The organism is Salinibacter ruber DSM 13855 (genome assembly GCF_000013045.1).
GTDB lineage: Bacteria > Bacteroidota > Rhodothermia > Rhodothermales > Salinibacteraceae > Salinibacter > Salinibacter ruber.
In genome coordinates this window covers 1,953,145-2,009,427 of record NC_007677.1, presented here as the reverse complement: position 1 = coordinate 2,009,427, position 56,283 = coordinate 1,953,145, and the positions used below count along the sequence as shown (strand labels likewise).

Sequence of the window (56,283 nt, the reverse complement as noted above, 5' to 3'; positions counted from 1 at the left end):
CTGCCGGAGGCGGGACATATCGCTACCGAGGAATGAGAAAGGGAGGGGGCCAGTCCGTGCGGGGGAAATCACGGAGGCAAGGCACGGCCCGCCCGGTAGCGCCGCCGCTGGGCGCGTCCGAAGCCGGTCCGTACACCGCGGCCGTCCCTCCTGTCGACCGCGTGCCCGGCCCCTTCTCGTTCGTCGGTGCTTTCGGGCATCGGCCGTTCCGGAGCGGCAGTCCACCGGGACGCCCGTGGCCGGGGGGCGGCGGCCTACCGGACCCGATCGGCAATCCCGTCGACCGTCTTCAGGGCGTCCCGCACCATGGGGACGGTAACCCGGAACGGCTGGTTGTGGATCGTCTCTGCATCGTCGCAGGCTGCTTCGGCGACGGTGTCGAGGGGACGACCCGTTGGATCTTCGATCCCGATGTCGGCAAGCGTGACCGGCAGGCCAAGCCTCCGGGAAAACGCGATATAGTCCTCGACGACGCTGCTCTCACGGCCCTCTAGAAGGAGTTGGGTGATGATCCCAATGTTGACCTTCTCTCCGTGCGTGGCCTCGTGCGTGGCGTCGAGCTGAGTGAGCCCGTTGTGGATGGAGTGTGCGGCGGCGAGCCCTCCGCTCTCGAACCCGAGGCCGCTGAGGAGCGTGTTGGCCTCGGTGACGGCCTCCACCGCTTCCGTAACGGCATCGCGCTCTACTGCGTCTATGGCCGACAGCCCGTGGTCCCGCAGCGTCTCGTAACAGAGCCGGGCGAGTTGATGGCCCGCCCGAGTGGGGGTGCCCCCGACGATGGTTTCTCCCTCCGAGCGGAAGGTGGCGTCGGCCTCGAACCACGTCGCGAGGCCGTCGGCAATCCCCGATCGGAAGAAGCGCGTCGGAGCGGCCGCAATGATTTCGGTATCGACCAGCACGAGGTCAGGGTGCGCGTCGTAAAACCAGTATTCCTCAAACTCGCCGCGGTCCGAGTAGATGACCGACAGCGCACTCGTCGGGGCATCCGTCGAGGCAACGGTGGGCATCGAGACCATGGCGCCGCCGTCCAGGCCTTCGCGAACGGCCTTGGCCGTATCCAACGCCTTGCCGCCCCCCGCGCCGACGACAACGTCGGTGTCGTGGGTGCAGGCGATTCGCGTCAGTCGCTCGGTCTCTGCTTCGGAGGCTTCCCCTTCAAATTTAGCGGCCGTTGCGTCCAGTCCTGCCTCCGCCAGACTGGTCCGCACGCGATCCTCGACGATTTCGAGAACGGTATCGTCGGCCAGAAGCAGTGCCTGTTCGCCCAGGGACGCCGCGTGGGTCCCAATCGCGTCGACAACGCCCCGTCCTTGCACGTATGCTGCGGGGGACTGAAAAACGTCTGCCATAGCTCATCTGTGACTGTTCATTGAAGTGACGATGCGTCTTGCCCTTCCGGAGGACGTTTGCCTCCTCCGGGCCGGACGGCCCGAGGTATGACCGCACATCCTCCGGCGGGACGGCCGGTCGGCGGCCCTCCGGAGGCCATTGTGTTTTTCCGGCCACGGCCCGGATAGGTTCTATAATTTAAGATAAGAAAATATTCTTTTATCGTCAGAGTCGGGGCCTTCCAGCCCCGCTCGTCGTGGGGTTAGTTCCGAAGGGCAGAGGCGATGTCTTCCGCCGTCTCCGACGGGTTGAACGAGTCCTCACGCAGGTTCGTCAGCACGACACACGTGCCGCGGGGGGAGACGACGAACCGTTTGGGGTCGCCGTCGGCGTCCGGAAAGGTGACCTCAATTGAGCGGTCCTCCTCGGCGGCCTGCTCGCGCAGGTCCGCAATGCGGGCGGCGTCGGGGGGCGCATCGAGGGCGGGGGCAGAGTCGGGCATCGCAGGGACAGTCGAGTGGTGAACAGAGCGAAATGAGAAGAAAACAAGCACTCCACGTGAACGCCCCACCCTCGGGGGAGGATGGGGCGCCTGTGGGGCAGGATCGGCCCTGGGTTATTCGGTATCGGCCGGGCGACGGAGGCTCGTGACGAAGACGAACCCGTCGGGATTCCGGACCGCCATCCGGAACGCATCGCCGGGCTCGACGCTCCGGTAGACCTCCATGAAGGTGTCCATGTCCGAGATCTGCTCCCCGGCCATCTTGAAGATAATCTGTCGGGGCTGGAGGCCCGATTCGCGGATCATCCGGTTGGACTGGTCCACGCCCGTGATGACGACGCCCTGGGCCTCATCGAGCCCGAGGCGTCGTGCCATTTCGGGCGTGACGCCTTGCAGCTGAAGGCCCAATTCCTCCTGAAGCGCCTCGGCGGTCGACGGGCCGTTGCTCTCACTGCGGTCCTCGGACGACGCCGTCATGCTCTCGCCGCGGGCGCCGAGCGTGACCGTAAGGGTGCGGGCCTCCCCGTCACGATTGATCTGGAGTTCCGCCTCCTCCCCGGGGCGCATGCTGGCGATCTGGTTGCCGAGCTGGAGGTAGTCTTCCAGCGGCGTCCCGTTGATGCCCGTGATGATGTCGCCGGCCTCAAGGCCCGCCTCGTCCGCGGGGGCGCCCTCTTCCACCTGCGAAACGACCGCCGACCCCTTCGGAAGATTCTCGTTGTCGACGAGGGTCTCGGGGGCCCCGCCGTAGCGGATGCCGAGGTAGGCCCGTCGCACGTCGCCTTCCTCAATGATCTGGGTGGCGATGCGCTCGACGGTGCTGGACGGAATGGCGAACCCGATGCCCTGGTTGCCGCCGGACCGGGACACGATGGCCGTGTTAATGCCTACGAGCTCCCCCTGTAAGTTTACGAGAGGCCCACCGGAGTTGCCGGGGTTGATGGCCGCGTCGGTCTGGATAAAGTTCTGCACCCCACCGCCCTGACTGGAGCTCCGGCCCCGCTGTGGGCTGGCCTGAAGGCGGCCAAGGGCGCTGATGATGCCGGCCGTGACGCTGTTGTTGAGTTGGGGGTCGAGGGGGGAGCCAAACGCCATGACCCACTGCCCAACGCTGACCTGCTCCGAGTTGCCGAAACTGATGGCCGTCATGTCGGACGCATCCACCTTGAGCACGGCCAGGTCCTTGTACGGGTCGGTCCCCACGACCTCGGCCTCGTATTGCTCGCCGTCCAGGGTCTGGACGCTCAACCGCTCAGCGTCCTGAATCACGTGGTTGTTGGTGACGATGTGTCCGTCGGAGCGCACGACGACCCCGGAGCCGAGCCCCTGCCGGACCTCGGGCTCCGACGGCCCGCGCTGCCCAAAGAACCGCTCGAATGGGGTACCCTCGAACGGGTTGCGCATCCGGCGGTCGACCACCTTGGCGGCGCGGATCTGGACGACGGCCGGGTTGACGGACTGGGCGACTTCCGAAAATGCCGTCTCGAACCCGTTGGGCGTGTTGGGGGGAGGCTGCTCAATTTGCGTAGACCCATCGAGGTTTGCGGCCTGACTGGAGGTGCCCACGGCGTCGCCCACCCCAAACAGGTTGGCCCCCGCGGTGGCAAACAGGATGCCGGCCAAGAAGGCGCCACCAACAACGACGGCGAGAGAGACTTTGCCTTGCGTGCTCATTAAACGTGCGGAAAGTCGTAGGGAAAGAACGCGATGAAGGGGCGAGGCCTCGGCGTCGAGCCTCTCAGATCGTCGCGACCCGGCCTTCTACCTCTCCTAAACGGACGGCTGCCGGAATTTCGTACCGCCCCCTGTGTGGGAATTGTAACAACGCGGGGCTGCCGGGGGAAGTGCCCCGGCCGGCCGCGGCACCCACGCTACAGCGGCACCCACGCTACAGGAGGGGAGCTACTACGCATCCCCGGGCACGCCCGGCTGCGTCATGCGCCGGATGTCCAGGTACTCGTCGAGCTCGTCCTCGTCGAGCAGCCCCATCCGCTTCACGACCGTCCGGACGCTCTCGCGGTTCTTCGCGGCCGTCTTCGCGACCTCGCTGGCCTTGTCGTAGCCGATGGCCGTGTTGAGGGCCGTCGCGACGGAGGGGTTCAATTCCAGAAGCTCCCGGCAGCGCTCCCGGTCTGCCTCGATGCCCTCCACGCACTTGCCGCGAAAGGCGTCCACGCTGTTTGCGAGCAGGTCGATGCTTTGCAGCATGGCGTGGGCCATCACCGGCATCATCACGTTCAGCTCAAAGTTGCCGTGCGTGTTGGCGACGGTGAGGGTCTGGTGGTTGCCTGTGACCTGCGTGGCGACCATCATCACCTGCTCGCTCTGTACCGGGTTCACCTTCCCGGGCATGATGGAGGAGCCGGGCTGGATGACCGGAAGGGTGATCTCGCCGATGCCGCTCGTGGGGCCGCTGGAGAGGAGGCGCAGGTCGTTTGCGATTTTGAGCAGGGCCGTGGCGAGGGTGTTCAGGGCGCCGTGGGCGTCCACGTAGAGCTCCTTGCCGGCCTGCTGGGCAAAGTGGTTTCCCGTCTTGTAGAACGAGAGCCCGGTGGCGTCGGTGAGATGCTGGAGGGCCGTTTCGGGGAAGTCCTCCGGACAATTGAGGCCCGTGCCCGTGGCGGTGCCGCCGAGGGTGACCTCCGAGAGGCGGTTTGACGCCAGCTCAATCCGCTGGATGGCGTGCTCGATCTGGGCCGCGTACCCGCCGAATTCCTGGCCCAGCCGCACCGGGGTGGCGTCCATCAGGTGCGTCCGGCCGCTCTTGAGCACGTCGTCGAAGGCTTCGGCCTTCTCCTCGAGCGCGCCCTGCAGGGCCTCCAGGGCCGGCAGCAGGTCGTGCTCAATGCCCACCCGGGCGGCGACGTGGAGGGTGGTCGGGATGGTGTCGTTCGACGACTGCGACATGTTGACGTCGTCGTTGGGGTGAACCGCCTTGCTGCCGCGGTCGGCCCCCAAGAGCACCGACGCCCGGTTGGCGATCACCTCGTTGGCGTTCATGTTCGTGGAGGTGCCGCTGCCGGTCTGAAAAATGTCGAGCACGAAGTCCTCGTCGTGCCGGCCTTCGATCACCTCCTCGGCGGCGTCGACGATCGCCTCGGCGGTCTCGTCCCCCAGGCGGTCGAGGTCCTGATTGGCCCGGGCGGCGGCGCGTTTGACGTGGCCGAGCGCCTCGATGAAGCGGCGGGAGAACCGAAGGTCGCTGACCGGAAAGTTTTCTTTGGCCCGCTGGGTCTGGGCGCCGTAGAGGGCCTCGGCGGGGACGCGCACGTCCCCGAGGGAGTCGCTTTCGGTTCGGTAGTCGGAGCTCATTGCGGAGTAGGAAGCGGGTGAGGTGGGAAGCGAAAGGGCACTGCTCAACCTCGGCGTCGAGCGGGGGAGGATCAACAGACCGGGCGTCTTCCAGGACAAGCGGGTTCCAGGACAAGCGGGCGCTCTGGGGACGGCACGCTGTTCGCGATGTGGGCCCGGGCCGGCCCGGGACCGTCCGTCAGGGGCCGGCGGCGGCCTGCGGTCGGGCAACCCGGAATCGGAAGCGCGCCGCTCTCGGCCTGCCGAATGCGATCGACGGCGGCCGCGTTTTCGTGTTGAAGCGCCCGTCCCAAATAAAATCCCCGCTCTGCGCCGCTGGGCGGCGAAAAGCGGGGGCGGGGTGGTCAGGGGCGGATTCGAACCGCCGACACACGGCTTTTCAGGCCGTTGCTCTACCACCTGAGCTACCTGACCTCAAAACACACACGAATGTACCGGTTCCGGCTGCGCTTGTCAACGACCGTTCCGGTTGTTTCACTCCCCCTTCAACGGGGATTGGTCGCGTGGGGCAGAGATGGACTGCCCGCGATCAGTCGGCCCCTCCGAACGGCGCGCGCCCCACATCAGTTTCGAGCGCAGGGTGTGGAAAAAGTGTTGGCCGGGGAGTTTGACGAGGTTGACCGCGTGGTTGGCCCGCTCCACACTGAATTCCAGGTTGTGCTCGTCGAACATCGTGCTCTGCCCGTCCGCGGCAAAGACGTACGGCTGATCGTTCTCACGGACCTGGCAGGTGATCGTCGCGTCGGCCGGGAGGACAATTGGGCGGACCGTGAGGGTGTGGGGGGCAATGGGGGTCAGGATGATGGCGTCCACCCCGGGGGTGATGATGGGGCCGCCGGTGGAGAGCGAGTACGCCGTGGAGCCGGTCGGGGTGCTGATGATGAGGCCGTCGGCCCAGTAGGTGTTTAGCGGAGTGCCGTCCACGGCCACCTCAATTTCGATGAGGCCGGCGGCCCCACTGCGGTCCAGCACGAATTCGTTGAGGGCCCACTCCGTGTCGAGCCCCGAGTCGGATTCCAGGTCGGCCTGGAGGGCGAGCCGCTCCTCGGTCCGGTAGTTCCCGGCCTCTAAGGCATCGATCGCGTCGTGGATTTGGCCGATCTCAATGTCGGCGAGAAAGCCGAGGCGGCCGATGTTGACGCCCAGGAGCGGCGTGCCGTTCGGCCCCGTGCGGTGGGCGGTGCGCAGAAGGGTCCCGTCCCCCCCAAACGACAGCACGATATCGCCGGCCGCCGCCACGTCGTCCACGGCGTGAGCGCGGCACATCTCCTCGTCGACGAGGCCCTGCTCCACGAGGCCGGTGGCGATGGGCTCGTGGATCCGAAACGGAAGGTCGTCGTCCGTCAACCGGTCGATGAGTTTTGCCAACGGGGCCCAGAGCGCGTCCTTGGTCGGGTTGCCAGTGATGCCGTAGACCATGTAGCCCGAGGTGGTTCGGAGAGGCGACGAACAACGCGGTTTGCCCCAGCGCCAACACCCGTCTCAAAGCTTCCGGTCAGTAGAACGTTCCGACTGGGGAGCGACGCCGTGTGGAACAAATTTTTTTGTTCTCAAATAATTGACTTGTCTCGGCACTTCCGTCTTCCGCACGAGGCGAGGCCGATTCTGGACGCCTCCATCTGCAATATCGTTTTCTCTCGAAGATGAGTCCCGCCATGCGATGTCTCGGGGGAATTATCGCCGTCCTATGTGGTCTCTTGGCCGTTGGTCCGACGCGGGCCCAGGTCGACTCGTCGCCGCTTCGTTTCTCGAACGCAGGCCTGTCGGTCCAGGCGATGTTCATGGAGCGGGCGCCGGTCGCCACGGGCATCGCGGCGCATGCCGGCTGGGCGTTGACGCCGGCGTGGGACCTGCGGGTCGGGATCCGCCGGGACGCCGTGGTGCAGCGGGACATTCGACGGGCGTACGGCAGTCGCGCGGAGTGGGCGGACCAGCGCCGATTTAGCGTTACTCCAGCACTGGCATGGCGGCCGTTCCGGTCGGACGGCCCCCTGCATCAGTCGTTCCGGGTGTCGGTGGGGCCGACGCTTCAGATACAACGCGGAGAGCAGGTGCGGCGCCTCGGGGCCATTGAGGGGAGCATGTCCCTCGACCGATTGACTGCGGACTCGGGGCGGAGGGGCGACAACACGTACCTCGATCGGTCCGGAGCAACCCCGCTGCTCCTGCGAACCGACAATACAAACCGGACGAATGTAGGGGTCACCGCGGAGCTTCAGTACGGACTGACGTACGAGGCGGTGACCGTGGAGGCGCTCCTCACCGGGCGACGCATGACGGGCGTCGATGGGGCAACCGTCGGGCTCGGGGGGCGCGTGAGTGTGGCGCTCTGAGCGTCCGCGTCAGAGAGGGGCATCACGCACGTACCAGGTGGACGGAGCACGGAGCGAAGACGGCCACCTGGTGGCTCACCGTTCCGACCGGGCTGTCCGGGTCGTCCCGGTCCACCCGGTGGGAGCGCATCACGAGAAGATCCGCGTCCTGCTCCTCGGCGACCCGTGTGATTTCGGGGCCGCGCTCCCCGTACGTGATCATGAAGTCGACGTCAAACCCGTCCTCGGCCAGGTCGCTCGTCCACGCCCCCAGCTTTTTCTCGGCCTCCTGCTGGAGGTCCGCGTAGAAGTCGTCCATTTCGCCGGGCGCCTCGTCCTGAAGCGTTTCGATGGCGTGGTGGAGCAGCACGCGGGTGTGGTCCGGGGCGGCAAGGTCTCGGGCCGCATCGAGTACGGATTCGTTGGTGCTGGAGAGGTCAACCGGAATGAGGAGGACGTCGTACATGAAGCAGAGGGGGGAAGCGAAAAAGGCAGGTCGAGTTGGCGGGATCGGAATTCCGGAGCGTCTGTCGTCGACGCGCGCGGCGGATCTCCCACTCGTAGTGTATCATTAAATTACCGAAGAGAAAAGTCGTGGCACAACCCTTCACCGGTGGACATGGCACGTTCTGATTTCCACTCCTTGCGACGGTCCCTGGCGCGCCGACTGCAGGAGAAGGCGGAGCTGGAACAGACGGTCCGTGCGGCGCAGTCGCAGTTCGAAGAAGAAGTGGCGCCGCTTCAGGAGGAGGTCCTGCGCCTGCAGATGGAACGCCTGAAAGAGGCAGCACAGGCCCGCAGGCGGAGTGCCCGCCTCCGCAATGCCTACCACGACGCCCAGGAGGCCTACGATGCCTTTCGGGCGCGACGGAGGCAGGCGCCGACGGAGACGGCCCGTTCGGCCCCGGACCTGAAAGCGGCCTACCGCCGGGCCACGAAGCTGTGCCACCCGGACGCGGTCGCCGACGCCTACCGCGACGAGGCGGCCGCCACGTTCCGGGCGCTCGAGTCGGCGTTCGACGCCGAGCATTCGGCGGCGGTGCGCGCCATCGCTGACTCTTTGGAGACCTGGGGCTTCCCCCGGGCGCCCACCGCCTCTCCCGAGTCGTCCCTGCCCGACGCGGAGGCGTCCCTGCAACAGGCGGTGTCGGCGCTTGAGGCCTCGATTGAGCGCCTCCGCGCGTCGGAGACGTACGATGCCGTGACGGAGACCGGCGACGTCGATCCGGAGTCGGCCCTCGGGGCCCGCAAGCGCAGGCTGCGCGAGCGCCTGCGGCAGCTCAAGCGCCGGCGCACGGCCCGCCTCTAAAGACCGGCGAAGGATCGGCGAGCCCCGGGCCGGCCCGTTGTGATTTGGGACGTGGACGGCTACGTTGTGTCGATGCAGATCATCGAGGCGTGACGAGTGGGGAGGCGACCGGCGTCCTTTCTGTCAGACTTTCCCTGTCGTTCTGCAGGCCCCGCCCCTCGTCGCGTGACCGAGGGCGCCCTCTCGAATCAGTTTTTGTTGATCCCGGACCTTCATGGCTCAGTCCAGCACCCAGCAGCGCGGGCGCACGCCCCTCATGCGGCAGTACTATAAGATCAAGGAGCGCCACCCGAAGGCGATCCTCCTGTTCCGCATGGGCGACTTCTACGAGTCGTTCGACGACGACGCGAAGACGGTCAGCCGGCTCCTCGGGATTACGCTCACCGAGCGCAACAACGGCGACGCCGACGACGTCCCGATGGCAGGCTTTCCGCACCACGCCCTCGATAGCCATCTGCCCAAGCTCATCCGGTCCGGCCTTCGCGTGGCCATCTGCGAGCAGGTGGAGGACGCCGACGACTCGAGCGGAAAGGTCGTGGACCGCGATGTGGTGGAGGTGGTGACGCCGGGCGTCTCGTTCCACGACCAGCTGCTCAATCCGAAGCAGTCCAACTTTCTGGCGGCCCTCCACTTCGGCACCGGCCGGGACAAGGACCGCATCGGCTTTTCCTTCATCGACGCCACCACGGGCGAGTTCAGCGTCACCGAGGCCGGCCTCGACCAGCTGCAGGACCTCATCCAGACGGTGGCTCCTTCTGAGGTGATCGTGGACAAGCGCAAGACAGAGCGCCTCCAGCAGCACCTCCGGGAGGTGCCGTTTACCGTGACCGAGCAGGAGGACTGGGTCTTCAAGTACGACTTCGCGTACCAGACGCTCCTGGAGCACTTCGAGACCCACTCGCTGAAGGGGTTTGGGGTGGACGACATGGACCTGGGCGTGGTGGCGTCGGGCGCGGCGCTCCACTACCTAGGCGAGACGCAAAAGGGGGCGCTGCCCCACGTCCGCAAGATCAAGCGCTACTCGAAGGACGAGCACATCGCGCTCGACCCGGAGACGAAGCGCAACCTCGAGCTCGTGCAGTCCATCCAGGACGACGGGCACGAGGGGACGCTCGTGAGCATCCTCGACGAGACGGAAACCCCGATGGGCGGGCGCCGCCTCCGGGCCTGGTTGGTGCGCCCCCTCCGCGACGTGGGCCGTATCCGGCACCGCCTGGACGCCGTGGAGGCCTGCGTCGACGACCGCACCCTGCGCGACGACCTCCGCGAGGAGCTGAACCAGATGGGCGACCTGGAGCGGCTGGCCGGCAAGGTGGCCACGGGCCGCGCCGCCCCCGGCGACCTGATTGCGATCAAGCATACGCTCCGCCGCCTACCGAATGTCCTTGGCCTCCTGACGGACGCCGACTCGGACGCCCTCGGCGCCATCGAGGACGACCTGCGTTCGTGTCCCGAGATGGTCGATCGGATCCAGAGCGCCCTCGTGGACGACCCGCCGGCAAAGATCAGCGAAGGCGGCCTCATCCGCGACGGCTACTCCGAGGAGCTCGACGAACTGCGCACCATCGCGCAGGAGGGCAAGGACTGGGTGGCCAACCTGGAGACGGAAGAGAGCGAGCGCACCGACATTCCGTCCCTCAAGGTCGGCTTCAACAAGGTCTTCGGGTACTACATCGAGGTGACGAACACCCACGCCGACAAGGTGCCCGAGGACTACATCCGCAAGCAGACGCTCGTGGACTCCGAGCGCTACGTGACGCCGGAGCTGAAGGAGATGGAGGAGAAGATCCTGACGGCGGAGGAGAAAATCGAGACGCTGGAGCAGGAGCTCTTCAACGAGCTCCGATCCCAAATCGCCCAGCAGACGGGCATCCTGCAGGAGAACGCCGAGCTCCTGGCGCACCTCGACTGCTTCGCGGGCCTGGCCGAGGTGGCCGAGCAGCACGACTACACGCGGCCGTCGGTGGACGACGGGCTCACGATCGACATCGAGGAGGGGCGGCACCCGGTGGTGGAACAGACGCTTCCCCCGGGCGACCCGTTCATTCCGAACGACATGGCCCTCGACCCGGACGACGAGCAGGTCCTCATCATCACGGGGCCCAACATGGCCGGGAAAAGCGTCGCCCTGCGGCAGGTTGGGCTCATCGTGTTGCTCGCGCAGGTGGGATCGTTCGTGCCCGCCGAGGCGGCCCAGATTGGGGTGGTGGACCGCATCTTCACCCGCGTCGGGGCGTCGGACAACCTCGCGGCGGGGGAGAGCACGTTCCTCGTCGAGATGAACGAGGCGGCCAACATTCTCAACAACGCCACGGCCCGGTCGCTCATCCTGTTCGACGAGGTGGGGCGCGGCACGTCCACGTTCGACGGCCTCTCGATCGCCTGGGCCATCGTGGAGTACCTGCACGAGCGGCCCGAGGTGGCGGCGCGGACCCTCTTCGCTACGCACTACCACGAGCTCAACGCGATGGCCGACCGCCTGGAGCGGGTGCACAACTACCGCATCCAGGTGAGCGAGCACGAGGGCGAGATCGTCTTCCTCCGCAAGCTCATTCCGGGGGGCGCGGATCACTCCTACGGCATCGAGGTGGCGAAGATGGCGGGCCTGCCGGACGCGGTGATCGCCCGGGCTCGGGAGGTCCTCCAGAACCTGGAGAGCCAGCACCTGGAGGTGGGGGCCGACGAGGCGGACGGGGCCCCCTCGGAGGACCCGCCCTCGGAGGACCCGCCCTCGGGGGACGGGGTGCGTGCCAAGAAGGGCGAGGCCGACGCGGTGCCGGACCTGGAGGACAGTCAGGCCAATCAGATGCACCTCTTCGGGCAGCCGGACCCGGCGGCGGAAGAGATCAAGGAGATGCTCGGCGAGATCGATCCGAACCGAATCACGCCGGTCGAGGCGCTCATGAAGCTGGCGGAGATGAAGGAGACGCTGGCGGACTGACCGCGCCGCAACAGACGGTCCGCGGACGGGTTCAACGAACCACGAAGGGGCACGAGTCCTGTCCGTTGCAGCCGGTTGCGTGGCGCCATGAGCACGTACCACGACATTTTGGGGATCAACCCGGGGGCGTCCCAGGAGGAAATCAAGCACGCGTTCCGCCGACGCGCGCTGGAGTGCCACCCCGACCAGGCCGACGAGGGGGAAAAAGAAGAGGCCCAGCGCGAGTTTTTGCGGGTCCGAGAGGCCTTCGAGACCCTGAGCGATTCGGAGGACGAGCGTTGGTCGCGGGGCGCCCGCAACGGAGACTCCTCGGACGACGAGGGGGCGAGCGGGCGCGGCCGACGGCGGTCGTTCGCGGAGCGGTGGCGCAGTGCGGAGAAGGTGCGAGTGCGCAAAGAGGTCGTCGATCGCGTGTCGGGGCTGTCCGGCGAATATCGGCTCATCCGCGAAAAAAATAAAATTACGATCCCGGCCTGCGCGGTGCTCACTGTGTCCGTGTTTCTGTACGATCCGCTCACGATGCACGGAACCGGCCTCTTTCTATTCGATGTTCTCCTCGTCGGGCTCGTGGGGAGCGCCTGCGGGTTCGCCCTGGGCAGCGTCTGGGCGTACGCGGAAATCTTCTTGACCGGTCGATGAGCGGCGGCCTGAGAGCCGGCGGCGGGGGAGCTCTGTCATTTCGATCCACTGCCTCAATGGTCTGTCGCCGTTCCGTCCGGATCCTCGTGCTGCTCCTGCTCTTCTCGGGGCTTGGGGGGTGCTCTTCCACCTCGGCGCAGGATTCGGGCGGGTCGCTCCCGCCCGAGCAGGCGGCCTACGATGTATTTCACTACGACCTGGACGTCGCGGTGGACCCGGCCCGCGAGCGAATTGAAGGGACGGTCGAGGTGCGGGCGGTCGTCGAGGAGCCGCTGGAGGTCCTGGTCCTCAATCTCGACCGCCGTCTGTCCGTGCGGCGGGCCTGGGAGATCGGAGAGCGGGGCACACGTCGTTCTGTGGAGCGGAAGGAGGGCCGGAACGAGCTCTGGATCGACCTGGGCCGGTCGTATGCCGCCGGCGACACCCTCCACGCGCGGGTGGCGTACGAGGGACGTCCCCGTGTCGCCCCGAATCCGCCCTGGGACGGCGGCCTGACGTGGGAGGAGACCCCGGCGGGCGCGCCCTGGATCGCGACGTCGTGCCAAACGGAAGGGGCCGACCTGTGGTGGCCGGTGAAGGACCATCCCTCCGACGAGCCGGACTCGATGGACCTCGCGTTCACGGTGCCCGACTCGCTCGTTGCCGCCTCCAACGGGCGCCTCCGATCGGTCGAGCGGGCGTCGGACTCGACGGAGACCTACCGGTGGCACGTGTCTACGCCGATCAACACGTACAACGTGACCCTCAACGCGGCGCCGTACGTTCACCTCGACACCGCCTACGCCAGCACCAGCGGCCAGGACGTGCCGGTGTCGGCCTACGTGCTCCCGTCGGACTCGGCCCGGGCCGCCCGCGCCCTGCCGGGCTTTCTGGACCAGGTGCGCTTCCTGGAGGAGACGCTCGGGCCCTACCCCCCGCGGGCGGACAAGTACGGGCTTGCCCAGTCGCCCTTTCTGGGCATGGAGCATCAGTCGCTGATTGCGTACGGGCATGACTTTACGCCCGGCGGGCTCGGCTATGGCGCCTCCTTCGACGCCCTTCACTTTCACGAACTGGCCCACGAGTGGTACGGCAACCTCGTGACGGTGGCCGACTGGAAGGACTTCTGGCTCCACGAAGGCACGGCCACGTACCTGGAGGCCCTGTACGCGGAGGCCCGTCGGGGGCACGGCGCCTATCGTGCGCGCATCGACGACTTTCGACAGGCGATGACCGGCGGCACGCCGATTGCCCGCCGCGATCCGACGTCGGCCGAGGAGATCTATCACGGCGACGTGTACAACCGCGGGGCCCTCACCCTCCACACGCTGCGGTACGTCGTCGGGGAGAAGGCCCTGCGCACCCTCCTGCGCCGGTTTGCCGATGCGGGGGGGCGCACGCGTGACGAGAGGCCGTCCTTTCGCCACGTCACGACAGCGGACTTCGTCCGGCTCGCGGAGTCGGTCTCGGGCCGGTCGCTCGACGCGTTCTTTGACGTCTACCTCTATCAGTCCGGCCTTCCCGTACTGGAGACGCGTCGGGCGGACGGAACGCTCCGATTGCAGTGGGCGAACACGGGCGACGCCGCGTTTGAGGTGCCGGTGCCGGTCCGCGTCCGGGATTCGACCCGGCGGGTGGCGATGACTGGGGGGGAGGGGCAGGTTCAGGTTCCGGCGGGCGCGGACGTGCAGGTGGATCCCAAGGGGTGGGTGCTCCGACAAGAGTAGCGCCGGGCTATCGAAGAGAGAGCCACTCCTGCAGGGTGGTCCACCGCCACCGCACCCAGGCGGGGGCAATTACAAAGACAACGCCCGCCGAGAGCACTCCGATGAGAAGGACCCTGACCGCATCGGGAAGGGCCGCTCGGAAGAGCACGGCCAGTCCCCCGAAGAGAAGGAGGGCACCAATAAGACGCTCTTGAGCGTTCATCATGGGTGAGGGATGGGGCCAACGAACGAGGAAATGCGACGGGCGCATCAGTTGGGAGGACGCAGTGGATGCCAGGAGGCCCGCCACCGGGCCGAGTGCCAGGGCGGCGTGCCGGTAAGCAGCAAGACGGCCCCCAGGCCCTGACAACAACCGGCAAGAAACCACGGCAGCTTGCCGCCCCCCGGAGAGACGCCGGACATGAGCAGTATTCCCACGGCTCCCACTAGAAGAAGGAGCAATCCGAGAAGGCGATTCCGAGTCGTTTCGGTCATGGCGTGGAAACGTGTAGCAACCGGGATATGTGGGAATCGGACAATCGACTACATCGGAGCAGGTGTGGAAGGTTTCACAGAAGGCGCAACAAAAAAAGCCCCGCTCTCCGAAGAGAACGGGGCTTTGAGTGCTGAAATATCCTACGGAGTTAGATGTTGATCGGCTGGCCGTAGGCTTCGCGGGTCGCCTCCATCACCGTCTCCGAGAGGGTCGGGTGCGGGTGCATCGACTCCATGATCTCCAGGCCCGTCGTCTCCAGCGTTCGCGCCGCGACGACCTCCGAGATCAGCTCCGTGGCGTCCTCCCCGATGATGTGGCAGCCCAGCAGCTCGCCGTACTTCTCGTCGTAGATGGTCTTGACGAAGCCCTCCTGGTGGCCCAGCGCGGCGGCCTTCCCGTTGGCCTTGAACGGGAAGGTGCCAACCTTCACGTCGTAGCCGGCCTCCCTGGCCTCCTCTTCGGTGTGGCCCACCGAGGCGATCTGCGGCTGGCAGTAGGTGCAGGCCGGAATGTCGTTCGGGTCCATCGGCCGCACGTCGTGGCCCGCGATCTTCTCGATGCAGAGAATGCCCTCGTGGCTGGCCTTGTGGGCAAGCCAGGGGGCGCCGGTGACGTCGCCGATGGCGTACACCCCGTCGACGTTGGTCCGGTAGTAGTCGTCGACCACGATGTCGCCGCCCTCCGTCTCGACGCCGACTGTCTCCAGGCCGATGTCCTCCACGTTGCCCACGACGCCGACGGCGGAGAGGACCTGGTCGCACTCGATGTGTTCGGTGCTGCCGCCGGTCTCGACCTCCACGCGGAGGGGCTCGGCGTCCTTGTCCACGCCCTTGACGTTGGCCCCGGTCATGACCTCGATGCCCATTTTCGTGTAGGCCTTCTCCAGCTCCTTGGACACGTCCTTGTCCTCGGCGGGCACCATGCGGTCCTGCACCTCGATGATGGTGACGTCCGTGCCCATGTGGTGGTAGAAGTACCCAAACTCGACCCCGATGGCCCCGGCGCCGACGATCACAAGGGAGTCGGGCTGCTCGGTCTGGAGCATCGCCTCTTTGGAGCTCATTACCTTCTCCCCGTCGATCGGGAGGAAGGGGAGCTCGTTCGGCCGGGCGCCAGTGGCCAGGATGATGTGCTCGCCCGTGACGGTGCGGGCCTCCCCGACCTCCTCCCCGTCCATGTTGACCGACGGCTCGATCTCGACGGTGTCCGGCGCGGTCAGGCGGCCGTGGCCGCGCAGCACGTCGATGTCGTTTTTCTGCATCAGGAACCGGACGCCCTGGTTCATCTGATTGGCCGCCCCGCGGCTGCGCTCGATGACGCTCGGGAAGTCGGGGGAGACCGACCCGTCCAGCTCCAGCCCGAAGTCGTCGAGGTGGCTGGTCTCGGCCATCACCTCGGCGCTTTTGAGGAGGGCCTTCGTCGGAATGCAGCCGACGTTCAGGCAGACGCCGCCGAGCTTGTCCTTCTCAACGATGGCCGTCTCCATGCCGAGCTGGGTGGCCCGGATGGCCGTTTCGTAGCCGCCGGGGCCGCTGCCGACAATCACGCAATCGTAGTCCGTAGCCATAGGGGCGAGAAAAAGTTGGTCGCATGTGTAGGCGAATAAGGTGCTTGGCAAGATACGCCCCGCCCTTCAGCAATCCCAAATGGCCGCTTCCTGTGGGGGAAAAGGTTTTCGTGAATCCGATGGGACGGCATTCGCGGAATTAACGGACCGAGAGCCATCCGGACGGATCCACAAACTCGCTCGATGATCGGTTTACGAGGCCGAAGAAGAGGCTGGCGCCCCGCGGCTCGCTTTCGGTGCCGGACTGGCCGATGACCTGCCCCGCCTCGATCTGGTTGCCCTCGGCGATCGACAGGGTGGAGAAGTTGCTGTAGACCGAGAGGTACTCGCCGTGCTGGATGACGACGTACGTGCCGTACCCGGGCACGAAGTCGATTCCGGTCACCGTGCCGTCGAAGATGGCCCGGACCGGACTGCGGGGAGAAGTCGCGATGAGGATGCCGGGGTGGTACGTCGTCGTTTCATGGACGGGGTCCACCTGATTGCCAAAGTCGGTCGTGACGGCCCCCTCTACGGGCCAGGGCAGGGCCCCGCGGTTTGCCTGAAACGAGGCGGAGAGGTTGGCGGCAACCTCGGCCTCCATGCCCGAGTCGGCCTGCTCGCGCTTGGCCCGGGCCACGAGCTTCTGGATGCGCTGTTCGAGTTGCTGGGCCTGCCGCTGCTTCTGCTCGATTTGCTGTTCGAGCTCGGAGCGCCGGGCCCGCAGCTCGTCAATGACCTGTCGCCGCTCCCGTTCGAGGGCCCGCAGGTTTGTGCGCTCGGTGCGCGCCTCGGCGAGGAGGTCCCGGGTCTCGGCCCGCTTTTCGGCCAGCTGTTCGCGCGAGGAGCGGACCTCGCCCGCGGCCGTCTGGATGGCACTCCGCTGCCGGCGACGGTCGGTGGCGAACCGCCGCAGGTACCGCGCACGGATGAGCATCTGGTTGATGGACCGGGAGGCGAGCAGCAGGGCCAGGTCGTGCAGGCGCCCGTATTTGTAGGCGTGGACGAGCTGGTCCCGGTAGTCCTTCCGAAGCGTTTCGAGGCGCGTCTGCAGGGTCGACAGCGTGTCGCGGAGGCGCGAGCGCTCCCGGCCCAGCTCGTCGAGACGGGCCTGGTAGGTCGACACCAGCTTTTCGCGGAGGGCAATCTCGCGTTGCAGCGATTCGAGCTGCTCCTGGGTCGACTCCGCCTCCTTTTCTGTTTTCTGGAGGCGCTGCTGCTCCTGCTGGATCTGCTGCTGGAGTTGGTCGAGGCGTTGCTCCGTGGTCTCGCGTCGGGATGAAGCGTCCTGTCCGTGCGCGGCCGGAGGCGCGACGGGCCCCGCGAGGGCGAGAAGCACGACGAGGCCGGCCCGCACTGCCCACTGGGCGATTTGTCGTGGCGGCCAGGGAGAACGCATCCGTGGATGAGCGATCGGTCGGCGGTTGATGGCGGGAGCGAACCCGGGGCGTTATCCCGCTACTGAAATCTCCGACGGGGCACCTGCTCGGGCACGTCGAGGGAGAAGGAAAGCCCCGACGGGTTGAGGGTCATCTCCTCGTAGTTCACCACGGCCCGGAGGTCGTCGGACGGCTGTTGAAAGATCAGGCGGGCGGGCAACAACACGTCCTCCACCCGTCGGAATTGCGAAAACAGCCGTTTCTGACGGACGGTTCCGGTGGCCGAGCGCTCTTCGTACCGGACGACGCGCCAGTGGGCCGGGTCGACCGTGTAGCGCTCCCGGTCCGTGGCGTCCGACAGGTAGTACAGGGTGCTGTCGGACTGTAGCGACCATGCGGGGCGGGCGGCCGGGGCGAGCACCCCGAGCATGTTGTCGAAGAACTGGTCCGACGACACCGGGGCGGGGAAGAGCTTCTGGACGGCCTCCACCGGCCCCACGCGCAATACGGTGTTGCGCGTGTCGTAGAAAAATACGCTGTCGGGCGTCAGGAGGAGGCGTCCCCCTTCGATCCCGAACAGGCTGAGGCGCATGAACAGGGAGTCGGCCCGCCGGTGATGAATGACGGCGTTGAACGATTGGGTCTGGTTGGGGGTCTGGACGCGGACCCGCGCTTTCGCGGTGTAGCCCCGAATCGTGTCGGTCCCCCTCGTAATCTGGGTCCGGATCTGATCGACCGAGTGGTCGGGAAAGGCGTCGGGGAGGCGCGGGGCGGTGTTCGGCGACGAACTGCCGCATCCGATGAGAAAAAGAGCACACGTCAGTGTGAGCAGGAGCGCACGGGAGGCGGAAGGGACCGGGGAGGACGTCAAGATCGAGATGGAACCTTGAGATCAAGAGACTACGAGTGCCGCTCAGGAGAGAACAGGAAGACGGCTACGAGTTCGCAGGCACGGCAAGCTTCTCGCGCAGGGACGAGCGATCGGGATTGCGGTCCAGCGCGCGTTGCCAATACGTTTGGGCTGCCGTGTCGTTGCCCAGCGCCGCCTCCACGTCGCCCAGCCGCTCCAAGAGCGTGGCAGAGGGGCCGCCGGCGTCCAGGGCGATGCGCAGGTGACGCCGCGCGGCCTCCAGCTCGTCGCGCCGAAACTGCACCTGTCCCAGCGCGCGGTGGGCCGACGGCGAATCCGGGGCATTCTCCACTGCCTGCTCTGCGAGGTCGAGGGCCTGGTCCAGCCGGTCGTCCTGCCGGGCGAGGCTTCGGGCATACAGGCGAACCACCTGTGGATGCTGGGGGGCGAGGGCGCGAGCGTTCTTCAGGGCGTCGTCGGCCTCCCGGGGCCGCCCGAGCCGGCTCTTGGCGAGCCCGAGGCCGGCGTGCAAGACGGCTTCTGCCGCGGCGCCGGTGGAGTCGCCGAGGAGAGACAGGGCATCCTGAAAGTGGCGTCGGGCCTTGGCGGGGTCGCCTGTGCGAAGACGTGCGAACGCGGCGGTGCGGGCCAGGGGCATGTGTCCGGGGAAGAGCAGGAATCCTTCTTCGGCCACCCCGGCGGCACGAGCGTACAGGTGCGCCCGCTGGTACGTCTGTGCGGTCCGCACCCATCGGCCTGGGGCCCGGGGGGTGAGATCCAAAAGCCGCTCCATCGCCCGCCCTGCCTCCTCGGGGCGGCCCCATGCCTGGTAGAGCTCGGCCTGGAGGGAAAGGGCCGCTTCAGTGTCGGGGGATTGATGCAAGACATCCCGCAACACCCCCGCCGCGGCCCGCAGCTGTGCGGTGTCGGGCGGGGACGAGGCTGTCGCTGCGTCGTACATCGACCGGGCACGGCGCAGGGGCGCATCCGGGGATGCGCTCTGAGAGCGGGTCGAGTCCGACTGCGCCCGCTGAGTGGGGGAGGCAATTGATTGCCCGGTCTGGCGGGCGAGCCGTTGGACCTGCCGCCGAAGGGCTTCGTCGTTGGGGAACTGCCGCCCCAACGGAGCCAGCAGGGCAAGCGCCTTCCGGGGCCGCCCCTCGTCTGCGTAGTATTCCCCGAGGCGACGCTGGTACGAACGAACAGTGGGCCGCCGCTCTACCAGGGTTCGAAGGGTGGTCTCAACCCCGTCTTTGTCGCCCGTTTTGCGGTAGAGGGAAAGCAGCCGACGATACACGTCGATCGGTGGCGAATCGGCGCGCTGGAGGTATATTTCGTAGGACTGAATGGCGCCCTTCGTCCGCCCTAGGTCCGCCTGAATTGCCGCCCGGGCCCGGTGCGCGTCGTTGGCGTTGGGGACGTGGTCGAGAAGCTGCTGGTAGGTGCGGAGGGCTGCGGCCGGGTCCCCAGCAGCCCGCTGCATTTCGGCGAGGCGCCGGTAGGGCGACGGACGAGGCGATCCTTGCGTCTGGGCCCGCCGCGCATAGAAGAGGGCGGTGGAGAGGGCGCCCTGGGCCTCATGCGCGTCGGCGAGGGCTAGGAGCAGGACCGGAGCTTCTGGCACCTGCTCCAGCGCCGCCTCAAAGTGGGAAATGGCCTCCTCGTAGTCCCCCAACTGCGCCTCGGTGGTGCCCTGAATGAGCAGCCGCCGAGCCCGGGGGGACGTGGTGTCGGCGGACGGGAAGAGCACAGCCGGAGACGCAACGGTGGGCGGCGGCCCGCCCATCAGGAGTGTACACAGGAGCACTGCGCCCAGGGGCGGGGCCAACCGGGAGGGCAAGCGAACGTCCATGCGTGGAGGGAGGGCCAATGCGAACGGGATACAGACCGGGGGGCCATGGGACCCTGCATTTCGACGGACGCGGCACGGACGTGGTTCATTTTGATTTGATAATGACGAGGAACCGTTTCTACCTTGCAGCCAGTGTCCGAACGCCCTGCGCCAAATTTGGGAACTCCTTCCGGCCGACGAGTCCGGTGGGGTGCGTCGTTTTGTAGCCAACAAGACCTCATACTCACTCATGGGTGAACACAACGTACGCCGGGACGCGGAGCCCTCCAAGCTCCGCAAGTTTACAAATCACCTGATGCGGGATGTCCGGGCGCTGGAGCTCATGCTCCACGAGGACATGTTTGAGAGCGGAACGCGCCGCATTGGGGCCGAGCAGGAGCTCTTCATGGTAGACGAGCGGGGCGACCCGGCGCCCGTCATCGAAGAGGTCCTCGAGCGAAACAGCGACGAGCGCATCGTCACGGAGCTGACGCGGTACAACGTGGAGTTCAACATGGACCCGCTTCGGTTTGGGGGGGACTGCTTCCAGCAGATGGAGGCGTCGACGTCCGAGCTGGTCGAGACAGTGCGGGGCCTTACGCAACAGGTGGACAGCGAGATTGCCCTTACGGGCATCCTGCCCACGGCCCACCTGTCGGACTTCGCAATGGACTACATGACCCCTCGGCCGCGCTACTACGCCCTCAACGACGCCATCTCCCGGTTGCGGGGCGGGGCGGGGCAGTATCAGATCCGCGGCATCGACGAGCTGTTCGTGAAGCACGACTCCATCATGCTGGAGGGGTGCAACACGAGCTTTCAGACGCACTTCCAGGTGTCGCCGGAGGAGTTTCCGCGCTACTACAACATTGCCCAGGTGGTGGCGGCCCCATGCCTCGCCGCGGCCACCAACTCGCCGCTTCTCTTCGGCAAGCGGCTCTGGCGCGAGACCCGGATTGCCCTCTTCCAGCAGGCCGTCGATACGCGGTCGACCAACTTGTACCTGCGAGAGATGAGCCCTCGCGTGCACTTCGGCACGGACTGGGTGGACGAGTCGGTGATGGAGATCTTCAAGGAGGACATCTCCCGCTTCCGGGTGCTCCTGACGACGGAGCTGGGCGAGGACTCGCTGGAGACGCTGGAGGCAGGGGGGGTGCCTAATCTCAAGGCCCTGCAGCTCCACAACGGCACCGTGTATCGCTGGAACCGCGCCTGCTACGGCATCACCGACGGGAAGCCCCACCTACGGATCGAGAATCGGGTGTTGCCGTCCGGGCCCACCGTCATCGACGAGATCGCAAACGCGGTCTTCTGGTACGGGCTCGTGGCGGGGCTGGCCCACGAGTACCGCGACGTGTCCGAGCACATCGACTTCTACGAGGCCCGATACAACTTCAACGCGGCCGCCCGGAGCGGCCTGGCCTCCCAGTTTACGTGGCTGGACGGCAGCAACCGCCCGGCCCACGAGCTGATTCTCGACACCCTCATCCCGCTGGCGGAGGAGGGCCTCCGAACCTCCGATATTGCATCGTCGGACATTGATCGGTACCTCGGGGTCATCCAGAAACGCGTAGAAACCCAGCAGACCGGAGCGCAGTGGCAACTCGACTCCCTGGCCCGCATGGAGGAGGTCGGGTCGCGGGCCGAGCGCCTCGGGGCGCTCACGCGAGGGATGGTGGAGCGTCAGAAGGAGGGGCACCCGGTCCACGAGTGGTCCCTGGCGACCCTGGAGGAGGGGTATACCCCGACCGGCATGCAGGAAACGAACGTGGAGGCCTACATGACCACCGATCCCTTCACCGTCCACGAGAAGGAATCGATCGAGTTTGTGGCACGGCTGATGGACTGGCAAAAGATCCGCCACGTCCTCGTGGAGGACGAAGAGCACCGGCTGGTGGGACTCGTAAGCCACCGCACCCTTCTCCGCCACATGGCCGAACGGACCGAGCAGCCGGAGGGCGGCGTGCCGGTGGGAGAGATTATGGTCGAGGATCCCATCTCGGTGTCCCCGGACCGCCCGACCCTGGAGGCCGTGGAGCTCATGCGCGAGCACGAAATCGGGGCCCTGCCCGTGGTGCGCGAGAACCGACTGGTCGGCATCATTACCGAGCAGGACTTCATTCAGATTGCGGGCAACATCCTCGACGAGACGCTCGGCCTGGACGGGGACGCAGAGGCCAGTGCCGCCTCGTCGGACTCGGAGGGCGTGGACGTGAGCTCCTGACCCGTGAGGGGCGGACGGATTCCTCCGCAAAGCCCCCTAGCCCCTCGTGAGACGCGCGACGAAACGCGGCAAAAGGGGAACGTGCGGGGGCGCCGCCCGTGGCACTGAGACAGGAAACCCACTCTGTTCTAGCATCTTGATACCCACCCCTAGAAGCATGGCTGACACCCGCGAACGAGAAATCAGCGGCCAGACGGTTCGCATCGATCGGACCCTCTGCATTGGATCGGGCAACTGCACGAACATCGCGCCCGAGATTTACGTGATTCGGGAAGACAACATCGTCGACTTTCAGGACGAAACGCCCGACATTGAACAGGGACGCTTGGAGGAAGCAGCGGCCCTGTGTCCGGTGGATGCACTAATCGTAGAGGACGAGGAGGGGGAGCGGATCGTCCCCTAGCGCGGGGAGGCTAGTTGTTGCGACGGTACCAGGCGATCAACATGCCGGTGAGAAGCCCGGCGATCAGGGCGAGGAGGATGTAGGTAAACATAAACGGCCGTGGGCTCGGATGGAGAAGGGCGCGGGGGCTACGATGATGCCGGAAGGCGCTGTCTCTCCTCCCAGCTGCGGAACTGATCCAGCTCGTCGCGCACCGTCTCCACGGCCGTCTGAACGACGGCAAGGTCGTCGACGAACCCGAGGGCCCCGAGGGGGTCGGGAATGGCATCGATTGGGGTGACGAAGTACAAGAGGGCGGCCACCAGAAGCACCAGGGACGTCGTGGAAACCTTTCGGTACGACCGGCGCGTCCAGGCCACCAGAAGGCGGAGGGCGGCCCGCAGGTCCGTCCACACGGCCGTGAGGGCGTCGGTGTTGGCCTCTAGGTGGGCATAGGCATCCCGGATGAGCAGCACTACCCGAAACCGGCGCCGCAAAACCCGACGGGCGGCCTCGATGAGGGTGCTCGTCACCTCCGAACGGCTCGGCGCTGGGCCCAAGGCAAGCTCTGGCGTAGACGTTTGCTCACCACGAGGGGTCGTGTCGGAAGGCATGGGAACGAGGGCCGGGTCGGAAAGACGCGTCCCTTCGATGCTAAGAGAAGATGGGGAGGAAAGTCAACCGCATCGGTAGTGCCCGCCCGGGCAGTCGTCTCGAACTCGCTGTTGGTTTTTCCTGTGGCAACCACACGCACGACTTCTCCCACGGAGGCGGCCGATCGCCTTCGCCGCGGCGAGCTGGTCGCCTTTCCCACCGAAACGGTCTACGGGCTCGGGGCGGACGCCTTCCAGCCGGACGCCGTGCGGCGCATCTTTGAGGCCAAGGGCCGTCCGGCCGACAATCCGCTGATCGTCCACCTCCGACGCCGGGACCAGATTGGGCAGGTGGCGGCCCGCGTCCCCTCTGTCGCGCAGCATCTCCTGGATGCCTTCGCCCCGGGCCCCCTGACCCTCATTCTGCCCAAGCACGAAGACCTCCCCTCGGTCGTCACGGCGGGGCTGGAGACGGTGGGCGTTCGCGTCCCGCGTCTGCCGCTGACGCAGTCTTTTCTGGAGGCGTGCGACACGCCGGTGCCGGCGCCGTCGGCCAACCGGTCGGGCCGGCCGAGCCCGACGAGCTGGGAGGCCGTAGAGCACGACCTGGCGGGGCGCATCGACTGCATCCTACAGGGCGGGCGCACGGACGCCGGGGTTGAGTCGACGGTCGTGGACTGCACCACAGACCCCGCCACGGTGCTTCGTCCCGGGGCCGTGTCGGTCGAGTCCCTTCGTCGCGCCCTGGGTGCAGTGCAGGTGCCCTCCTCGGACGCGGATGAGGCCCCGCGGAGCCCGGGCACGCGTCACCGGCACTACGCGCCGTCCGCTCAGGTGCGGCTCGTCGAAGATCCCTCGGAGGCCGTCTCCGGGGACCGCCACGCGTACGTTGGGCTCGATGTGCCCCCCCATCCGGACGCCCTCGGGGCCGTGTATGTCGAGGAGAGCGTGAAAGCCTACGCCCACGACCTCTTCCATATCTTTCGGACCTGCGACGAGAACGAGGTTGAGGTCATCTATGCCCAGACCGTACCGCCCAACGGACTGGGGCGGGCGCTCAACGACCGCCTTCGTCGTGCGGCGGCCCGGTAGAACGTTCGGGCCTGTGCGCGACATTCATTTCACTCGGAGCAACGGGTTCATCACGGAGCCCCTGCACCGGCGAGGGCCCCCTGCCGCCCCCGGGTGCTACGGATGATCCACTGCGCGAGCGGCGGAAGCAGCCGACAGCTCTGGACCAGGGTCCAGGCGGCCCCCGGACGAAACGCCGCCGCGTGGATCCACCGCCCCAACCGCATGCGTTGGCCGAACGTGTCGGTCCAGGCGGTTTCGTAGCTCGTCCGGAACGCGTGGGCCGGATGCCGTCCGTTGAGAAAGTCGGACGCCAGCGGACTCACCAGATCCGCGGTCCGGAGCGCCATCGCCATCCCGTCGCCGCAGAGCGGGGCAATCATGCCCGCGGCGTCCCCGATCATGCACACGTCATCCGCGAACCGGGATTTCGGCATGAGGGGGACCTGGCTCACCGCCTCGAAGCGGTCGCTGACACGCGTGAGTCCGCTGAGCCGCTCGTCGAAGGCCGGGTTCTGGCGGAGGGTGGTGTTGAGCATGCCCTCGGGCGACCCGCCGGCGTCCTTGAGGGCGTCGGTGCGTCCGATCCAACAGACGTTGATGCGGTTCCCCTCGACCGGAGACAGCCCGCAGTACGCGCCCGGGGCGCTGTGGAGTTCAATCGTGTTCTCCAGGGCCGCCGCGGTGGGGCCGGCGTAGTGGGCCTTGAAGGCCACGTACGGCGTGTTTTCCGACAAAAAGGGCCGTTCCAACGACCGGTCCAGTCGACTCCTGCGGCCGTGCGCCCCGAGGACGAGACGGGCCTCCACAGAATCGCCACCGACGCTTGCTACGAACCCGTCCCGGAGACCACCACGGATGTTTGTAACCCGGGTCCCGGAGCGGCCTTCGACCCCCATCGTGCAGGCCTTTTGGAAGAGCAGTTGATCGAGCCGGTAGCGGCTAAAGCCAAGGGCCGCATCGGGAAGAGAGTGGGACGTTGTGGCGCCGCTGGAGGTGGTCAGGCATGTCCGGCCGATGGGTTCTGCCCCCGCGGCGCGAACGTCGTCGAGCACGCCGAGGCGTCGAAACGAGGACTGCGCCTCCGGCGACAAGAACTCCCCACACAGCTTCTGGCGCGGATAGGTTGACTGCTCGGCCAGGAGCACGTCGTGGCCCTCGCGGGCCAGTTGGAGTGCGGTGCTACACCCCGACAGGCCACCGCCAATTACGAGTGCATCGTAGGGCATGAAGGGACGTTGGTTGCGAATGGCAATGGGCTCAAGCAACTGGCAACCGGCCGGTTGGCTCCCGACGGTCGCGGACCCGTCCGTCACAGAATGGAAACGTCTTTCGGCGCGGGTCCGTCACGCATCGAGGTCGAGCGTCGACAGGGTCCACCGGAAGGCCCAATGCCACCGGACGGTTGGGACGGGCAGCCGGGCGCCCCGGGCGAGGGTGTGGAGGTCCGCCCGACGAAACCCGCGCCGGACGGACACGGGCCCGTCGTGCTGCACCATCGGGGCGAGCCCGAGGGCGCGGCTGAGGCCCCAGATCCCCACATAGGCGAGGAGGTGCCGGTGGAGGTCGTTCACGAGAAGGCCGTGCCGGGCCACCCGCTGCATCTCCGAAAGCACCCGGACCGCCGAGGGGCCGTGAAAGTGATGCAGAAACAGGGCCGCGTGGGCGATGTCGACGGCCCCGGCATCGTGGGAAAGGGCTTGGGCGTCCCCGATCTCGACACGGACCCGGTTCCGAAGACGGGGGGGCAGGTGTTGGTCGAGATGGGCCCGGGCATGGCCCACCGTGACGGGGTTGGCGTCAACGCCGATGAGGTCCAGGGTGCACCCGAAGCGCTCGCCTCGCCGGGCCAGGTGGACCAAGTGGTCTCCGCTCCCGCACCCCACGTCCAGCAGACGGAGGCGATCGTGGTGCCTGAGCGCCGGGTCGAGGGCGCGATCCGTGGCCCGGTACCCTCCGAGCAACCGGTTGATGCGTCGGAGGTCGCGGAGGGCCCGCGTGAGACGAGCGTCCGCGATCGAAAAATCATCCATCCACTCCTCGGTTTCCAGGCGAGATGAGAGGTCCGGAAGGAGCGGAACGGCCACCGAGAGGGGATCGCGTGGTCTGTCGACGGGATTTCGCGGCACAGTGGGGAACCGGCGGCCTATTCCACCTCGACCTCCGCCTCGATGCCCTGGTCGTTGAGGCGGTCGCGGACCTCCGGGGCAAGGTTCTGCTCGACGGTGCTCGGGACGAACTTGGCGACCAACCAGGCAAGGTATCCCTGCTGCCACGCGGCTTCCGTGGCGTCCTCAACGGTGATCTCCAATTTCCGGGCCCCCTTCGTGTCGACGTAGGCCTCGATGCCGCGGCTCTGAAATCCCTCCTCCAGGTGGTCGGCCATTTGGTTCCGGACGGCCGATTCGATGTCGACCCCGGCCCCGGAGGCTTGAGCGGCACGGGCTCCCATCTGGCGGCGAGCGAGCTCTTGGGCGTTGAGAATTGTGACTACAATCATGACGACGGACAGATGGGCGAGAAGAAACCGATCGGGGGGACGTCGACCATGGGCGCCGGAGGGCCCAAGCGTGACGACGGGATGCTCTATTGGCGCTCCTGCGGCGGGGTTCCGGACTGTACGGGTTCTTGGCACGCCCCGAGGACGCGGCCCGCGGAACTCGGGGGCAATTGAAACCTGGCTGGTCTGCTTGTAGTATAGGGGGGTACCCTATGCAGAAACGCCTCACACGCTGATAAATGGGCCCCGGTCTAATCCATGAGTCGCCCTTCTCCCGAGACTGAGACGTCGCCACCAGACGCTCCCTCCCACGCCCCGTCCGCCGAGGGGGACGCCTGTGCGGTCGAGCCGGTCCCTTCCGAACGTCGGGAGGGCCATTCCTCCGGGGAGCGAGGAGAGCGCCTGACGCTGCCCATAAAGGGCATGTCGTGCGCCTCCTGCGCGAAGAGCGTGGAGGGGGCGCTCGCGGGTGTTGACGGGGTGGCGGAGGCCCGTGTCAACTTTGCAACCGAGCGGGCTCGAGTGGGGCTCCAAAAGGGGCGACAGGTGCCGGTCGGGAAACTGGCGCAGGCCGTCGCCGACAGCGGCTACGAGGTGCGCACCGCCGAAACGGCCCTCACGGTGCAGGGGATGACCTGCGCCTCGTGCGTCTCCCGCGTCGAAGACGCCTTGGGCGCGGTGGAGGGGGTGCTGGAGGTGACTGTGAATCTCGCCACCGACCGCGCCACGGTGCGCTACGTGCCGGGTGCAACCGAGCGCACGGACCTCACGCAGGCCATTCGCGACGCCGGCTACGAGGGGGGTGGGACGGAAGAGGGGGGCGACCGTGCCGATGTGGAGAACCAGGCCCGAGAAGACGAGCAGCGGTCGATGAGGCGTCGGTTCCTCTGGGCGCTGGCCTTCGCGCTTCCGGTATTCGTGTTGGAGATGGGCTTCATGCACATCCCGGCGATGGAGGCCTGGATCACCGATCAGGTGTCCACCCAGACGCTGTACTACGTGCTGTTTGCCCTGACGTCGGTGGTGCAGTTTGGGCCGGGGCGCTACTTTTACAAGCACGGCTGGCCTGCGCTCAAGAGCGGCGCCCCCGACATGAACACACTCGTGATGATGGGCACCTCGGCGGCGTACGGCTACTCGGTGGTGGCGACCTTTCTCCCGACCGTGCTGCCGGAGGGAACCGTTCACGTCTACTACGAGGCCGCCGCGACGATCATCACTCTGATTCTGGCAGGCAATTACATGGAGGCGCTCGCCAAGGGGCGCGCCAGCGACGCGATCCGCTCGCTGTTGGACCTGCAGGCCACCACCGCGCGGATCATTCGCGACGGGGAGGCGGTCGAGGTGGACGTGCGCGACGTGGGGCCGGGCGACGTGGTTCGGGTGCGGCCCGGCGAAAAGGTGCCGGTGGACGGCGAAGTGGTGGATGGCTCCTCGTATGTCGACGAGTCGATGGTGACCGGCGAGCCCGACCCGGTGAGCAAGGGGGAGGGCGACGAGGTCGTGGGGGGTACCATCAACAAGACGGGCAGCTTCACCTTCCGCGCCACGCGGGTGGGGGAGGAGACGGTGCTCTCCCAGATCGTAGAGATGGTGGAGCAGGCGCAGGGATCGGCCCCGCCCATTCAGTCGCTCGCCGACCGGGTGGTCCGGGTCTTCGTCCCGTTCGTCCTGGCGACGGCCGCCCTCACCTTTGGCGTCTGGATGGTGTGGGGGCCGGACCCGGTGCTCACATACGCCCTGGTCTCCGCCGTATCCGTCCTTATCATTGCGTGTCCCTGTGCGATGGGCATCGCCACGCCGATTTCGGTGATGGTGGGGACGGGGCGCGCGGCGGAGCTGGGCGTGTACGTCCGGGAGGGCGACGCGCTGCAGGCCCTCCACGCGGCGGACCTCGTGGCGCTCGACAAAACCGGCACGCTCACGAAGGGCCGGCCCGAAGTGACGGACGTGCGCCCGCGAGATGGATTCGGGGAGACGGACGTGCTTCGCTGGGCGGCCGCCGTAGAGGCCCAGTCCGAGCACCCGATTGGGGCGGCGCTGGCGGCCCGGGCCGAGGAGAGGGGGCTCGCCCTGCCGGACGCGACGGACTTTGAAGCGATCCCCGGACACGGCGTGCGGGCCACCGTGGAGGAGCGCGATGTCGCGGTGGGGGCCGCCCGCCTCATGGAACGGCACGACGTTGCGATTCCCGCCGGGGCCGAAGAGACGGCCGACCGCCTGGCCGACGCCGCCAAGACGCCCCTGTACGTGGCGGTGGACGGGACGCTGGCCGCCGTGGTGGCGGTGGCCGACCCCATTAAGGAGTCGACGCCCGCGGCGCTCGACGCCCTGCACACCCTGGGCATTGAGGTTGCCATGGTTACGGGCGACGACGAGCGCACCGCCCGGGCCATTGCCGACCAGCTCGGCATCGACCGCGTGCAGGCCGAGGTGCTGCCCGACGAGAAGGCCGCGGCGGTGGACGACTTTCAGGCAGGGGGACGGACGGTCGCGTTCGTGGGCGACGGCATCAACGACGCGCCCGCCCTGGCCCAGGCCGATGTCGGCATTGCCATCGGCACCGGCACCGACGTGGCCATCGAGAGCGGCGACATCGTCCTAATGGCCGGGGACCTGCGCGGCGTCCCCAACGCGGTGCACCTGTCGCGGTCCACCCTCCGCAACATCAAACAGAATCTGTTCTGGGCCTTCGCGTACAACGTGCTCCTGATTCCCGTGGCGGCGGGCGTGCTCTACCCGGCGTTCGGCCTGCTGCTGTCGCCCGCCCTGGCGGCCCTCGCCATGGTGTTCTCCGACCTCTTCGTCGTGGGGAATGCGCTGCGGCTGCGGCGCCTAAATGTGCCGCTTGGAGGCGAGCAGGCCGTGGCGACGGCCTAGGCCCGGGGCGGATCCAGCCCATCGGCATTTCATACCTCTTTGCGACGCGCCCGTCCGTTCACGTACCGCACCCACTACCCTTATGATGCCCGTCCGTGTCTTCCATTGGCGATCCTTGGCCGCCTGGCTCAGTGCCGGTCTCGTCCTGGGGCTCGCCGCTCGTGGCCCCGAGGCCGCCCCGACCGACCGCCTGTTCCGGAGCGTCTCTCCCTCCGCCGATACAATTGAGGTCACGATGACGGATCACGCCTATGAACCGTCCACGCTCACTCTCCCCGCGGGGGAACCGGTCACGCTGCAATTTACCAACGAGGGCACCGTGGAGCACTATTTCGTTGTGGGGTCCCTCGTAGCCGGCGACAAGGAGGGATTCGAGCAAAATCTCTTCGAGGGCGTCTCGATCGAGAAGAACAAGCAGCCCGGCGGCCACGCCGACGAAGAAGAGGGGGAGCATGACGAGGCGGAAGAGGGGGATCACCACGAGAACGAGTTCGAGTTGCCGCCGGGCGGACGCGGGTCTATGACCTTCACCCTCCCGGCCGCCAAGGCGGGCACGTACACCATCGCGTGCTTCGAGACGACGGGCGGACGGAAGCACTACGAGATGGGCATGGAGGGCACCCTGCGTGTGACGGCCCCGGACGACGAGTAGCATCCGTAGGGGGCAATGAGAAAACCGCGGGCCTCGTGGGGCGACTCCACGGAGGGACTTTTGCCCCTGGGGGGCTCGTCTGGCGCTGATCCGCACGCGGTTCGTCACGTTGGTCCTTGCTCGTGCCCCCCGATGACTGATTCGTCCCGTCAGGATTCGTCCGTTTCGGCCCAGTACGACGCCTGGGCGAGGGTCTACGACTGGTTCTGGGCCCGATACATGAACGGGACTCTGCCGGTGGTGCGGCGGATGGCCGACGCGGAGTCGAACGAGCGGATGCTCGATCTGGCCTGTGGGACCGGCGAGCTGCTCCGGCGCATCGCGAAGGACGTGCCGGGGGCTGCGTTGAGGGGCGTCGACCTGGCGCCGAAGATGGTCGAGCGGGCGCGTCACAAACTGGCCGACGTGCCGAACGCGCGCATCGAGCGGGCCGACGCCCACGAGTTGCCGTTCGCCGGCGACACGTTCGACGTCGTGGCCTGCGCCAATACGTTCCACTACTTCACCCATCCCGTCGCCGTGCTGGGGGAGGTGCGCCGTGTCCTGCGGCCCGGCGGCCGCCTCGTGCTCCTCGACTGGTGCCGGGACTACTGGACGTGTCGCGTCATGGACCGGGTGCTCCGGCATATCGACCCGGCGTACGAGACGTGCTATACCCTTCCGGCCCTGACGACCATGCTGGGGCACGCCACTTTCGATGTGCCCGATGCGTTCCGCTATCGATTCGATTTCGTGTGGGGGATGATGGGGGCCGTCGCCCGCCCCACGGGGACTTGACGCCGCTCTCGATGACGTGCTCGCCCACCTAACCACGGCATGGCCTGGGATCGCGCTCGTTCCACCGATGCCGACGGTGCCTCGTCGACGACCGGCGAGGGCAAACGCCTGGCATGATGATGCTCGTGGCCTTTGCCATCGCCGTCGCGTACGCCTACAGCGCCGCGGTCGCCCTGGCCGTACCGGGGCAGATGGTCTTCTGAGAACCGGCCCCGCTGACCGACCCGACCGGACGGTTTCAATCGTTCAGGTCCGACCAGTCGAGGTTCGAATCTTGGACCGAGGGGGGACGCCGGGCCACGATGTCGCCGTAGTACGCGGTGGCCGCCTCGCCGGTGTTGTCGGTGTCGGTCATGATGGCGACGCCGTCGATGGGCGGCGGGGCGCCCCCGAACGCCCGGCGGTAGTCTGCACGAATGTCCCGCCGTTCGCGAACCCACGTCCCCACCTTCGTCGAGCCGCTCTCGACGGGAATCATCTGCACCCAGTCCGTGAACGCGTTCGGGAGAATGGTGTCCCGGTCGACCCGGCTTGCCCAGACGTAGTTCAGGGCCCGAGTCGGGATCTGGTCGTACCCGAGGGCCTGGAGGGCTTCGTACTTGGCGCGATCGACCAGGCCAAAGTTGCTCGGGTCGTAGTCGAAGGTAACGTAGAGCCGAGCCGGATAGTCGTCCCCGTCTTTGGTTCGGGCGTCGCCCTCGTCGAGCACATTGGTCACCTTCCACCGCCAGGACAACACCGGGTACCGTTGCGGGTCGAGGGTCAGTGTGCGCCCCAGCCCCGCGGCCCCGCCGTCGCTGACGGCACGAACGACCGCGGTGGAGTCGCCCCCGACCGGTCGTTCAACGAGCCGGTACCGGGTCTCCGTCTCTACGTCCCCGAAGCGGACAGTCTGCCACCCGGATGGGTGCCCGTCGGGGGTGGCCTCGGCGGTCGAAAAGTGCCCGATGTACCGCTGCGGGGGGGCGTGCGTGGCGAAGCCGACCATGAGGCCAATTGCGCAGAGGACGAGCGACCAGCAAGCGGGCAAACGTAGGACTGAGATCATCAACCTCACAGGTGCGGGGGCGAGGTGCGGACGACTCTGGACGATTTATCTGTGTGGGGAAACCCACCACACAATGTTAATCCGACTGGACACACGTGCACTTCCCCCGCAAATGAGAAGTATTGAACAAAGACGGTGGCGACGTTGAGTCCCTGTCTCAATGCCCTTGCGCGTGTGAGACCTTAATCTACCAATTCACCTTACTGTCGTGAAGAAAAAGGGCCGAAGCGCGTCTGGCTCCAATCGGTCTTCGTGGTCGAGTAAACTACTTTTCGTGGTGTCTTAATCACGGGTAGGACCCCGTGACTGCAGCGGGCTTTCAAAGCACAGAGACCTGACATCCTTCGGCTAGACCCCAAACTAGGTTTTTGCATCACTATGGCAAATGAACAGGACGTTTCGAGACGTGATTTCTTACAGCGCCTGAGCGTGGTCGGCATTGCGGGCCTCGGCGCCGGATCGCTGGTATCGGCCTGCGGGGGCGGGGGCGGAGAGGGAGGCGGCTCCTCCTCCGGGTCCACGAGCCAATCCGCGAGCCAGGCGTCCGGGCAGTCGAGCGGAGGCGGCGCCCAGACGGTGACGATCCACCCGCAGGGCAATCAGATGAAGTACAAGGAGACGGAGTTCGAGGTGCCGGCGGACACGGAGATTGAGCTGGTGTTCGAGAACACTGCATCGAGCCCGTCGATGCAGCACAATGTGGTTCTTATGAACAAGCCCCCGGAGCAGAGCACCTTTAAGGAGGTGGGACAGGCCGGCGTGCAGGCGGGCGCATCGAACGAATATGTCCCCGACCACCCTGCGGTATTGGCGGCCACGGACATCTCGAAGCCGGGCGAAACGGTATCGGTGACGTTCACGACGCCGTCGGAGTCGGGCAAGTACGGCTACGTATGCACCTACCCGGGCCACTGGGCAACCATGCAGGGCACGATGATCGTGACCTAAGGCCGGCCCCGCAGGTCCGTGGATGCGGGCCTGCCTCGAAGATTCAACTCTCCCGGGGGGTACACTCTTGCAGTTGTCGACGTCCCCTCTGAGGACGCCGGCACGGGGCGCATCCCCGCGCCCCGTGCCACGGCGCCTCTGGTTCATGCAGTATGTACCGCGATTCCCCCCTGTATGGGCGGCTGGGCGGCCAACGCGTTGAGCCCCGCCACCCATGGCTTGGCGAGACCCGGTTGCTCCGTCAGTCTCCGTATGGGAACGCCCGGACGAGCGCTTCTGTCACGGTGCCGCACCTTGGATCCCCCCACGAGTAAAATTGGGATTCGATCAAATCCTACTGGGCCCGTCGCAAGTTGGGGGAGTCCGGAAGGGAACCACGATCTCCCCACTAGACCCAGATTGAACGGTCGGCCCGGGCGACCCGGCCCCTTCTCGGATGGCAGCGGGGCATGAATCGAGGGGGGACATTCATGCGGACGGCGGGGGCGGACACCGAGGGCACCCGTCTGGCTGCGGCCTTGAAACGCGAAGGCGCAGGCCGTGCCGGGCGAACGTTATGCCCCGTGAAGCCGATGTGTCTGTGGACCCTGCCCGCCGTCCCCGAACCGACGTCCCCGGCGTCTCATGTTGAGCCAGGTCTGGAGTAGCACGACGCACGGTGTTGAGGCCCTGCCGGTCGAGCTCGAAACGAACGTCGCCTCCGGCATGCGGGGCCTATCGGTCGTGGGGCTGCCGCGGGCGGCGGTGCGGGAGAGCTTCGACCGGGTGCGCGCCGCCCTCGAGAACAACGACATTCCCGTAGAGTGGGGACGCATTACCATCAACCTCGCGCCGGCGGACGTGCCGAAGGAAAGCGCGGCGTTCGACCTGCCGATGGCGGTCGGCTGGGTGGCCGCCAGCGGCACCACGGTCACGGCGGACGTGCTGGATCGGTACTGGCTCACGGGCGAGCTGGCCCTGGACGGCACCGTGCGTCCCGTCAACGGCGTGCTGCCGATGGCGATGAAGGCGCGGGAGGAAGGGTACGAGGGCGTGCTCGTCCCCGCCGAGAACGCCGCGGAGGCCGCCGTGGTGGACGACCTCAGGGTCTACCCGGTGGAGACGGTCACCGACGCGTCTGACATTCTGCACGATCCCCACAGCCCGGCGGCGCCGGAGCCCTACACGAACGATCTGGACGCGATCTTCGACCAGGCGCGCCAGTACCGACGCGACCTGAGCGACGTGCGGGGCCAGGAAAACGTAAAGCGGGCCCTCGAAGTGGCGGCGGCCGGCGGCCACAACGCGCTCATGGTCGGTCCGCCCGGCTCGGGCAAAACCATGCTCGCCCGCCGCATGCCCACGATCCTGCCGCCGCTCAGTACCGACGAGGCGCTCGAAACGACCAAGATTCACTCCGTCAGCGGCGAACTCGCGTCCGACCACGGCATCCTCGCCACGCGCCCGTTTCGGGCCCCGCACCACACCATTTCCGACGCGGGTCTCTGTGGAGGCGGCGCCCATCCGACCCCCGGCGAAATCTCCCTTGCCCACAACGGCGTCCTGTTCCTCGACGAACTGCCCGAGTTTCAGCGGCGGGTCCTGGAGGTCCTCCGCCAGCCGATGGAGGAGGGGCGCATCACGATCAGCCGGGCGGAGACGACCGTCACCTACCCGGCCCGTTTCATGCTCATCGCTTCGATGAACCCGTGCCCGTGCGGGCACCTCAACGACCCGAATCAGGAGTGCGTCTGCACGCCCGCCCAGGTGCAACGGTACCTCGGCAAAATTAGCGGGCCCCTCATGGACCGGATCGACCTGCACGTGGAGGTGGCGCCGGTGGACTTCGATGCGATGAGCGCCGAGCGGACCGGCGAGTCGTCCGCTGCCGTACGAAAGCGGGTGGTGCAGGCCCGAGAGCGGCAGTCGGAGCGGTTTGGGGCGGTGGAGGCCCTCTACAGCAATGCCCAGATGGATGCCCAGCGGGTGCAGGAGCACTGCGCGCTCAACGATGCAGGGCAGAACCTACTGCGCACGGCCTCCGACCGGCTTGGCCTCAGTGCCCGCGGCTACACGCGCATCCTGAAGGTGGCCCGGACCGTGGCCGACCTGGAGGCAAGCGCATCGATTCGGGCCGAGCACGTGTCGGAGGCCATTCAGTACCGCTCGCTGGATCGGGAGTGGTGGCACGGATGAGATGCCGAGTGCCCGAAGGGAGCCATCTTCTCGTCGCCAACCGCCGGGCGGATGCCATTTCGGTTTTTGACGTTAACACGGACACCGGGCGGCTGACCTACACGGGCCCCTCGGCTGACGTCCCGAACCCGACCACGACCGCCGTCAGTCCCCTCGACCACGGCGTGATCACACCTTCGGGGCGTGTCGGCGAGAGTACGGGTCCAGAACAAGCGCCACAGCTACCGCGACTGCCCGGCCCGTTCCGTCGCCACGAGCACACGCATGTTAAGGGCCTGAGCCGCGGACGCAACCGTCGCGAACTGGCCGATCCGGGCCTCCTGGTCGGCCCGCATGATGAGGAACTGCTGATCGGTCCGGCGGGCGCGCAGCTCGCTCACGAGGCGCGCCTGCGGCACCGGCGAGCCGGCCACGTAGTAGTTGCCGTCTTTTGTGAGCGACACGGTAATCGACTGCTCCGACACGGGCGACGCGCTGTCCACCTGGGGCAGGTTTACCTGAATCCCCATCTGCGGGATGAAGCTCGAGGTGAGCAGGAAGAAAATGAGGAGGAGCAGGACGACGTCCGTCATGCCCGCGAGGCTGAAGGTTGTCATCGGCTCGCGGGAAGGGGAGAAGTCGAGCGGCATGGCGGCGCGGGCGGTTGGTCAACGAGAGGGGCGGCGCAGGCGCAGGTTTACGACGGCAGCTCCTCGGACCGCTCCGGCGAGACGGGCTCCTGCAGTAGGTCAATGAAGTCCGTGGCGGAGCGCTCCATGTCGTTCGATAGGCGCCGGATGCGCCCCATGAGGTAGTTGTACGAGAAGAGCGCCAGGATGCCGACCAGCAGGCCCGCCGCGGTCGTGATCAGGGCCTCCCAAATCCCCCCTGCCAGTACGGAGGGGTTCACGTTCCCCTGCAGGTTTTGGATCTGCTGGAACGCCCGGATCATGCCGACCACCGTCCCGAAGAAGCCGAGCATGGGCGCAATGCCGGCGATGCTGGCGAGCAGGTTCGTCCGCTTCTCCAAGTCAAAGGTTTCGTGCTTGCCCGCGGCCTGCACGGCGTCCTGAATCTCGGAGATCGGCCGCCCCAGGCGCTCGAGGCCCTGCTGCAGAATGCGGGTGATGGGCACGTTCTTCTCCTCACAGTACTGGATGGCGGCCTCGACGTTGCCGCTGCGCACGAACTCGCGCACCCGATCGGTAATGGCCTCGGGGTCGGAGGCGGCCTGTCGGATCGTGATGAGCCGCTCCACCAGCAGGTAGATGGTGAGCAGGGAAAGCAACACCAGTGGCACCATCACCCACCCCCCCAGCACCAGAATATCGAGGAGGGAGGAGGCCTGCCCCGATGCGGTTTGGGTGGTGTCGAGGGCCGTGGTGTCCACCTGTTGAGGGAGGACGGTCGCGGCGGTCAGCAAAGAAGAAGGCACAGGGGCGAGACGGGGTCGGTTCGAGAAATGCTATTCGAGGCGGTGGGTCCACGCGTCCGACGGGAGGGCATCGGCCCGCTCGGAGAGGACGCGTTCGGCGGTCGACTCGGAGGCATACCGCCCAATCGTCACGCGGTACCACGTCGTATTGTCCACCGTTCCGGACACGACGGCGACGGAGTCAAACTGGGAGGCATACCGGTCCGCGGCCTCCTGTGCACCGCCGCGGGAGGAGCTGGAGGCCACGACGATGGTCCAGTCCCGAACGTCCGAGGCCTCGTCCTCGGGGACCGTCGAGTCGACAGACTGGGAGTCAGAGGCGGAATCCGCGGTGGCGTTACGCCCGGTCTGGTCGGCCGGCGTCTCGGTGGCCGTGGGGGGCGGGTTCTGGGTCGGGCCCAACACGTTTGTCTGGGTGACCACGAACCATCCGGCCCCGGCAAGGAAGAGGGCCGCGAGCACGCCACTGAGGATCGTGAAAGAGTCCGGGGAGCGGGTGTCGGCGTTGGGCTGGGCCGGGGGGCGGTCCTGCGCGAGGTCCTCGTCCTGATCGGCGTCCGACGCCGGGGACGGCGCGGCCTCCTCGGAGGGATCCTGGGCGGAGGACGGGTCGGGCTCGGCTTCAGGGGAGAGGGACTCCGCGGAGAGGCCCTCGTACGGCCGATTGACGCGTCGTTGCAGCGCCGGGCTGGGGTCGAAGGTGAGGGCGTCGCCGTCCTCCCGAAACGTGCCGAGCCCGGACAGCTGAACGCCATCGGACGCGGCGCGCTGGCGGAGCTCCTCCACCATGGTGCTCAGCAGGGGGCGGACCTGGTCCTCCGGAATGTCGAGCCGCTCCGCGAGGAGGGGGATGATGGATGTGGGCATGGGGGTCTGCAAGTGATGAAGGAGTCACGCGCCCGGTTCTGGGGTGAAGACGACCTCGTTGCGGGGCGGGGCGAGACGACGAACGCCGTCCTCCTCCTGCACCCCGCTCGGGCGGTGCTCAACGGAAAACGTGCCGAGGCCCGGCACCTCTACGGCGTTTCCGGTGTCCAGTTGATCCTGGACCACGTCGGTGAACGCCTCGATGACGTCTTCGGCGGAAGGGGACTCCATGACGAACGTGGGAGAATGAATGAGCGGGAGTGGTCCGAGGGTCACCCTAAAAATACGTTCGTGGGGCGCAACATAAAATCCGAGGGCCTGAGGACGCCGCCCCCCGACGCGTCCGGACTGGATCACCATTGCAGCCGCAGGCCCACCGAGAGCTCGGCGACGGGCTGCGGATAGTTTGCCCATAGGGTTGGCGAGTCCGGCGAGAGCTGCTCGGCGCGGGCCACGAGCTCGAGGTCCGCCCCCACGGCGTAGGTGCCTTCGAGGTCGATGGAGACGTATGGGTCAAGCCGAACGGTGCGGGCGAGGCCGGCGTCGCGCGGCCCGTGAAACTCCCCGTGGGCCTTCAAAAAGCCGTCGCCCCCTGCGAATGAGACCGTGACGAGGGCGTCCGCGGTGACGGCGGCAAAGTTCGGAATGGGGCCGTCCACGTCGGGAAGCGTCCCGTCCCGCACCGACAGGCCCAGGGAGGCCTGCACGCCGTCGACGCCCTGCAGGGCCACCTCCCCCCGGCCCTCCAGAATGCGGGCGGCATCGTACCGAACCCGATACAGCCCCTGGTAGGCGCCCTGGCCGGCGCGGTTGAAGTACCGGTAGGTTGGGGCGTACCGGTACCCCGCGGCGGCCTTCATCCGCACCGGGCCGCGCGTGAGGGTGAGGCCCCCCTCCGCGTGGGTCGTTTCGAGGGTGGGGCGGAGAGAGGGGGCGTGCTGGGCGTACGGGTTGGTGGCGTAGAGTGCATCCAGGGCCGTATCGCCGAGCCGGGGCTGATTGCGAAGAAAGAGCCGGGTTCCGCCATTAACCCGCCACTCGGCGTCTACGACGGGTGCGACGAAGGTCGCGCCCACCGATCCGGCGTTCGACCGGGCCGGCCGAGCGGGCGTGTCGAAGGCGAGGACGGCGGCGCCGGCCTCGATAGACACCGACTCGATCGGGGAGTACGAGACCGTGCCGCTGACGTCCGCGTCGTAGGCGGTTTGGGTCTGCGGGTCCTCCCCCAACCACGATCGTCGGTACTGGGCCTGCACGCGGGGCCGGTAGGGAACCGGGGCCGTCGCCGATCCACGGAGGCCCAGCTGCTGCTGGCTGTAGGTCTGCTCCGAGGTGGCAGGATCAAAGTGAGAGGTATATTCGGTTTGGTCGTAGCGCACCGTCGCCCGGGCCGGGGCATTCGGGGTTGTGCGGCGGACCTGCACCGCGCCGCCGGCCGAGTAGCTCTCCCGGTCGGGGACTTCGGCGATGGATGGCCTGAGGGGAGAGGCGCCGTAGAGGGCGTACCGCTGCACGTTGCCGTGCGCCATTGCGTCGACCCGAACGGCGTCCTGCGTGTGTTGAAGACGCACGCGGGCCTCGGCGACGTCGTCGTTCGGGTCCGCCTCGGTGCCCGTGTACGCGCCGTGCACGGAGAGGCGACTGCGGGGCGACACCGGCACCCCAACCCGCCCCTCGAAGAACCGGCTAAAGTACCGGCCGCTGCCGCCCTCCAGGTAGCCCTGAGCCGGCTCGGCGGTGGGGGCCATCGACGACGCGACCGATTCGGGGACCGGCAGGCTCTCGGGAAGGCCGTCCAGGGGCTGGTCGTAGGTGCCGGTATACGGGCGATGGTCCGGCGGCACGGTCGGGACCGCAGGGGGCGTCGTGAAGCCGGTCAGGGGCTGGCGCTCCAGGGAGGGAAGGGCGATCTGGCGCTCGCCCCGAATTTCGATCTCCCGCGGGGCGATTTCGGGGAGCTGTGTCGTGTCGGTCTGCTGGGCCTGCACGGGCGGAGCGATCAAGAGGAGGACCATCCCGGTGAGGCAGAGGCCGATGAGACGGGAACGCATGGGCACGGGCCCGAGACGAAGAGTGCGCATACGGGAGAGCCAAGAAGAGATTACAGCGAGAGTGAGAGGCGGGAGGCGGCGGCCCGCTACGATTCAATTGCCTGTTGTTCTTCCCGGGCCGTCTCGGCAAACGGAGTGCCGCCGTAGGCCTGCTGCACCTCGTCGTACAGCTGAACGGCCTGGCCGGTCTCGCCCCGGGCGCGGTACGCCCGGGCCTGTTCGAGCAGCGCCCGGGCCTCCCACTCGGGGTGTCCGGCGAAGAGGGACGGCATGCGCTCCAGTTCACGGATGGCGGTCTGGGGATTTCCCTGCCGCCGAAGCTGCCGCCCGAGGCGGTACAGCGCCTCGGCGCCGGTTTCCCCATCCGACGCGCGAATGACACGCCGGTAGAGGTCGAGCGCCTCGTCGGTGCGCCCCTGCTCCTCTCGAACCCGTCCGAGGCCGAGCCGCGCGGCATTTCGGAGGGGGCCCTGGGGCTCGGCCTCCAGAATCTGGGACAGGAGGGTGTCGGCCGCGCTGGTGCGGCCGAGCTGCAGGAGGGCCTGGCTCTGGCCGTACCGGGCCTGGGCCCGCAGCTCGTCCCGGGTGTCGTCCTGCTCGGCGGCGGTGCGGTAGGCCGCCGCGGCCTGCTCGTTGGCCCCTTCCTCGAGGTAAATCTCCCCGAGCCGAAGGCTGGCATCCGAGAGGTATTCGCTGTCGGGGTACTGGTCCGTGAGTTGCCGGAGGTAGTTTTTGGCCTCCTCGTACTGGTCGGTGTCGGCGTACAAGAGCCCGAGATAGTAATACGCGTCCGGCACGCGCGCCTCGGTGGAGGTTGTGCGCACAAACGTGCGGAAGAGGCGGAGGGCCCGCTTCGAGTCGCCGCGCTGGTACGCGGCCCGGGCCCGGTGGTAGCGCAGGCGGTCCTCCATGTTGGCGTCCGGCACGCGGTTTGCGATCGCCGCGATGAGCTTGTCGGCGCGATCCTGTTGGCCCGCGGCGTTGAGGGCAAAGAAGAGGCTGGAGGCCGCCTCACTGGCGGAGGGGCTTTCGGGATAGGTTTCGAGGACGGCGCGGTAGGCCTGCACAGCGTCCTTCATCTCGCCCGCGTTGTAGTGGGTGTCCCCGATCGCGTACTGGGCCTCGGCGGCACGGGCCGTCTCGGGGTGATCGTCGAGCAGTTGAGTGAAGGCGTCCCGGGCGGCCTCGTAGCGCTGTTCCTGGAAGTGAATGTCCCCGAGGCGGTACAGCGCATCGGGGCGGAGGGGACTGTCGGGAAAGTCGTCGACGAAGCGACGGAGGCGATCGCGGGCGGCGCCCGGTTGGCCCGCGTAGTACAGGGCCCGCCCTCCCTGGTAGAGCGCGTACTCGACGCCTGCCCCGTCGACGCGGTCGTACGCCGCCCGGGCGTCGTCGTACCGCTTGAGGGCAAAGTAGCAGTCCGCCAATCGAAGGCGGGCGTCCTGCCGGTACGGGACGTCGGACATGGAGTCCCTGTCGTACACGTCCAGAAACCGGCGAAACGACCGGGCGGCGGGCTCGAAGCGACGTTGCTTGAAATACGTCCAGGCAAGGGCGTACCGCGCGCCCGCTCGCTGCGGTGCGTCCGGGCTGGTGTCCAGGTACGCCTGGAATTGTCGTCGGGCCGCTCCGTATTGCTCCCGCTGATAGAACGTGTCGCCCCCCCAGAAGAGCGCCTCCTGGCCCCGGGCCGTTTCAGGGTGAGCGTCGGCGAGGGCCTGGAATTCCGTGCCCGCCTCGCCGTAGCGCCCGTTGCGGTACAGGGACCATGCCTTTTGGAACCGCACCTTGGCGGTTACCGACTCGGGAGCGGCCCCCCGATCGATCGCCTCAGTATACGCATCTAGGGCCGAGTCCAGATTGTCGGTCGCCAGGTAGGCATTGCCGAGCCAGTAGAATGCCTCGCCGCGCGGCCCCGCCGACGAGGCCTGTTGGGTGGCGGCGCGGAAGGCCGAGGCCGCTCGGTCGTAGCGCTCCCGTCGGTAGTGAAGCAGGCCGACCTCGTACTGGGCCGCGGTTGCCAGCGGACCCGCCTCGGCCCGATCGAGGAAGGTGCGGTACAGCTCCAGGGCCTCCGCCCGGGCGCCGGTGAGGGCCCGACTCGCGGCCTCGTAGTACGTTGCCCTGTCGGCGAGCGGATGGTCCGCTGCGCGCACCGCCGCGAAGGCCTCGGCGGCGGCCGCGTGCCGCCCCGCGTTGTAGTGCTGCCACGCGAGCCCGTAGCGGGCAGGAGTTGTGTACGAGCTGTTCGGCAGCTCCTCCAGAATCAACCGGTACTGCGTTGTGGCGTCCTCTCGGCGCCCGAGGGCACTGTACGTCTCGCCGAGCAGGAACAGGGTGCGGGCGCGAGTGGAGCCGGTGAGATCCGGAAGGCGTCGCTGCAGCTCCGTGGCGGCATTCTCGTACTGGCCAACCCGGTAGTACACTTCGCCCAGAATGGTGCCCAGGTTTTCCGAAAACGGGGAGTCCGGAAATTGCTCGCCGAGCCGCTCGAACGAGGCCGTGGCCCGGTCGTAGCGCTCCAGTCGCACCTGAGTGACGCCCCGGGCGTACAGGGCCGCTGGGGCCAACTCGGCGTTGGGGTAGCGGGAGTAAACCTGTTTGAAGTAGGGGAGGGCGGCGTTGGGGTTGCCCTGATTCTGCTCCGTCCGGCCCAAGAGGTAGAGGGCCTGCGCGCCCTCGTCCGGGCGACTGGGGGCCGTCGCGATGGTTTGGAGTTGCGACTTGGCCCGGTCGGGATTCCCCTGATCCAGGTAGTACTGTGCCAGCCCGAGCCGGGCGGTCCGGGCCCGCGGGTGCGACGGATACTCGCGTTGAAGCCGGCTGAGCAGGCGTCGGGTGCCCGCGTCGTCTCCCTGCGCCAGGGCGGCCCGCGCTTCCAGGTAGAGGGCCTGCGGGGCCGCAACGTGGGACGCGTGGGCCTGTCGAAACGTAGCGAACGCCGTGGCCGCGTCCGGATAGAGCTGCTGCTGGTACAGCTCCACCGCCCCCCCAAATGCGTCCGCCGGCCGAGGGGCCTCCTGTTGGGCCCGGGCCGGGGACAAGGCCGTCCCCGCCAGCACGCAGAGGAGAAGAAATCGACGCCAGTGGGGAATCATTTTTAGGGTGTGCGAGTCAAATCCGAGTGACGACGCCGAACGGAAATTTGAGGCCGGGTCCTCGGTATGGCTCTCTCCTACGACACGAACCGAGGGCGGTTCGACCCAGGACGAGCGCCCTAGACGAAAGTCGCCGCTGGCGCCTTCGTTCCCACCCGGGGACTCAGAAACTTCTAAATCCACTCCGTCTCAACCTCCTTTCTCCCAAAAGCTTAGACGCTCATGTCTAATCCTTCGACTGATCCTGCGCCCGGTGATTCCCCGACGTCTTCGGGGGCTCCCTTCGAGGACCCCGATCCATCATCTTGGGATCAGGCGGATGAGATGGAGATGCCCGGCGGCCTGTCGTCCTCCCTCGCGACGGACATGGCCCGTTCGTGGGTACGGCAACACCAAAAGGCCACGATGATCGGGGCGTTCGGCGTCGGCGTGTTCGTCGGGGTGATGCTCCGAGACTGAAGGATCCCAGCCGGGCGTGAAGCCAAGAGACCTTGTCCCCGGCTCTCATTCAACTTCAATTCCCTCTTCCGACCCCTTTCAGCCCATGAGCCCAGACAATTCCGATATTGACCGCACCGATGCCTCGGAGGCGTCTTCGGACGCCCCATCCGACGAGTCGACTGCGGACAAGACGGCACAAGAAATGAACGACCTCCTCGACGAGCTCCGGGCCGAGGTGACGCGCCTGCGGGCCCAGCAGGCCAAGAAGCAGGCCGAAAGCTGGGTGCAGCGCCATCCGTTCCTCGCACTGACGATCTCCTCACTTGCGGGGGCGGCCGCCGGATACGGGGCCGCCCGCGCTACACGGCCGCAGCCGCCCAGCCTTTCGGAGCAGGCCCGTGGCCGTCTGCGCCGCCTGATCGACGAGGCCCAGCGCGTAGCGACCGGCGTGGGGACGGACCTGTCTGAACGGGCCGCCCGCTCCGGCGAAGACGTCCGCAACCGTGCCGAAGAGACCGGTCGGCGCCTCGCCGATCAGGCCCAGAAACAGGGGGCGGGCCTCCGCAAGCAGGCCGAAGACCTGGCCCGGCGCGCTTCCGAGCAGGCCCGACGTGCGGGCACCGAGGCCGGCGAAACGGTGCGCCAGGCGGCGGCCGAGGCCTCCGACGAGGCCCGAGAGGTTGGGGCGCGGCTCGCGGACGAGGCGGAGGACACCATCGAAGAACAGGTGGAGTCCGCACAGGAAACCCTCACGGGCGAGGACGAGTCCTCGGCGCTCCGCCAGTCGATCTTCACGGTGGCCGGCCTGGCGGCGGGCGGCTACCTCGCGGCGAAGGTGCGTCGCTGGCTGTAGCGGCGCCCCACGCGTCGGGCGGCCGTGCGGTCCCGAAGAGCGCGACCCGATTCACTGCGATCCCGAACTTTTTGTCTTCCCACCGATGCCTGATTTTTTCGACGAGGGCCGTCCGCACGACGGGCTGCGATACGAGGAGTACCGAGAGGCGTGGTCTGAACGGCTGGACACGCCGCCCGCCGACGACACCGATCCGGAGGCGCGGCGCCTGCACCACTACCTCGAATACAATTGGGACCGGCAGGCGCAGGTCCACGAGGCCTACGCCCCGTCGGAGCCGCTCCGTGAGGCCGTGGCGGCCATCGAGGAGCCCCAGCTCTGGATGGTGCTCACCGAGCCGTGGTGTGGCGATTCGGCGTTCCTGCTCCCGGTGATTGCGGAGGCGGCGGCCCTGTCCGATCAGGTGTCGCTCCGCATCCTGCCCCGGGATGAGAATCTGGACGTGATGGACCAGTACCTGACGGACGGAAGCCGCAGCATCCCGAAGCTCGTGGTGTTTTCCAGCGACGGGGCGGAGCTCTTCACGTGGGGCCCGCGGCCGGACGCGGCGGCCCGCCGGTTCGAGGAGCTGACGGAGGCGTACGACGACAAGATGGAGCTCATCGGCGAATTTCTGGAGCACTACGAGGCGGGCGGCTGGGAGGATGCCGACGCGGAACTCGCGGAGCGGCTTCAGGCCGCCGTGGGATCGTCCCCGTCCGTCGTGGACGAGTAGCCTCCGGCTTGCCTCATCTTGTGGGACCACCGACTGTGGGGCCACCGACGCGTCCGTTCGCGGAAGGCACCTGCATCGAGAGGAGGTGGAAGTACGTGCCCATCGTCGCGGAGACCGATGTCCCTCCGTCCTCCGGACGGCGGAACGACTCCGTGCTGTGCCGGGGCGAACGGGCCGTTCCGCCGGCTCGGCGCCTGCGACTCCTGCTTGTTTCTTGTCCGGTCAGGCCTGAGGGGGGTGCGGCTCCTGCTCGTACACCTCGAAGACGGTGCGCTCGTCGGGTAGCACGGCGGCGGCCACGACCTGCTCCTCGGGGTTGTACGCCCGCACCAGTTCGTGGAGCTTCGAGAAGGCCCCGTCCTCGGCCGCGGACGTGTCGTTGAAGGTGAGGTACTTGAGGGGCGTGCGCTCCTCGGGGGCGGCGTCGGCCTGGACGGTAAAGACGATCGCCCCACGCCCCCGCTGGTCGTACTGGCGCCAGGCGTGCCGGGCCGCGGTGTCCCAGTGTTCGTCGACGAGCCGGTTGAGCAGCGATCCGGGGTCGGGGGGAGGCATGTAGGGGGCGTGGGACGTGACAGAGAAAACAGATGTCGAGTGGAGACTGGGACGGGATCGGCGCTTTTTCGATCCTGTCTATTACCGTTATTGCGAAGAAAAACCCGCCGGCAGAGTTCGGTGCTGTGAGGAAACTTACTCCGTCTCCGCGGGCGCTGGGGCCTCGGTCTCGTCGTAGTAGTCCGTGATGGTCTCGGCCTTGGCCGGGCCCACGACCTCGGCCAGGGCCTCTTCGTCGGCCTCTTTCACCTTCGCCGCGGATCCGAATTCCCCGAGCAGCTTCTTCGCGGTCTTGGGGCCGATCCCGTGGATGTCGAGCAGTTCGGACTGAAGCGTTTTCTTCTTCCGCCGCTTGCGCTGGTAGGTGACGGCGAACCGGTGGGCCTCGTCCCGCACCTTCTGGAGCAGCTGGAGGGCCGGGCTGTCCTTGGCGAGGAAGACCGGGTCGGAGTCGCCGGGCCGGTAGACCTCTTCGAGGCGCTTCGCGAGGCCGATGACGGGGAACCGGTCGAACGCGCCGACCTCCTTCAGCATCTCGACGGCACTGGAGAGCTGGCCCTTCCCGCCGTCGATGACGACGAGGTCGGGCCAGGGGCCGTCCTCCTCCACCATGCGCCGGTAGCGGCGCCGCACGACCTCCCGCATCGCCTTGTAGTCGTCGGGCGTGCCCTCCTCGGTCGAGCGGATCTTGTAGGTGCGGTAGTCGCTCTTGCGCGGCGTGGCGTCGGTGAAGACGACGCAGGAGGCGACCGTCTCCTTGCCGCCGTGGTGCGACACGTCGATGCCGTCCACGCGGCGCGGCGGGGCCTCCATGTTGAGGGCCTCACCCAGGGCCTTGATGCTCTCCGGGATGCGGTTGCGCTCCCGCTTCATCTGCTGGGTCTTCCACTCGCCGACCTGCAGCTTCGCGTTGGACGTGGCCATGCGGACGAGGCTGGCCTTCTCGCCGCGCTGAGGCACCTTGATCGGGACCTGGTGTCCCTGCTCCTGCCGGAGCAGTTCTTCGAGGGCGTGGGTGTCCTGGGCCGGGTGGTCGTTCGGGTCGTGAGAGAGAAGGACCTCTTCGGGGTAGAAGTTCGCCTCGGCGTAGTAGTTCTCCACCAGCGATAGGATCAGCTCCGCGTCCGACCGCTCCTCCACCGAGCGGAGAAACTTGTGCCGCTTGCCGATCATCTTGCCCTCCCGCACCTGAAAGAGCACGCCGCAGCCGATGTCCTCATCCCGTTCGACGTGAAGGGCAAACACGTCGCGGTCGGCGAAGTCCTGGCTGACGACCTTTTGCTGCTGGGAGTAGTCCTTCAGCGCCTTGACCTGGTCGCGCAGGCGGGCGGCCTCCTCGAAATTGTGGGCGTCGGACTGCCGCTGCATCTCGTCCTTGAGCAGGTCCATGAGCTCCTGGGTCTGCCCGTTGAGCAGCTTCTTGACCTGCTCGATCGTCTCCATGTAGTCCGCCTCGGACTGCTTGCCCACGCAGGGGGCCTTGCAGTTGTCGATGTGGTGCTGCAGGCACACGTCGTACTTTCCGGCCTCAATCTTCTCCTCGGTGAGGTCAAGCGAGCAGGTGCGCAGCTGAAAGACCGACCGGATCGCGTCCATCATCGAGTTCATCTTCGACACGTCCGCGTACGGGCCGAAGTACTCGGACCCGTCCTGCTTCACGGTTCGCGTCTTGAAGACGCGGGGGAAGCGCTCGTTCTTGATGCAGATGTAGGGGTAGGTCTTGTCGTCCCGCAGGTTGACGTTGTAGCGGGGCTGGAGCTCCTTGATCTGGTTGTTTTCCAGGATGAGCGCCTCCGCCTCCGTGTCCGTCACGATGATGTCCACGTCGACGGCCTTCTGCACCATCACCTCGATCCGGCCGTCCCGCTGCCGGCTCTGCTGGAAGTAGGTGCGCACCCGATTGCGCAGGTTCTTGGCCTTGCCCACGTAGAGGACCGACTCCTCGTCGTCCAGAAATTTGTAGACGCCGGGGTCGGTGGGGAGGGCGTCGAGCTTCTGGACCAGAACCTCGGGCTTGTCGTCGAGAACCTCGCTCATGGACGGGGGGATTGAAGCCGAGAGTACGTGCTTCAAAAACGCCGGAGCAGGGGGCGTGATTCGGCCGAACCTGGGGCCGCAGGGGACGTACAAAATTTATGACAATGTACGTCTGCTCAATAGCCTTCCTCCCCTGCCATGTCCAAAAAACTCACGCTACGGCTCGACGAGGACGTGATTGAGCGGGCCAAGGCCTATGCGGCCGAGCGCGACACGTCGGTGTCGCGGCTCGTGGAGAGCTACTTTGACGAACTCACTGGGAGAGAGGAGGGAGAGCAGGGCAATGATCTCGTTCCTGAATCCCTGGGCCCGTTTACGAGCCGGCTTGCCCGGCGAACCTCCACCTCGGAGACGGAGGAGACGGACTATTACGAGTACCTCCAGGAGAAACACAAATAGTGGGCAATGACCATTTGCTTTGACACGAATGTGATTCTTGACGGGGTTCTCCAACGAACGCCATACCAGCAGGCGGCCACCGGGCTCATCCATGCAGTTGAACGGGGGGATCTAACGGGACAGCTCTGTGCGACCACCGTCACGACCGTCTATTATTTCGTCCAGAAGCGGTATGACGGGCCGGCCGCGCGGACGGACGTCAGGGACCTCTTGCATCTGTTTGACGTAGCGCCGGTTCACCGGGCGCCACTGGAGCGAGCCGCGGAGTCGGACTTTCAGGATTACGAGGACGCGGTCCTCCACAGCGCCGCCCGCACGGCCGGCGCGGACGGCATTGTGACCCGCAACACGGCGGACTTCAGCGCCGCCTCGCTGTCGGTACACACCCCGACGGAGCTGCTCACGATTCTCGACCACCGGCGAGAGTGACGGCGGCCCGCTCATTACCCCATGTAGTAGAGCTCCGCCCCGGGCCCGAGCGGCAGGCCCAGCAGCACCCAGACCAAGAAGACAATCGTGCTCACGACCCCGAACCCGACGGAATAGGGGAGCATGAGGGCGATGATGCTGCCGATCCCGGCGTCCTCATCGTACCGCTGGGCGAAGATGATGACGAGGGGAAAGTAGGGGAGGAGCGGGGTGAGGATGTTCGTAAACGAGTCGCCGATGCGGTAGGCGGCCTGCACGGTTTCGGGGGAGTAACCGGGGTCGCCCGCCAGCATGAGCATGGGCACGAAGACCGGCGCCATGATGGCCCATTTCGCCGAGGCGCTCCCCACGAACAGGTTGATGAGGGCCGAGACGAAAATGAACGAGAACAGGAGCGGCAGCCCCGTGAAGCCGATGCTCTGCAGGGCGTCGGCGCCGCTGATGGCGATGATGGAGCCGAGGTTCGACCACTCGAACATGGCGATAAAGTGGGCTGCCGCGAAGGCGAGGACGATGTAGGCGCCCATGTCGGCCATCGAGTCGGCCATCATGTCGGCCACGTCGGAGTCGTCCTCGATCTCGCCCACTACGATTCCATAGGTGAGGCCGGGCAGGAAGAAGAGAAACACCATCAGGGCGACGATGCTCTCGATCAGTGCCTCAAACTCGGCCAAGGGTGCGCCCTCCGGCACGGCCAGCAGCACGACGCCGAGGATTGAGGCGAGGGTGACGCCCCCGGCCCAGCGCAGGCCGCGCCGCTCCTCGTCGGTCAACTCGCTCGACTCGGCGTCTTCCTCGTCGAAGTCCTCCGGCGGCTCGTACTCGCCGAGGTACGGCTCGACGATGGTGTCGGTGATGTACGCGCCGAGGACCACGAAGACGGGGGTGAGCGCGATCATGAGATACCAGTTCGCCGTAACCGGCACGCTGTAGTCCTCCGCGATCAACTGGGCGGCGGGCTCGGTGAAGCTGGCCAGGAGCGGGTCCAGCGAGGTGAGCAGAAGGTTGGCGCTGAAGCCGGCCGACACACCCGCGAACGCGGCCCCGAGGCCGGCCAGCGGGTGCCGCCCGACGCCATAGAACAGCACCGCGCCCAGCGGAATGACGACCACATACCCGGCGTCGACGGCGAGGCTCGACATGATGCCCGCAAAGACGAGCGCCGCGGTAAGCAACGCGTCCGGTACGCTGGCGACGAACGACTTGAGCGCCGCACTGATGAGCCCGGTCTTGTCCGCCACCCCGATGCCGAGCATCACGACCAGCACCAGGCCGAGCGGCGGAAAGTCGGCAAACGTCTCCGCCATGTCCGTGAAGAGGCGCCGGATGTTTTCGTCCGAGAAGAGGTTGTCGGCCGTAATCGTCTCATCGGTGCCCGGGTGGACCACGCTCACGTCGGCCGTGTGGGTGATCCAGGACGCCACCATGACAATGGCGATGAAAATGAAGAAGAGCGTGACCGGGTCGGGGAGGGCGTTGCCGGTGCGCTCGATGCGGTTGAGCCAGCGGTCGGACCAGCTCGGGGACGTGTCGGTGGGGGCTGGGTCGGAAGACATAGAGGCGGTATTGTTGCGACGAAACGCACGGAGGGTGCGGCTCCGATCCTGATACTACAAACGACAGCCGGCGGACGCAACGTCCGTCCCGCGTCGTCGACGGACTGCACTGATCCGTCACTGCTCTGAGACAGGCGCAACTCCACCTGGTCGTCGAGTAGAACCTCCAGCGGGGCAACGAGTCCTCGTGCTCGCCTGAATGCGACCGGTGGTTCATTCCTCTGCCACGCTGCCCGGCGGCGCTCCGTCCGTGAAGGTTCGATGGCCGGACCGATGTCGATCAGAAACAGTCCGGTGGGGAGAAGAGACAGGGGGCGATTTGACTCCGGCGGGGGACAACGAGGCTGAGAGTGGCGGCAGGCGACAAACGAGGCATGCCGCAGCGTTCGTCAGTACAGGTCGACCCGGCACCGACGAACGGACTTCCCCAACTGTACACGGCCAGTACGCCTCCGAGTCCTTCTCTACTCGTGAAATGAAGGGGGGTGAGAGATCAGGTCGTTCCGTCGAGCGGCGCGTCCGACAGGGCCGCCTCGCCCCAGATCTCCCGGAGCCGCGCGTCCCGGCCGCAGCCCTGCCGGTAGCGCTTGTAGTCCGCGGGGTTTTTCTGGTAGTAGTTCTGGTGGTACTGCTCCGCAGCGTAGAAGGCATCGAGCGACTGCACCTGGACGGCAATGTCCCGGTCGAACTGGGCCGCAACGGTGTCCTTCGACCGCTCGGCGCTTCGCTGCTGCTGGGCGTCGTGGGCAAAGATGGCGGGGCGGTACTGCGAGCCGCGGTCGCAAAACTGCCCGGTGCCGTCGAAGGGGTCGACGTTGTGCCAGTAGACCCGAAGGAGACGCTCGTAGGAGACGGTCGTGGAGTCGTACACGACCTGGACGACCTCCGTGTGGCGCGTGGCGCCACTGGCCACCTCGCGGTAGGAGGGGTCCACCTCCTCGCCCCCGGCGAAGCCGGAGGTCGTCGACGCGACGCCGTCGATCTTGTCGTAGGGCGGCTCCATGCACCAGAAGCACCCCCCGGCAAAGGTTGCGGTGTCGGCCACGGCGGCGGGCACCGAGTCGGTGGGAGCAGGGGACGGCGCGTTGCCGTCCGGAGCGGGGCCCTGGAAGAACATCCCGCCGGCCAGAACGGCCGCAAGCAGGGCGGCTCCGAGAAGCCAGTACGACTGTGTGGAGGGCGTCATGACACAAGGAACCGGTCGCGTGAAGGGAAAAACGTCTTCGGCTTTTGCGGGACAGCATACTTTCTCCCAATTCCTTCCGTTTCCCAATCGTCGACTCCGTTACACCCGTGGGGGGACTTGGGCCGGAAAAGTGCCTGCTGACCGTATCTGCCGCGAGGGGGCGGCGGGGTTGTGAGGTGGGCCGGGGCTACAGCGCCCCCTGCTCCTCTTCGAGCAGCAGCGTCCCTGCCTGGAAGACCGAGGTCCGGAAGTAGGTGTTGTCGTCCGTCGGCGGCGCGGCGTACTGGGCCGTGTGGACGGCGACGAGCGCGTCGACGGACTCGCTCACTTCTTCGAGCGCGTCGTCGATGTACACCGGGACGAGAATTTCATCCAGGGCCGACTGCAGCTGGTCGAAAGCGTCCGCGTGCCGCCCGCGGGCGTCGCCGGGCCGACGGTCCTCCACGGTTAGGTCCTGCCCCTCGGCCCGCAGTGCACACAGCACCAGCCCCTCGTTCAGGGACGGGGCGACGAGGGCGACGGTGTGGATGGTTTCGCTCGCCGTACGGACGGGGGCACCCTCCAGGCAAAATGAATCGGAGGGGCCCACGAACCGCACGGCGACGCCATCGCCATCGACGGCGATGTGGGGCGGGTCGGCTGGGGGATCGGCGACCGCCGACCAGGACTCATCGTCGGGGGCGTAGTAGGGCATGGGACAACAGACGTTTGAGGAGAAGGAAGAAGACTTACCGATCGCCGTACGTGTGCTCCGAGCGCTCCTCGACACGGTCCGTGGCCGGCGGCGGGGTGGGCGCGAGGGCGCTGATGTCCGACCGGAGGGCCTCGGTCATGTCGATCTCCAACGCCCCGAGAGACCCGTCGAGCTGGTCGAGGGTGCGGGCGCCGATGATGGGCGCGGTCACGGCGGGGTGGTGCGCCACCCACGCGACCGCCAGCGACACGGGGTCGTAGCCGTGCTCCTCCGCGAAGGTCGTAAACCGCTCGGCCACCTCGTAGTACACGTCGGCCCCGTAGCGGGTCTGGTACATCGGGTTTTCCACGAGCCGCCCGTCGTCGGGCCGCCGGTCGACGCCGTACTTGCCCGTCAGCAGGCCGCCCCCGAGGGGGCTGTAGGACAGCACGCCGAGGTCCTCGCTCCGGGCCATCGGCAACAGCTCCACCTCCGCCTGTTGCTTCGTGAGGTTGTACATCGGCTGGATCACGTGAAAGGGCGTCCAGCCCTCGGCGCGCTGCCGGCCGAGGGCCTTCATCACCTGCCAGGCGGCAAAGTTGGAGGCCCCGAGGTACAGCACCTTGCCCTGCTGCACGAGGGTGTCGAGGGCGCGGAGGGTCTCGTCGAGACGGGTCTGCTCGTCGAAGCGGTGGACGAAGAACACGTCGATGCGGTCCGTGTCGAGGCGCCGCAGGCTGTCCTCGACGGCCCGGACGAGGTGGTAGCGGCTCGCGCCGCGGGCGTTGGGGTCGTCGCCGACGGGGAAGTAGGCCTTCGTCGTCAGGACCACCTCGTCCCGACAGTCGGCCACCAGCTCTCCCAGAATCTCCTCGGAACGGCCGTCCTCGTAGACGTTGGCGCAGTCGAACACGTTGATGCCGGCCTCGCGGCAGCGCCGAAACATTGCGGCGGCGGTCGCCCGGTCGGCGGGGCCGCCGAAGGTCATGGTGCCCAGGCAGAGGGGCGACACCTTTACGCCGGTGTCGCCGAGATAACGGGGGGAGGGGAGGGACATGATGGGGACAGGGCGACTTTGGGGAGGGACGAGGAAGAGGCCTACGCCTCTAAGAAATGATCCGAGAGGAGGGGGGCAAGGCAGCCTTTCGGCGCGCGCGACAGGCTATGGGTGTCGCCGGGAAGGACGGCCAGCCGCGCGTTGGGGAGGGCGTCGTGGAGGGCCCGGGTGGAGGCCAGTTCGAAGAGGGGATCCCGATCGAGCCCTGCGACGAGGGTCGGGGCGTCGAGGTCCGGAAGGGTTTGGGTAAGCGTGTCGGACGCGTCCGGCAGGGTGGTGACGAACGTCTGGAGGTCCGGCACGAGGCGGTCGGGGGCCTCGTGGCGGGCCCGGAGGCCCGCTGCGCGGCCCGGGGCCCGGTCCGCGAGGCCATCGAGGTCGAGCCGCGCCTGCATGCGACGGGCGTGGTCGTCCGTCCAGTGGGCGTTTGTCTGCAGGACGGCAAGGCGGTCGACCCGCTTGGGGTGCATCTGGGCGAGGCGGAGGGCCGCGCCGCCCCCGAGCGAGAAGCCAAAGACGTGCGCCGAGGGCAGGTCGAGCGCGTTTAGGACGGTGCGTACGTCTTCGGCGAACAGGTCGAGCGAAAGGGGCGCGTCCCCAGGCAGGGCCGACGTGCCGTGTCCGCTCAGGTCAACGCCGACGACATGGAAGGACGACTCCAACCGCCGAATGAGGGGGGCCGCGTCGTGCTGTGTCGTCCCCGCGGCGCCGTGCAGGACGAGGAGGGAGGGCCGGTCCCGTGCCCCCCGTTCGAAGACGGCGAGGTGCCCGTCGTGGCGGGGCACGGTTCGGGCCGTCCAGTCGGGTGTGGTGGATTCACAAAACTCCACCAGGACCCCGTGGGTTTGACTCGGGTGCACAAACGCAATTTGCTTGTCGTCCGCCCCGGCTTGGGGCGTCTCGCTTAGCAGCTCGATCCCGGCGTCCCGGAGGCGCTCCATCGTGGCCGACAGGTCGTCGACCTCGAACGCCACGTGGTGCAGCCCCTCCCCGTGGCGGTCGAGGAAGCGCCGAACCGGGGACCCGTCGGCGAGCGCCTCCAGCAGTTCGAGTTTGGCCGAGCCGGCATCCAGAAAGTGGGTCCGCACCTGCTGGTCGCGCACCGACTCCGACTTGTAGGAAACGATGCCGAGCAGGTCCCGGAACCGTTCGATGACGGCCGCGGTGTCGTCGACGGCGATGCCGATGTGGTCGAGGTGAGCCATGGCGGGGGCCGGGTGCTGGGGGCGAGCGTGGGAACCCGTCTCGGTGCGAAAAGAAGGGAAACGATGAACCTGAGAGTGCCTGCTCGGGTACAGGCAATGTGATGGTTGAATCCCAGTCTCCACACGATGAGTCCCGTGCCGAGGCGGAGCGCGCACGGCGGCGGGCCATGACGGCGAGCCTGCTGGTGTCGTTCCTGATGCTCGTCGGGAAGCTCACGGCAGCCTCCCTCACCGGCAGTACCGCGATCCTCTCCGACGCCGCGGAGTCCGTCATCCACCTCTTCGCGACCGGGTTCGCGGGCTTCAGCCTGTGGTACGCGTCCACGCCTCCGGACGTGGAGCACCCGTACGGGCACGGCAAAGTGGCGTACTTTGCGTCGGCCGTGGAGGGCACCCTTATTCTCGCAGCCGCCGTCGGCATCGGGTGGATGGCCGTGCAGGACCTCGTGACGGGCGCCGACCTTCGGCAGCTCGACGTGGGCCTCTACCTCATCGGCGGACTCACGGCCGTCAACTTCGCGCTCGGAACGTACCTCGTTCGCGTGGGGCGGCGCACCAACAGCCTCGTCCTCGAGTCGAACGGGGAGCACGTGTTGACCGACATGTGGACGAGCCTGGGCGTCATCGTCGGGATTGGGCTCGTATGGATCACCGGCATCCGTTGGCTCGACCCCGCGGTGGGGCTGCTGGTAGCGGCCAACATCGTGTGGACGGCCACCGGGCTGCTTCGCCGATCCGTCTACGGCCTGATGGACGAGGCGGACTGGGAGGCCTCCTCCGCCCTGCTCGACGAGCTGGGCACCGCGGTGGAAGAGGGGCTCATCGCCAGCTTCCACCAGGTGCGCCACCGCACGTCCGGCGACCAGGTGTGGATCGAATACCACCTCATGTTTCCGGGCGATATGCCGATCCACGAGGCGCACGCCCGGTCCCACGAGGTCGAGGACCGGGTCGACGCCCTCTTTCCGGACGAGGACGTGCACGTCACCGCTCATCTCGAGCCGCGTCAGCACGACGAGGCCCACCCGGACGAGCACCGCGAGCCGACGGATCCGCTCCGCGAGGTGCGGAGATAGGACGAGGAGGACGGGCATCCCCCCCGTCCATCCCGCGCTGGTCTACCCGATCTTGCCCTCGTCGCGAAGGCGCTGGAGGTCGTCCAGGTTGCTGTGCACGTGCCCGGCCGAGGTCTTGAGCTGGGCCTTTTCGTCGGCGTCGAGGTCGACCTCAATCACCTCTTCCACGCCGCCGGCCCCGAGCTTCACGGGCACGCCGATGAAGAGGTCGTCCAGGCCGTACTCGCCGTCGCAGTAGGCCGCGCAGGGGAGGATGCGCTTGTTGTCTTTGAGGATCGCCTCCGTCATCTCGGCCGCCGCGGCGCCCGGGGCGTACCAGGCGGAGGTGCCCATCAGGTCCACAATCTCGCCGCCGGCGCCCTTCGTGCGCTCCACGATTTCCTCGATGCGGGCGTCGTCGATCAGCTGCGGGACCGGGATGCCGCCGACCGTCGTGTAGCGGGGCAGGGGCACCATCGTATCGCCGTGGCCGCCCATCAGAAGCGCCTGCACGTCGCGGACCGACACGTCCAGCTCCTCGGCGATGAACGAGCGGAAGCGGCCGGTGTCGAGCACGCCGGCCATGCCCATCACGCGGTTCGTGGGAAAGCCGCTCGCCTCGTAGGCGACGTAGGTCATCACGTCGAGCGGGTTCGCCACCACGATGATCGTGCTGTCCGGGCTGCCCTCCACGAACTGCTCCGTGACCCCGCCCACGATCTCCGTGTTTTTGGCCAGCAGGTCGTCGCGGCTCATGCCGGGGCTACGGGGCAGGCCGGCCGTGATGATGCACACGTCCGAGTCTTCCGTGGGGCCGTAGTCGTTGGTGCCCGTCACGCGGGTGTCGAAGCCGTGGATGGGGCTCGATTCGCGCATGTCGAGGGCCTTGCCCTGCGGCATGCCGTCTTTGATGTCGACCATGACGACCTCTTTCGCCACGTCCTGTCGGGCTACACACTCGGCGACGGTGGCGCCCACATTGCCGGCACCGATGACTGTCACTTTCATGGGAGGATGAGGAATTTGGGGAAAAAGGAATGATGTGATTCGTCCCGTAATCAACGGACTGCGGCGGCGGCCTGCCAGCAATATTTTGCGAAAAGCGGAGGGGCGGCCGGGCCGCTACTCGTCCGGATTGCCCCGCTGGTCGTCGGGAGAGGCGCCGGCGAGGGACGAGGCAGCGGGGCGGGCCTCGTCCGTCTCGCCGTCGGAGCGGGCGGGGGGCGTGTCCGTTTTCGCCGAGGCTGTGGGGGCGTCGGCCCCGAAGGCGAGCAGGGGCCGGAAGCCGCTGCCCTGATACACCACCGCCAC

At 67.2% G+C, this 56,283-nt stretch carries 50 protein-coding genes, 1 tRNA gene and 1 pseudogene (1 of these 52 only partly in view); 20 read left to right on the top strand and 32 right to left on the bottom strand.

Annotated elements, in window-relative coordinates; all coding sequences use genetic code 11:
* Window positions 1-254: 254 nt before the first annotated feature.
* The 6 genes from SRU_RS08535 to SRU_RS08510 all read right to left on the bottom strand — a co-directional run bounded on the left by SRU_RS08535 (window position 255) and on the right by SRU_RS08510 (window position 6,562).
* Complete coding sequence (locus SRU_RS08535) at window positions 255-1,349, bottom strand: glycerol dehydrogenase (RefSeq protein WP_011404360.1); 1,095 nt, start codon at window positions 1,347-1,349, stop codon at window positions 255-257.
* Between the two features lie 242 nt (window positions 1,350-1,591).
* Entirely contained in the window at window positions 1,592-1,831 is a 240-nt protein-coding gene (locus tag SRU_RS08530; RefSeq protein WP_103017272.1) for a hypothetical protein, read from the bottom strand.
* A gap of 114 nt (window positions 1,832-1,945) precedes the next feature.
* A complete protein-coding gene (locus tag SRU_RS08525; protein ID WP_013062091.1) occupies window positions 1,946-3,505 on the bottom strand; it encodes a trypsin-like peptidase domain-containing protein in 1,560 nt (519 codons plus the stop codon).
* A gap of 231 nt (window positions 3,506-3,736) precedes the next feature.
* A complete protein-coding gene (locus SRU_RS08520) occupies window positions 3,737-5,143 on the bottom strand; it encodes a class II fumarate hydratase (RefSeq protein ID WP_011404357.1) in 1,407 nt (468 codons plus the stop codon).
* A gap of 341 nt (window positions 5,144-5,484) precedes the next feature.
* A tRNA-Phe gene (locus SRU_RS08515) sits at window positions 5,485-5,557 on the bottom strand.
* Window positions 5,558-5,617: 60 nt separating this feature from the next.
* The gene (locus SRU_RS08510) at window positions 5,618-6,562 is read right to left on the bottom strand and encodes an NAD(+)/NADH kinase (protein ID WP_112904103.1); all 945 of its coding nucleotides are present in this window, start codon (window positions 6,560-6,562) and stop codon (window positions 5,618-5,620) included.
* 236 nt (window positions 6,563-6,798) lie between these two features.
* Here SRU_RS08510 and SRU_RS08505 point away from each other — a divergent pair, with 236 nt between their 5' ends.
* Entirely contained in the window at window positions 6,799-7,476 is a 678-nt protein-coding gene (locus tag SRU_RS08505; RefSeq protein WP_237701687.1) for a hypothetical protein, read from the top strand.
* 22 nt (window positions 7,477-7,498) lie between these two features.
* Here the strand turns inward: SRU_RS08505 and SRU_RS08500 are convergent, their stop codons facing one another.
* Entirely contained in the window at window positions 7,499-7,921 is a 423-nt protein-coding gene (locus SRU_RS08500; RefSeq protein ID WP_112904101.1) for a universal stress protein, read from the bottom strand.
* A gap of 153 nt (window positions 7,922-8,074) precedes the next feature.
* On the opposite strand from SRU_RS08500, the gene SRU_RS08495 reads away from it, so the two are divergent.
* The 4 genes from SRU_RS08495 to SRU_RS08480 all read left to right on the top strand — a co-directional run bounded on the left by SRU_RS08495 (window position 8,075) and on the right by SRU_RS08480 (window position 14,050).
* A complete protein-coding gene (locus SRU_RS08495; RefSeq protein WP_162713380.1) occupies window positions 8,075-8,764 on the top strand; it encodes a hypothetical protein in 690 nt (229 codons plus the stop codon).
* A 214-nt stretch (window positions 8,765-8,978) separates the two neighbouring features.
* The gene (gene mutS / locus SRU_RS08490; RefSeq protein WP_011404353.1) at window positions 8,979-11,705 is read left to right on the top strand and encodes a DNA mismatch repair protein MutS; all 2,727 of its coding nucleotides are present in this window, start codon (window positions 8,979-8,981) and stop codon (window positions 11,703-11,705) included.
* A gap of 87 nt (window positions 11,706-11,792) precedes the next feature.
* Window positions 11,793-12,344: a J domain-containing protein gene (locus SRU_RS08485; RefSeq protein WP_011404352.1), complete on the top strand. Its 552-nt coding sequence runs from the start codon at window positions 11,793-11,795 to the stop codon at window positions 12,342-12,344.
* A 56-nt stretch (window positions 12,345-12,400) separates the two neighbouring features.
* Window positions 12,401-14,050, top strand: a complete 1,650-nt coding sequence (locus SRU_RS08480) for a M1 family metallopeptidase (RefSeq protein ID WP_011404351.1) — start codon at window positions 12,401-12,403, stop codon at window positions 14,048-14,050.
* A 7-nt stretch (window positions 14,051-14,057) separates the two neighbouring features.
* Here SRU_RS08480 and SRU_RS08475 read toward each other — a convergent pair whose 3' ends face one another.
* From SRU_RS08475 to SRU_RS08455, 5 genes are all read right to left on the bottom strand, one after another.
* A complete protein-coding gene (locus SRU_RS08475) occupies window positions 14,058-14,255 on the bottom strand; it encodes a hypothetical protein (protein WP_112904095.1) in 198 nt (65 codons plus the stop codon).
* 418 nt (window positions 14,256-14,673) lie between these two features.
* Window positions 14,674-16,092, bottom strand: coding sequence for a dihydrolipoyl dehydrogenase (gene lpdA / locus SRU_RS08470; RefSeq protein ID WP_165443449.1), 1,419 nt, complete (start codon window positions 16,090-16,092; stop codon window positions 14,674-14,676).
* Between the two features lie 139 nt (window positions 16,093-16,231).
* Window positions 16,232-17,470: a murein hydrolase activator EnvC family protein gene (locus SRU_RS08465; protein WP_011404349.1), complete on the bottom strand. Its 1,239-nt coding sequence runs from the start codon at window positions 17,468-17,470 to the stop codon at window positions 16,232-16,234.
* A 59-nt stretch (window positions 17,471-17,529) separates the two neighbouring features.
* Window positions 17,530-18,321 carry a DUF4292 domain-containing protein gene (locus SRU_RS08460; protein WP_011404348.1) on the bottom strand — a complete coding sequence of 264 codons (792 nt, stop codon included), beginning with the start codon at window positions 18,319-18,321 and terminating at the stop codon, window positions 17,530-17,532.
* A gap of 64 nt (window positions 18,322-18,385) precedes the next feature.
* Window positions 18,386-20,152 (bottom strand): tetratricopeptide repeat protein, encoded by a 1,767-nt coding sequence (locus tag SRU_RS08455; protein ID WP_237701686.1) that lies wholly within the window; start codon window positions 20,150-20,152, stop codon window positions 18,386-18,388.
* A 229-nt stretch (window positions 20,153-20,381) separates the two neighbouring features.
* Here SRU_RS08455 and SRU_RS08450 point away from each other — a divergent pair, with 229 nt between their 5' ends.
* Both SRU_RS08450 and SRU_RS08445 read left to right on the top strand, forming a co-directional pair.
* On the top strand, window positions 20,382-22,355 hold the full coding sequence (locus SRU_RS08450; protein WP_112904091.1) for a CBS domain-containing protein: 1,974 nt from the start codon (window positions 20,382-20,384) through the stop codon (window positions 22,353-22,355).
* 157 nt (window positions 22,356-22,512) lie between these two features.
* Window positions 22,513-22,758: a ferredoxin gene (locus SRU_RS08445; RefSeq protein ID WP_043552351.1), complete on the top strand. Its 246-nt coding sequence runs from the start codon at window positions 22,513-22,515 to the stop codon at window positions 22,756-22,758.
* A gap of 128 nt (window positions 22,759-22,886) precedes the next feature.
* Here the strand turns inward: SRU_RS08445 and SRU_RS08440 are convergent, their stop codons facing one another.
* Window positions 22,887-23,351 carry a YkvA family protein gene (locus SRU_RS08440; RefSeq protein WP_011404345.1) on the bottom strand — a complete coding sequence of 155 codons (465 nt, stop codon included), beginning with the start codon at window positions 23,349-23,351 and terminating at the stop codon, window positions 22,887-22,889.
* Window positions 23,352-23,474: 123 nt separating this feature from the next.
* Here SRU_RS08440 and SRU_RS08435 point away from each other — a divergent pair, with 123 nt between their 5' ends.
* Complete coding sequence (locus SRU_RS08435) at window positions 23,475-24,422, top strand: L-threonylcarbamoyladenylate synthase (protein ID WP_043552347.1); 948 nt, start codon at window positions 23,475-23,477, stop codon at window positions 24,420-24,422.
* Window positions 24,423-24,472: 50 nt separating this feature from the next.
* On the opposite strand, the gene SRU_RS08430 is transcribed toward SRU_RS08435, so the two are convergent.
* From SRU_RS08430 to SRU_RS08420, 3 genes are all read right to left on the bottom strand, one after another.
* Window positions 24,473-25,630: an NAD(P)/FAD-dependent oxidoreductase gene (locus SRU_RS08430; protein ID WP_011404343.1), complete on the bottom strand. Its 1,158-nt coding sequence runs from the start codon at window positions 25,628-25,630 to the stop codon at window positions 24,473-24,475.
* A 117-nt stretch (window positions 25,631-25,747) separates the two neighbouring features.
* Window positions 25,748-26,434 carry a methyltransferase domain-containing protein gene (locus tag SRU_RS08425; protein ID WP_164923590.1) on the bottom strand — a complete coding sequence of 229 codons (687 nt, stop codon included), beginning with the start codon at window positions 26,432-26,434 and terminating at the stop codon, window positions 25,748-25,750.
* A 113-nt stretch (window positions 26,435-26,547) separates the two neighbouring features.
* The gene (locus SRU_RS08420; RefSeq protein WP_043552343.1) at window positions 26,548-26,901 is read right to left on the bottom strand and encodes a hypothetical protein; all 354 of its coding nucleotides are present in this window, start codon (window positions 26,899-26,901) and stop codon (window positions 26,548-26,550) included.
* A gap of 258 nt (window positions 26,902-27,159) precedes the next feature.
* On the opposite strand from SRU_RS08420, the gene SRU_RS08415 reads away from it, so the two are divergent.
* The 3 genes from SRU_RS08415 (at window position 27,160) to SRU_RS08405 (ending at window position 31,210) form a co-directional block, all read left to right on the top strand.
* Window positions 27,160-29,781: a heavy metal translocating P-type ATPase gene (locus tag SRU_RS08415; protein ID WP_011404341.1), complete on the top strand. Its 2,622-nt coding sequence runs from the start codon at window positions 27,160-27,162 to the stop codon at window positions 29,779-29,781.
* A 115-nt stretch (window positions 29,782-29,896) separates the two neighbouring features.
* Window positions 29,897-30,433 carry a cupredoxin domain-containing protein gene (locus SRU_RS08410; RefSeq protein ID WP_237701685.1) on the top strand — a complete coding sequence of 179 codons (537 nt, stop codon included), beginning with the start codon at window positions 29,897-29,899 and terminating at the stop codon, window positions 30,431-30,433.
* Window positions 30,434-30,565: 132 nt separating this feature from the next.
* Window positions 30,566-31,210, top strand: coding sequence for a class I SAM-dependent methyltransferase (locus SRU_RS08405; protein ID WP_112904085.1), 645 nt, complete (start codon window positions 30,566-30,568; stop codon window positions 31,208-31,210).
* Window positions 31,211-31,448: 238 nt separating this feature from the next.
* Here the strand turns inward: SRU_RS08405 and SRU_RS08400 are convergent, their stop codons facing one another.
* On the bottom strand, window positions 31,449-32,240 hold the full coding sequence (locus tag SRU_RS08400) for a DUF3047 domain-containing protein (protein ID WP_237701684.1): 792 nt from the start codon (window positions 32,238-32,240) through the stop codon (window positions 31,449-31,451).
* Window positions 32,241-32,636: 396 nt separating this feature from the next.
* Here SRU_RS08400 and SRU_RS08395 point away from each other — a divergent pair, with 396 nt between their 5' ends.
* From SRU_RS08395 to SRU_RS16040, 3 genes and pseudogenes are all read left to right on the top strand, one after another.
* Complete coding sequence (locus SRU_RS08395) at window positions 32,637-33,206, top strand: plastocyanin/azurin family copper-binding protein (RefSeq protein ID WP_011404337.1); 570 nt, start codon at window positions 32,637-32,639, stop codon at window positions 33,204-33,206.
* A gap of 624 nt (window positions 33,207-33,830) precedes the next feature.
* On the top strand, window positions 33,831-35,381 hold the full coding sequence (locus SRU_RS08390; protein ID WP_011404336.1) for a YifB family Mg chelatase-like AAA ATPase: 1,551 nt from the start codon (window positions 33,831-33,833) through the stop codon (window positions 35,379-35,381).
* Window positions 35,378-35,506: pseudogene (locus SRU_RS16040) on the top strand (beta-propeller fold lactonase family protein); the annotation flags it as partial. The gene SRU_RS08390 and the pseudogene SRU_RS16040, both read left to right, overlap by 4 nt.
* Window positions 35,507-35,602: 96 nt before the next feature.
* Here SRU_RS16040 and SRU_RS08380 read toward each other — a convergent pair.
* The 6 genes from SRU_RS08380 to SRU_RS08355 form a co-directional block, all read right to left on the bottom strand.
* The gene (locus tag SRU_RS08380) at window positions 35,603-36,010 is read right to left on the bottom strand and encodes an ExbD/TolR family protein (protein WP_011404335.1); all 408 of its coding nucleotides are present in this window, start codon (window positions 36,008-36,010) and stop codon (window positions 35,603-35,605) included.
* A 47-nt stretch (window positions 36,011-36,057) separates the two neighbouring features.
* Window positions 36,058-36,795: a MotA/TolQ/ExbB proton channel family protein gene (locus SRU_RS08375; RefSeq protein WP_013062069.1), complete on the bottom strand. Its 738-nt coding sequence runs from the start codon at window positions 36,793-36,795 to the stop codon at window positions 36,058-36,060.
* Window positions 36,796-36,825: 30 nt separating this feature from the next.
* Window positions 36,826-37,662, bottom strand: coding sequence for an SPOR domain-containing protein (locus SRU_RS08370; RefSeq protein WP_112904081.1), 837 nt, complete (start codon window positions 37,660-37,662; stop codon window positions 36,826-36,828).
* Between the two features lie 24 nt (window positions 37,663-37,686).
* A complete protein-coding gene (locus tag SRU_RS08365) occupies window positions 37,687-37,893 on the bottom strand; it encodes an HU family DNA-binding protein (RefSeq protein ID WP_043552338.1) in 207 nt (68 codons plus the stop codon).
* 122 nt (window positions 37,894-38,015) lie between these two features.
* The gene (locus SRU_RS08360) at window positions 38,016-39,713 is read right to left on the bottom strand and encodes a hypothetical protein (protein WP_237701683.1); all 1,698 of its coding nucleotides are present in this window, start codon (window positions 39,711-39,713) and stop codon (window positions 38,016-38,018) included.
* An 86-nt stretch (window positions 39,714-39,799) separates the two neighbouring features.
* On the bottom strand, window positions 39,800-42,811 hold the full coding sequence (locus SRU_RS08355) for a tetratricopeptide repeat protein (RefSeq protein ID WP_237701682.1): 3,012 nt from the start codon (window positions 42,809-42,811) through the stop codon (window positions 39,800-39,802).
* Between the two features lie 222 nt (window positions 42,812-43,033).
* Between SRU_RS08355 and SRU_RS08350 the strand changes: the two genes are divergently transcribed.
* The 3 genes from SRU_RS08350 to SRU_RS08340 all read left to right on the top strand — a co-directional run bounded on the left by SRU_RS08350 (window position 43,034) and on the right by SRU_RS08340 (window position 44,820).
* Window positions 43,034-43,270, top strand: a complete 237-nt coding sequence (locus SRU_RS08350) for a hypothetical protein (RefSeq protein ID WP_011404330.1) — start codon at window positions 43,034-43,036, stop codon at window positions 43,268-43,270.
* Between the two features lie 85 nt (window positions 43,271-43,355).
* Window positions 43,356-44,105 carry a hypothetical protein gene (locus SRU_RS08345; protein WP_013062064.1) on the top strand — a complete coding sequence of 250 codons (750 nt, stop codon included), beginning with the start codon at window positions 43,356-43,358 and terminating at the stop codon, window positions 44,103-44,105.
* Between the two features lie 85 nt (window positions 44,106-44,190).
* Window positions 44,191-44,820 carry a thioredoxin family protein gene (locus SRU_RS08340; RefSeq protein WP_112904079.1) on the top strand — a complete coding sequence of 210 codons (630 nt, stop codon included), beginning with the start codon at window positions 44,191-44,193 and terminating at the stop codon, window positions 44,818-44,820.
* Between the two features lie 222 nt (window positions 44,821-45,042).
* Here the strand turns inward: SRU_RS08340 and SRU_RS08335 are convergent, their stop codons facing one another.
* Together SRU_RS08335 and uvrC are read right to left on the bottom strand one after the other, a co-directional pair.
* Entirely contained in the window at window positions 45,043-45,375 is a 333-nt protein-coding gene (locus SRU_RS08335) for a hypothetical protein (protein ID WP_011404328.1), read from the bottom strand.
* 135 nt (window positions 45,376-45,510) lie between these two features.
* Window positions 45,511-47,412, bottom strand: coding sequence for an excinuclease ABC subunit UvrC (uvrC, locus tag SRU_RS08330; RefSeq protein WP_011404327.1), 1,902 nt, complete (start codon window positions 47,410-47,412; stop codon window positions 45,511-45,513).
* A gap of 138 nt (window positions 47,413-47,550) precedes the next feature.
* Here uvrC and SRU_RS08325 point away from each other — a divergent pair, with 138 nt between their 5' ends.
* Window positions 47,551-47,811: a DUF6364 family protein gene (locus SRU_RS08325; protein ID WP_011404326.1), complete on the top strand. Its 261-nt coding sequence runs from the start codon at window positions 47,551-47,553 to the stop codon at window positions 47,809-47,811.
* 6 nt (window positions 47,812-47,817) lie between these two features.
* Window positions 47,818-48,240: a PIN domain-containing protein gene (locus SRU_RS08320; protein WP_011404325.1), complete on the top strand. Its 423-nt coding sequence runs from the start codon at window positions 47,818-47,820 to the stop codon at window positions 48,238-48,240.
* A 14-nt stretch (window positions 48,241-48,254) separates the two neighbouring features.
* On the opposite strand, the gene SRU_RS08315 is transcribed toward SRU_RS08320, so the two are convergent.
* The 5 genes from SRU_RS08315 to mce all read right to left on the bottom strand — a co-directional run bounded on the left by SRU_RS08315 (window position 48,255) and on the right by mce (window position 53,917).
* Window positions 48,255-49,796 carry an AbgT family transporter gene (locus SRU_RS08315; RefSeq protein ID WP_011404324.1) on the bottom strand — a complete coding sequence of 514 codons (1,542 nt, stop codon included), beginning with the start codon at window positions 49,794-49,796 and terminating at the stop codon, window positions 48,255-48,257.
* 493 nt (window positions 49,797-50,289) lie between these two features.
* Window positions 50,290-50,982: a peptide-methionine (S)-S-oxide reductase MsrA gene (gene msrA, locus SRU_RS08310; RefSeq protein ID WP_011404323.1), complete on the bottom strand. Its 693-nt coding sequence runs from the start codon at window positions 50,980-50,982 to the stop codon at window positions 50,290-50,292.
* Window positions 50,983-51,169: 187 nt separating this feature from the next.
* Window positions 51,170-51,676, bottom strand: coding sequence for a hypothetical protein (locus tag SRU_RS08305; RefSeq protein WP_013062058.1), 507 nt, complete (start codon window positions 51,674-51,676; stop codon window positions 51,170-51,172).
* A gap of 34 nt (window positions 51,677-51,710) precedes the next feature.
* On the bottom strand, window positions 51,711-52,712 hold the full coding sequence (locus tag SRU_RS08300) for an aldo/keto reductase (protein ID WP_011404321.1): 1,002 nt from the start codon (window positions 52,710-52,712) through the stop codon (window positions 51,711-51,713).
* Between the two features lie 41 nt (window positions 52,713-52,753).
* Entirely contained in the window at window positions 52,754-53,917 is a 1,164-nt protein-coding gene (gene mce / locus SRU_RS08295; protein ID WP_237701681.1) for a methylmalonyl-CoA epimerase, read from the bottom strand.
* 101 nt (window positions 53,918-54,018) lie between these two features.
* Between mce and SRU_RS08290 the strand changes: the two genes are divergently transcribed.
* Window positions 54,019-54,993, top strand: a complete 975-nt coding sequence (locus SRU_RS08290) for a cation diffusion facilitator family transporter (protein ID WP_011404319.1) — start codon at window positions 54,019-54,021, stop codon at window positions 54,991-54,993.
* Window positions 54,994-55,035: 42 nt separating this feature from the next.
* Here SRU_RS08290 and mdh read toward each other — a convergent pair whose 3' ends face one another.
* Window positions 55,036-55,980, bottom strand: a complete 945-nt coding sequence (gene mdh, locus SRU_RS08285; RefSeq protein WP_011404318.1) for a malate dehydrogenase — start codon at window positions 55,978-55,980, stop codon at window positions 55,036-55,038.
* A gap of 114 nt (window positions 55,981-56,094) precedes the next feature.
* Window positions 56,095-56,283, bottom strand: partial view of a lysylphosphatidylglycerol synthase transmembrane domain-containing protein gene (locus tag SRU_RS08280; RefSeq protein ID WP_011404317.1) — the 3' portion only. It continues 1,002 nt past the right edge of the window; 189 of the gene's 1,191 nt are visible here — the last part of the coding sequence; its start codon lies off the right edge, out of view; it ends in the stop codon at window positions 56,095-56,097.

Coding starts and splice junctions, on each gene's coding strand:
- SRU_RS08535 (WP_011404360.1), bottom strand. CDS start 1,349: ATGGCAGACGTTTTTCAGTCCCCCGCAGCATACGTGCAAGGACGGGGC.
- SRU_RS08530 (WP_103017272.1), bottom strand. CDS start 1,831: ATGCCCGACTCTGCCCCCGCCCTCGATGCGCCCCCCGACGCCGCCCGC.
- SRU_RS08525 (WP_013062091.1), bottom strand. CDS start 3,505: ATGAGCACGCAAGGCAAAGTCTCTCTCGCCGTCGTTGTTGGTGGCGCC.
- SRU_RS08520 (WP_011404357.1), bottom strand. CDS start 5,143: ATGAGCTCCGACTACCGAACCGAAAGCGACTCCCTCGGGGACGTGCGC.
- SRU_RS08510 (WP_112904103.1), bottom strand. CDS start 6,562: ATGGTCTACGGCATCACTGGCAACCCGACCAAGGACGCGCTCTGGGCC.
- SRU_RS08505 (WP_237701687.1), top strand. CDS start 6,799: ATGCGATGTCTCGGGGGAATTATCGCCGTCCTATGTGGTCTCTTGGCC.
- SRU_RS08500 (WP_112904101.1), bottom strand. CDS start 7,921: ATGTACGACGTCCTCCTCATTCCGGTTGACCTCTCCAGCACCAACGAA.
- SRU_RS08495 (WP_162713380.1), top strand. CDS start 8,075: ATGGCACGTTCTGATTTCCACTCCTTGCGACGGTCCCTGGCGCGCCGA.
- mutS (WP_011404353.1), top strand. CDS start 8,979: ATGGCTCAGTCCAGCACCCAGCAGCGCGGGCGCACGCCCCTCATGCGG.
- SRU_RS08485 (WP_011404352.1), top strand. CDS start 11,793: ATGAGCACGTACCACGACATTTTGGGGATCAACCCGGGGGCGTCCCAG.
- SRU_RS08480 (WP_011404351.1), top strand. CDS start 12,401: ATGGTCTGTCGCCGTTCCGTCCGGATCCTCGTGCTGCTCCTGCTCTTC.
- SRU_RS08475 (WP_112904095.1), bottom strand. CDS start 14,255: ATGATGAACGCTCAAGAGCGTCTTATTGGTGCCCTCCTTCTCTTCGGG.
- lpdA (WP_165443449.1), bottom strand. CDS start 16,092: ATGGCTACGGACTACGATTGCGTGATTGTCGGCAGCGGCCCCGGCGGC.
- SRU_RS08465 (WP_011404349.1), bottom strand. CDS start 17,470: ATGCGTTCTCCCTGGCCGCCACGACAAATCGCCCAGTGGGCAGTGCGG.
- SRU_RS08455 (WP_237701686.1), bottom strand. CDS start 20,152: ATGGACGTTCGCTTGCCCTCCCGGTTGGCCCCGCCCCTGGGCGCAGTG.
- SRU_RS08450 (WP_112904091.1), top strand. CDS start 20,382: ATGGGTGAACACAACGTACGCCGGGACGCGGAGCCCTCCAAGCTCCGC.
- SRU_RS08445 (WP_043552351.1), top strand. CDS start 22,513: ATGGCTGACACCCGCGAACGAGAAATCAGCGGCCAGACGGTTCGCATC.
- SRU_RS08440 (WP_011404345.1), bottom strand. CDS start 23,351: ATGCCTTCCGACACGACCCCTCGTGGTGAGCAAACGTCTACGCCAGAG.
- SRU_RS08430 (WP_011404343.1), bottom strand. CDS start 25,630: ATGCCCTACGATGCACTCGTAATTGGCGGTGGCCTGTCGGGGTGTAGC.
- SRU_RS08425 (WP_164923590.1), bottom strand. CDS start 26,434: ATGGATGATTTTTCGATCGCGGACGCTCGTCTCACGCGGGCCCTCCGC.
- SRU_RS08420 (WP_043552343.1), bottom strand. CDS start 26,901: ATGATTGTAGTCACAATTCTCAACGCCCAAGAGCTCGCTCGCCGCCAG.
- SRU_RS08415 (WP_011404341.1), top strand. CDS start 27,160: ATGAGTCGCCCTTCTCCCGAGACTGAGACGTCGCCACCAGACGCTCCC.
- SRU_RS08405 (WP_112904085.1), top strand. CDS start 30,566: ATGACTGATTCGTCCCGTCAGGATTCGTCCGTTTCGGCCCAGTACGAC.
- SRU_RS08395 (WP_011404337.1), top strand. CDS start 32,637: ATGGCAAATGAACAGGACGTTTCGAGACGTGATTTCTTACAGCGCCTG.
- SRU_RS08390 (WP_011404336.1), top strand. CDS start 33,831: ATGTTGAGCCAGGTCTGGAGTAGCACGACGCACGGTGTTGAGGCCCTG.
- SRU_RS08380 (WP_011404335.1), bottom strand. CDS start 36,010: ATGCCGCTCGACTTCTCCCCTTCCCGCGAGCCGATGACAACCTTCAGC.
- SRU_RS08370 (WP_112904081.1), bottom strand. CDS start 37,662: ATGCCCACATCCATCATCCCCCTCCTCGCGGAGCGGCTCGACATTCCG.
- SRU_RS08365 (WP_043552338.1), bottom strand. CDS start 37,893: ATGGAGTCCCCTTCCGCCGAAGACGTCATCGAGGCGTTCACCGACGTG.
- SRU_RS08360 (WP_237701683.1), bottom strand. CDS start 39,713: ATGCGTTCCCGTCTCATCGGCCTCTGCCTCACCGGGATGGTCCTCCTC.
- SRU_RS08355 (WP_237701682.1), bottom strand. CDS start 42,811: ATGATTCCCCACTGGCGTCGATTTCTTCTCCTCTGCGTGCTGGCGGGG.
- SRU_RS08350 (WP_011404330.1), top strand. CDS start 43,034: ATGTCTAATCCTTCGACTGATCCTGCGCCCGGTGATTCCCCGACGTCT.
- SRU_RS08345 (WP_013062064.1), top strand. CDS start 43,356: ATGAGCCCAGACAATTCCGATATTGACCGCACCGATGCCTCGGAGGCG.
- SRU_RS08340 (WP_112904079.1), top strand. CDS start 44,191: ATGCCTGATTTTTTCGACGAGGGCCGTCCGCACGACGGGCTGCGATAC.
- SRU_RS08335 (WP_011404328.1), bottom strand. CDS start 45,375: ATGCCTCCCCCCGACCCCGGATCGCTGCTCAACCGGCTCGTCGACGAA.
- uvrC (WP_011404327.1), bottom strand. CDS start 47,412: ATGAGCGAGGTTCTCGACGACAAGCCCGAGGTTCTGGTCCAGAAGCTC.
- SRU_RS08325 (WP_011404326.1), top strand. CDS start 47,551: ATGTCCAAAAAACTCACGCTACGGCTCGACGAGGACGTGATTGAGCGG.
- SRU_RS08320 (WP_011404325.1), top strand. CDS start 47,818: ATGACCATTTGCTTTGACACGAATGTGATTCTTGACGGGGTTCTCCAA.
- SRU_RS08315 (WP_011404324.1), bottom strand. CDS start 49,796: ATGTCTTCCGACCCAGCCCCCACCGACACGTCCCCGAGCTGGTCCGAC.
- msrA (WP_011404323.1), bottom strand. CDS start 50,982: ATGACGCCCTCCACACAGTCGTACTGGCTTCTCGGAGCCGCCCTGCTT.
- SRU_RS08305 (WP_013062058.1), bottom strand. CDS start 51,676: ATGCCCTACTACGCCCCCGACGATGAGTCCTGGTCGGCGGTCGCCGAT.
- SRU_RS08300 (WP_011404321.1), bottom strand. CDS start 52,712: ATGTCCCTCCCCTCCCCCCGTTATCTCGGCGACACCGGCGTAAAGGTG.
- mce (WP_237701681.1), bottom strand. CDS start 53,917: ATGGCTCACCTCGACCACATCGGCATCGCCGTCGACGACACCGCGGCC.
- SRU_RS08290 (WP_011404319.1), top strand. CDS start 54,019: ATGGTTGAATCCCAGTCTCCACACGATGAGTCCCGTGCCGAGGCGGAG.
- mdh (WP_011404318.1), bottom strand. CDS start 55,980: ATGAAAGTGACAGTCATCGGTGCCGGCAATGTGGGCGCCACCGTCGCC.